This is a genomic window from Fulvivirga marina, assembly GCF_016775155.1.
Classification (GTDB): domain Bacteria; phylum Bacteroidota; class Bacteroidia; order Cytophagales; family Cyclobacteriaceae; genus Fulvivirga; species Fulvivirga marina.
On the sequence record NZ_JAEUGD010000061.1, the window covers coordinates 1 to 57671 of the forward strand.

55 protein-coding genes, 1 tRNA gene, 1 other RNA gene and 1 pseudogene (1 of these 58 running past the window's edge) are annotated in these 57671 nt (G+C 38.1%); 22 read left to right on the top strand and 36 right to left on the bottom strand.

What is annotated here, in order from left to right; genetic code table 11:
• The 3 genes and pseudogenes from JMN32_RS27390 to JMN32_RS18400 form a co-directional block, all read right to left on the bottom strand.
• A partial coding sequence (locus tag JMN32_RS27390; protein ID WP_238354545.1) for a hypothetical protein occupies positions 1–267 on the bottom strand: 267 nt, incomplete at its 3' end.
• Between the two features lie 16 nt (positions 268–283).
• Positions 284–337 (bottom strand): annotated as a pseudogene (locus tag JMN32_RS27395) (pinensin family lanthipeptide); the annotation flags it as partial.
• A gap of 161 nt (positions 338–498) precedes the next feature.
• Positions 499–2691 carry a peptidase domain-containing ABC transporter gene (locus JMN32_RS18400; protein WP_202857837.1) on the bottom strand — a complete coding sequence of 731 codons (2193 nt, stop codon included), beginning with the start codon at positions 2689–2691 and terminating at the stop codon, positions 499–501.
• Positions 2692–2988: 297 nt separating this feature from the next.
• Between JMN32_RS18400 and JMN32_RS18405 the strand changes: the two genes are divergently transcribed.
• Positions 2989–4143 carry a DUF3103 family protein gene (locus JMN32_RS18405; protein ID WP_202857838.1) on the top strand — a complete coding sequence of 385 codons (1155 nt, stop codon included), beginning with the start codon at positions 2989–2991 and terminating at the stop codon, positions 4141–4143.
• 89 nt (positions 4144–4232) lie between these two features.
• Here JMN32_RS18405 and JMN32_RS18410 read toward each other — a convergent pair whose 3' ends face one another.
• Positions 4233–4922 (bottom strand): ABC transporter ATP-binding protein, encoded by a 690-nt coding sequence (locus tag JMN32_RS18410; protein WP_202857839.1) that lies wholly within the window; start codon positions 4920–4922, stop codon positions 4233–4235.
• A 52-nt stretch (positions 4923–4974) separates the two neighbouring features.
• Positions 4975–6225, bottom strand: a complete 1251-nt coding sequence (locus tag JMN32_RS18415) for an efflux RND transporter periplasmic adaptor subunit (RefSeq protein ID WP_202857840.1) — start codon at positions 6223–6225, stop codon at positions 4975–4977.
• Positions 6226–6535: 310 nt separating this feature from the next.
• Here JMN32_RS18415 and JMN32_RS18420 point away from each other — a divergent pair, with 310 nt between their 5' ends.
• Both JMN32_RS18420 and JMN32_RS18425 read left to right on the top strand, forming a co-directional pair.
• Positions 6536–7930 carry a sigma-54-dependent transcriptional regulator gene (locus tag JMN32_RS18420; RefSeq protein WP_202857841.1) on the top strand — a complete coding sequence of 465 codons (1395 nt, stop codon included), beginning with the start codon at positions 6536–6538 and terminating at the stop codon, positions 7928–7930.
• Entirely contained in the window at positions 7920–9269 is a 1350-nt protein-coding gene (locus tag JMN32_RS18425; protein WP_202857842.1) for a sensor histidine kinase, read from the top strand. The genes JMN32_RS18420 and JMN32_RS18425 overlap by 11 nt, the downstream gene beginning before the upstream one ends.
• A gap of 8 nt (positions 9270–9277) precedes the next feature.
• Here the strand turns inward: JMN32_RS18425 and JMN32_RS18430 are convergent, their stop codons facing one another.
• The 5 genes from JMN32_RS18430 to tsaD form a co-directional block, all read right to left on the bottom strand.
• Positions 9278–9790, bottom strand: a complete 513-nt coding sequence (locus JMN32_RS18430; RefSeq protein WP_202857843.1) for an HNH endonuclease — start codon at positions 9788–9790, stop codon at positions 9278–9280.
• Between the two features lie 49 nt (positions 9791–9839).
• Positions 9840–10631 (bottom strand): C40 family peptidase, encoded by a 792-nt coding sequence (locus JMN32_RS18435; protein WP_202857844.1) that lies wholly within the window; start codon positions 10629–10631, stop codon positions 9840–9842.
• Between the two features lie 6 nt (positions 10632–10637).
• Positions 10638–11105 (bottom strand): SsrA-binding protein SmpB, encoded by a 468-nt coding sequence (gene smpB / locus JMN32_RS18440; protein WP_202857845.1) that lies wholly within the window; start codon positions 11103–11105, stop codon positions 10638–10640.
• Positions 11106–11183: 78 nt separating this feature from the next.
• The gene (locus JMN32_RS18445; RefSeq protein WP_202857846.1) at positions 11184–11582 is read right to left on the bottom strand and encodes a thioesterase family protein; all 399 of its coding nucleotides are present in this window, start codon (positions 11580–11582) and stop codon (positions 11184–11186) included.
• A gap of 4 nt (positions 11583–11586) precedes the next feature.
• Positions 11587–12591 carry a tRNA (adenosine(37)-N6)-threonylcarbamoyltransferase complex transferase subunit TsaD gene (gene tsaD, locus JMN32_RS18450; protein WP_202857847.1) on the bottom strand — a complete coding sequence of 335 codons (1005 nt, stop codon included), beginning with the start codon at positions 12589–12591 and terminating at the stop codon, positions 11587–11589.
• 12 nt (positions 12592–12603) lie between these two features.
• Between tsaD and JMN32_RS18455 the strand changes: the two genes are divergently transcribed.
• The 5 genes from JMN32_RS18455 (at position 12604) to JMN32_RS18475 (ending at position 20302) form a co-directional block, all read left to right on the top strand.
• Positions 12604–17205 (top strand): translocation/assembly module TamB domain-containing protein, encoded by a 4602-nt coding sequence (locus JMN32_RS18455; RefSeq protein WP_202857848.1) that lies wholly within the window; start codon positions 12604–12606, stop codon positions 17203–17205.
• On the top strand, positions 17192–18079 hold the full coding sequence (locus tag JMN32_RS18460; protein WP_202857849.1) for a DUF2279 domain-containing protein: 888 nt from the start codon (positions 17192–17194) through the stop codon (positions 18077–18079). Before JMN32_RS18455 ends, JMN32_RS18460 begins: the two co-directional genes overlap by 14 nt.
• A 49-nt stretch (positions 18080–18128) precedes the next feature.
• Entirely contained in the window at positions 18129–18527 is a 399-nt protein-coding gene (locus JMN32_RS18465; protein WP_202857850.1) for a type III secretion system chaperone family protein, read from the top strand.
• A gap of 112 nt (positions 18528–18639) precedes the next feature.
• Positions 18640–19050: RNase P RNA component class A (rnpB, locus tag JMN32_RS18470), an RNA gene on the top strand.
• Between the two features lie 85 nt (positions 19051–19135).
• Positions 19136–20302, top strand: coding sequence for a sigma-54-dependent transcriptional regulator (locus JMN32_RS18475; protein ID WP_202857851.1), 1167 nt, complete (start codon positions 19136–19138; stop codon positions 20300–20302).
• Positions 20303–20327: 25 nt separating this feature from the next.
• On the opposite strand, the gene JMN32_RS27555 is transcribed toward JMN32_RS18475, so the two are convergent.
• Positions 20328–20459, bottom strand: a complete 132-nt coding sequence (locus tag JMN32_RS27555) for a hypothetical protein (RefSeq protein WP_262896729.1) — start codon at positions 20457–20459, stop codon at positions 20328–20330.
• A gap of 90 nt (positions 20460–20549) precedes the next feature.
• Positions 20550–21536, bottom strand: a complete 987-nt coding sequence (locus JMN32_RS18480; RefSeq protein WP_202857852.1) for an acyl transferase — start codon at positions 21534–21536, stop codon at positions 20550–20552.
• Positions 21537–21580: 44 nt separating this feature from the next.
• On the opposite strand from JMN32_RS18480, the gene JMN32_RS18485 reads away from it, so the two are divergent.
• On the top strand, positions 21581–22378 hold the full coding sequence (locus tag JMN32_RS18485) for a hypothetical protein (protein ID WP_202857853.1): 798 nt from the start codon (positions 21581–21583) through the stop codon (positions 22376–22378).
• Here JMN32_RS18485 and JMN32_RS18490 read toward each other — a convergent pair.
• On the bottom strand, positions 22375–24780 hold the full coding sequence (locus JMN32_RS18490; protein ID WP_202857854.1) for an alpha-ketoacid dehydrogenase subunit alpha/beta: 2406 nt from the start codon (positions 24778–24780) through the stop codon (positions 22375–22377). The genes JMN32_RS18485 and JMN32_RS18490 overlap by 4 nt on opposite strands.
• 311 nt (positions 24781–25091) lie before the next feature.
• Between JMN32_RS18490 and ald the strand changes: the two genes are divergently transcribed.
• Positions 25092–26207, top strand: coding sequence for an alanine dehydrogenase (ald, locus tag JMN32_RS18495; RefSeq protein ID WP_202857855.1), 1116 nt, complete (start codon positions 25092–25094; stop codon positions 26205–26207).
• Positions 26208–26262: 55 nt separating this feature from the next.
• On the opposite strand, the gene JMN32_RS18500 is transcribed toward ald, so the two are convergent.
• The gene (locus tag JMN32_RS18500; RefSeq protein ID WP_202857946.1) at positions 26263–26706 is read right to left on the bottom strand and encodes a type I restriction enzyme HsdR N-terminal domain-containing protein; all 444 of its coding nucleotides are present in this window, start codon (positions 26704–26706) and stop codon (positions 26263–26265) included.
• A gap of 223 nt (positions 26707–26929) precedes the next feature.
• On the opposite strand from JMN32_RS18500, the gene JMN32_RS18505 reads away from it, so the two are divergent.
• Positions 26930–27700, top strand: coding sequence for an AMP nucleosidase (locus tag JMN32_RS18505; RefSeq protein WP_202857856.1), 771 nt, complete (start codon positions 26930–26932; stop codon positions 27698–27700).
• A gap of 9 nt (positions 27701–27709) precedes the next feature.
• Complete coding sequence (locus tag JMN32_RS18510) at positions 27710–29500, top strand: SLC13 family permease (protein ID WP_202857857.1); 1791 nt, start codon at positions 27710–27712, stop codon at positions 29498–29500.
• Here JMN32_RS18510 and JMN32_RS18515 read toward each other — a convergent pair.
• The 13 genes from JMN32_RS18515 to JMN32_RS18575 form a co-directional block, all read right to left on the bottom strand.
• Positions 29453–30814 carry an MFS transporter gene (locus JMN32_RS18515; RefSeq protein ID WP_202857858.1) on the bottom strand — a complete coding sequence of 454 codons (1362 nt, stop codon included), beginning with the start codon at positions 30812–30814 and terminating at the stop codon, positions 29453–29455. The two genes, JMN32_RS18510 and JMN32_RS18515, sit on opposite strands and share 48 nt — an antisense overlap.
• Positions 30815–30894: 80 nt before the next feature.
• Positions 30895–31356 (bottom strand): ExbD/TolR family protein, encoded by a 462-nt coding sequence (locus tag JMN32_RS18520; protein WP_155175175.1) that lies wholly within the window; start codon positions 31354–31356, stop codon positions 30895–30897.
• Positions 31357–31944, bottom strand: coding sequence for an ExbD/TolR family protein (locus JMN32_RS18525; RefSeq protein WP_202857859.1), 588 nt, complete (start codon positions 31942–31944; stop codon positions 31357–31359). It abuts the gene before it with no gap.
• Positions 31944–32270 carry a hypothetical protein gene (locus JMN32_RS18530; protein WP_202857860.1) on the bottom strand — a complete coding sequence of 109 codons (327 nt, stop codon included), beginning with the start codon at positions 32268–32270 and terminating at the stop codon, positions 31944–31946. The genes JMN32_RS18525 and JMN32_RS18530 overlap by 1 nt, the downstream gene beginning before the upstream one ends.
• A gap of 33 nt (positions 32271–32303) precedes the next feature.
• Positions 32304–33134 carry a MotA/TolQ/ExbB proton channel family protein gene (locus JMN32_RS18535; protein WP_202857861.1) on the bottom strand — a complete coding sequence of 277 codons (831 nt, stop codon included), beginning with the start codon at positions 33132–33134 and terminating at the stop codon, positions 32304–32306.
• A gap of 472 nt (positions 33135–33606) precedes the next feature.
• Positions 33607–33694: transfer RNA gene (locus JMN32_RS18540), tRNA-Ser, on the bottom strand.
• A gap of 84 nt (positions 33695–33778) precedes the next feature.
• The gene (locus JMN32_RS18545; RefSeq protein WP_202857862.1) at positions 33779–34849 is read right to left on the bottom strand and encodes an asparaginase; all 1071 of its coding nucleotides are present in this window, start codon (positions 34847–34849) and stop codon (positions 33779–33781) included.
• Positions 34846–35619 (bottom strand): TatD family hydrolase, encoded by a 774-nt coding sequence (locus JMN32_RS18550; RefSeq protein ID WP_202857863.1) that lies wholly within the window; start codon positions 35617–35619, stop codon positions 34846–34848. Before JMN32_RS18550 ends, JMN32_RS18545 begins: the two co-directional genes overlap by 4 nt.
• Positions 35620–35669: 50 nt before the next feature.
• A complete protein-coding gene (locus tag JMN32_RS18555; RefSeq protein ID WP_202857864.1) occupies positions 35670–36758 on the bottom strand; it encodes a glycosyltransferase in 1089 nt (362 codons plus the stop codon).
• Positions 36746–37381, bottom strand: coding sequence for a polysaccharide deacetylase family protein (locus JMN32_RS18560; protein ID WP_202857865.1), 636 nt, complete (start codon positions 37379–37381; stop codon positions 36746–36748). Before JMN32_RS18560 ends, JMN32_RS18555 begins: the two co-directional genes overlap by 13 nt.
• A 1-nt stretch (position 37382) precedes the next feature.
• Complete coding sequence (locus tag JMN32_RS18565; RefSeq protein ID WP_202857866.1) at positions 37383–38603, bottom strand: PP2C family protein-serine/threonine phosphatase; 1221 nt, start codon at positions 38601–38603, stop codon at positions 37383–37385.
• Between the two features lie 54 nt (positions 38604–38657).
• Positions 38658–39767, bottom strand: coding sequence for a glycosyltransferase (locus JMN32_RS18570; protein ID WP_202857867.1), 1110 nt, complete (start codon positions 39765–39767; stop codon positions 38658–38660).
• Positions 39764–40726 (bottom strand): lysylphosphatidylglycerol synthase transmembrane domain-containing protein, encoded by a 963-nt coding sequence (locus JMN32_RS18575; protein ID WP_202857868.1) that lies wholly within the window; start codon positions 40724–40726, stop codon positions 39764–39766. The genes JMN32_RS18570 and JMN32_RS18575 overlap by 4 nt, the downstream gene beginning before the upstream one ends.
• Positions 40727–40743: 17 nt before the next feature.
• Between JMN32_RS18575 and ruvC the strand changes: the two genes are divergently transcribed.
• The gene (ruvC, locus tag JMN32_RS18580) at positions 40744–41313 is read left to right on the top strand and encodes a crossover junction endodeoxyribonuclease RuvC (protein ID WP_202857869.1); all 570 of its coding nucleotides are present in this window, start codon (positions 40744–40746) and stop codon (positions 41311–41313) included.
• 2 nt (positions 41314–41315) lie between these two features.
• Here ruvC and JMN32_RS18585 read toward each other — a convergent pair whose 3' ends face one another.
• The 3 genes from JMN32_RS18585 to JMN32_RS18595 are packed head-to-tail and all read right to left on the bottom strand — an operon-like array spanning position 41316 to position 42463.
• Entirely contained in the window at positions 41316–41609 is a 294-nt protein-coding gene (locus JMN32_RS18585) for a DUF4907 domain-containing protein (RefSeq protein ID WP_202857870.1), read from the bottom strand.
• A 26-nt stretch (positions 41610–41635) separates the two neighbouring features.
• Positions 41636–42040, bottom strand: a complete 405-nt coding sequence (locus JMN32_RS18590; RefSeq protein WP_202857871.1) for a Kelch repeat-containing protein — start codon at positions 42038–42040, stop codon at positions 41636–41638.
• A 21-nt stretch (positions 42041–42061) separates the two neighbouring features.
• Positions 42062–42463: a kelch repeat-containing protein gene (locus JMN32_RS18595; RefSeq protein ID WP_202857872.1), complete on the bottom strand. Its 402-nt coding sequence runs from the start codon at positions 42461–42463 to the stop codon at positions 42062–42064.
• A gap of 242 nt (positions 42464–42705) precedes the next feature.
• Between JMN32_RS18595 and JMN32_RS18600 the strand changes: the two genes are divergently transcribed.
• The 6 genes from JMN32_RS18600 to JMN32_RS18625 are packed head-to-tail and all read left to right on the top strand — an operon-like array spanning position 42706 to position 49257.
• Positions 42706–43575, top strand: a complete 870-nt coding sequence (locus JMN32_RS18600; protein WP_202857873.1) for a sulfotransferase family protein — start codon at positions 42706–42708, stop codon at positions 43573–43575.
• Positions 43572–44345, top strand: a complete 774-nt coding sequence (locus tag JMN32_RS18605; protein WP_202857874.1) for a class I SAM-dependent methyltransferase — start codon at positions 43572–43574, stop codon at positions 44343–44345. Before JMN32_RS18600 ends, JMN32_RS18605 begins: the two co-directional genes overlap by 4 nt.
• A complete protein-coding gene (locus JMN32_RS18610) occupies positions 44314–45288 on the top strand; it encodes a GNAT family N-acetyltransferase (RefSeq protein ID WP_202857875.1) in 975 nt (324 codons plus the stop codon). The genes JMN32_RS18605 and JMN32_RS18610 overlap by 32 nt, the downstream gene beginning before the upstream one ends.
• A 3-nt stretch (positions 45289–45291) precedes the next feature.
• On the top strand, positions 45292–46758 hold the full coding sequence (locus JMN32_RS18615; RefSeq protein WP_202857876.1) for a lipopolysaccharide biosynthesis protein: 1467 nt from the start codon (positions 45292–45294) through the stop codon (positions 46756–46758).
• A gap of 2 nt (positions 46759–46760) precedes the next feature.
• Positions 46761–48113: a polysaccharide deacetylase family protein gene (locus tag JMN32_RS18620; RefSeq protein WP_202857877.1), complete on the top strand. Its 1353-nt coding sequence runs from the start codon at positions 46761–46763 to the stop codon at positions 48111–48113.
• Positions 48103–49257, top strand: coding sequence for a glycosyltransferase family protein (locus JMN32_RS18625; RefSeq protein ID WP_202857878.1), 1155 nt, complete (start codon positions 48103–48105; stop codon positions 49255–49257). Before JMN32_RS18620 ends, JMN32_RS18625 begins: the two co-directional genes overlap by 11 nt.
• Before the next feature lie 17 nt (positions 49258–49274).
• Here the strand turns inward: JMN32_RS18625 and JMN32_RS18630 are convergent, their stop codons facing one another.
• The 5 genes from JMN32_RS18630 to JMN32_RS18650 are packed head-to-tail and all read right to left on the bottom strand — an operon-like array spanning position 49275 to position 54445.
• Positions 49275–50216 (bottom strand): Gfo/Idh/MocA family protein, encoded by a 942-nt coding sequence (locus JMN32_RS18630; RefSeq protein WP_202857879.1) that lies wholly within the window; start codon positions 50214–50216, stop codon positions 49275–49277.
• Entirely contained in the window at positions 50217–50798 is a 582-nt protein-coding gene (locus tag JMN32_RS18635; protein WP_202857880.1) for an acyltransferase, read from the bottom strand.
• Between the two features lie 40 nt (positions 50799–50838).
• Complete coding sequence (locus JMN32_RS18640) at positions 50839–51966, bottom strand: DegT/DnrJ/EryC1/StrS family aminotransferase (RefSeq protein ID WP_238354539.1); 1128 nt, start codon at positions 51964–51966, stop codon at positions 50839–50841.
• A 36-nt stretch (positions 51967–52002) separates the two neighbouring features.
• The gene (locus JMN32_RS18645; RefSeq protein ID WP_202857881.1) at positions 52003–53121 is read right to left on the bottom strand and encodes a DegT/DnrJ/EryC1/StrS family aminotransferase; all 1119 of its coding nucleotides are present in this window, start codon (positions 53119–53121) and stop codon (positions 52003–52005) included.
• 46 nt (positions 53122–53167) lie between these two features.
• Positions 53168–54445 carry a glycosyltransferase family 4 protein gene (locus JMN32_RS18650; RefSeq protein WP_202857882.1) on the bottom strand — a complete coding sequence of 426 codons (1278 nt, stop codon included), beginning with the start codon at positions 54443–54445 and terminating at the stop codon, positions 53168–53170.
• Positions 54446–55047: 602 nt separating this feature from the next.
• Here JMN32_RS18650 and JMN32_RS18655 point away from each other — a divergent pair.
• Complete coding sequence (locus JMN32_RS18655; RefSeq protein ID WP_202857883.1) at positions 55048–55905, top strand: DUF4097 family beta strand repeat-containing protein; 858 nt, start codon at positions 55048–55050, stop codon at positions 55903–55905.
• Positions 55906–56028: 123 nt separating this feature from the next.
• Here the strand turns inward: JMN32_RS18655 and JMN32_RS18660 are convergent, their stop codons facing one another.
• Positions 56029–56553 carry a hypothetical protein gene (locus JMN32_RS18660; protein WP_202857884.1) on the bottom strand — a complete coding sequence of 175 codons (525 nt, stop codon included), beginning with the start codon at positions 56551–56553 and terminating at the stop codon, positions 56029–56031.
• A gap of 70 nt (positions 56554–56623) precedes the next feature.
• On the opposite strand from JMN32_RS18660, the gene JMN32_RS18665 reads away from it, so the two are divergent.
• A complete protein-coding gene (locus tag JMN32_RS18665) occupies positions 56624–57208 on the top strand; it encodes a TetR/AcrR family transcriptional regulator (RefSeq protein ID WP_202857948.1) in 585 nt (194 codons plus the stop codon).
• A gap of 46 nt (positions 57209–57254) precedes the next feature.
• Positions 57255–57671, top strand: partial view of a 1,2-phenylacetyl-CoA epoxidase subunit PaaA gene (gene paaA, locus JMN32_RS18670; RefSeq protein WP_202857885.1) — the 5' end (the start) only. Its footprint extends 570 nt past the window's final position; only the first 417 of its 987 coding nucleotides appear in the window; it begins with the start codon at positions 57255–57257; its stop codon lies off the right edge, out of view.

Below are 57671 nucleotides of genomic sequence, written 5' to 3' on the forward strand. Positions count from 1 at the left end.
AAAAAGGCTGGCGATAGAATTTTCGCCAGCCTTTCTTTTGAGAGACTTTTGAGACAGCCTCTTTTTTGTTTCTAACCTGCGCTTCTTATTGACACGGACTGCAATGCAAAGGCTCATTGGTATCACATGGTCTATGCGTATACCAATTGTTAGGGTTACAAGAGTCATATGTACCTCCTCCTCCGCCACCGCCGCCATCGTCAGGGCATCCTGCCCACCCAGCGGTACATCCATAGGTAAGATACCCTCCTTTAATGGTTTGAGCATTATCACTCAGTTCTTGAGTAACAAAGCTTTTAACTTTTAGCTCTCCAATTTTAAGTTTCTTTTTCTTCATGGTAATGAATTTTAACTAATCTAATCATTTCAATTATTTTAAAATTAAAAAAGAAAAGTTCAATTACTTAGAAGAAAAATATCAAATTAAACCAACAACTTACATACGTAAGATGCATTAACAAGTCGTTCAAGATTTAAAAAGAGCAAGCTTAATAGGGTTTAATTACCCAGCTCAAGCTGGTTTTTAACAAGGCGATAGTAATCCCCTCTCTTCGCAGTCAACTCTGCATGTGTACCTATTTCAGTAATATGACCTTTATCGAGTACAATGATCTGATCTGCATTCTTTACTGTACTTAAACGGTGTGCCACTACAATTACAGTACGACCTACAAAAAAGCGGTCAAGGTTTTCCATGATAACTTTTTCGTTATTAGCATCTAGGGCATTAGTAGCCTCGTCAAAGTATATGTATTCAGGACTTTTGTACACCGCTCTGGCGATCAGTATTCTCTGTTTTTGCCCCTGACTCAAGCCATGCCCATCATTACCGATCTTGGTGTTGTACCCCAATGGAAGTGACTCTATGAACTCCTGTATGTTGGCGACCTTTACAGCATAGAGTAGCTTTTCTTTATTGATATAGTCATCCTTAATCGATATATTCTTTGCTATGGTATCAGAGAATATAAATCCATCTTGCAATACAGCCCCACATTTATCTCTCCATAATCTGTTACTATAGTTATTCAAATTAATATCACCAAGCCTGATCTCGCCCTGCGAAGGCTCGTAAAACTTAAGCAAGAGCTTAACCAAAGTTGTTTTTCCGCTTCCACTAGCCCCTACAATAGCAGTAACTTTGCCTTCTGGAATTTCAAGACTAATATCCTTTAAGGCATACTCCGAATGAGGGCCTTCATACTGGAAAGATACATTGTCCAATTTTAAGGATTTATCTTCAGGGAAGATAGTAATTTTCTCTTCGTTGATATCCTCTTCATCTTCCTGACCATGAATTTCTCCAAGCCTTTCCAAGCTTATCTTTGCATCCTGCGCCGTATGGATAAAGCCTACCAACTGATTAATGGGAGCGTTCAACTGGCCTATGATATACTGGATGGCCAACATCATACCCAGTGTAATATCTCCATCAATAACAGCCTTTGCTGCCAAAAACGTTATTACAATATTTTTAAGCTCATTGATAAATGAAGAACCGGCCTCCTGGTATTGGTTCAGGGCCAGCCCACTAATACTTACTTTGAACAGTTTTGCCTGTATCCTCTCCCACTCCCAACGCTTTTGCTTTTCGCTATTATGCAACTTAATTTCCTGCATACCAGTAATCAACTGGATTAGGTTACTTTGGTTGCTTGACATCTGATCAAAGCGTTTGTAATCCAGATCTCGCCTCTTCTTCATAAAGATCATGATCCAAGCCATGTAAATAGCACTACCTATAAAAAAGATCGTGAAGATCTTTAAATCATAAACGGCCAGCACAACCCCAAAAATAATGAGGTTGATGAATGAGAAAAGAATATTTAAAGTTGAAGAGGTCAGAAATGATTCTATCCTGCTATGATCACCAATTCGCTGAAGCAAATCACCAATCATTTTGGTATCGAAGAACGAAACTGGAAGTCGCATCAGCTTGATCAGAAAATCAGAAAGAATAGAAATGTTTATCCTTGTACCCAAATGAAGCAGTATCCAGCCCCTTATAAACTCAACGGCTGTTCTACTAAAGAATAACATCAACTGAGCTATCAAAATGAGGGTAACAAAGTTCAGGTCCTGATTTTGTATCCCTATATCAACAATAGACTGCGTTAAAAAAGGAAAAATCAGCTGAAGTATACTTCCCACCAGCATACCTATAAAAAGCTGGGTAATGAACTTCCTGTAAGGTCTTAAGTACTTGAAAAGAAAATGAAACCCTGACTTATTTACTTTTTCATCTTCAGTAGTATAGAAGTCCGGCGCTGGCTCCATCAAAAGAACAACACCTATCTCCTGACCGTTATCCGTATCGCTTAGCCAGCCATCAAGGAACTCTTCCTTGGTCAATCTAACCAGTCCATGCGCTGGATCAGAGACGAGCACGTAATTCTTCTTAAACCCATAGACCACTATAAAGTGCTGTTGTCTCCAGTGGGCTATAAAAGGCGTGGGAGCTTCCTCCTTTAATTTATCAAAGGGAATCTTGGCCGCGAGGGTACGAAAACCAATAGACTCCGCAGCATCACTAATACCCAACAAAGAAACCCCCTCTCTGGTAATATAGCTCTTATCCCTGAGTGTTTGTAGGGAGTAACTTTTGCCATAATATTTGGCAATTATCCTTAAACAGGTAGGACCGCAGTCCATGGCATCCAGTTGTCGATAATGTGGGAATTTCTTTAGCATAGGTCGATTAAAAGAGTCGTGAACTTACTAAATTGGTTTTAGTATGCCAAGATTTTATAGGAGTTGAAAATGATAATACACTGTTTTCTGGTATAAGAACCTTGAAAAGAGAAGAATATCCCTACAAATGGGGATATCACTCCGTAATGCTTTCCCTGTTCACCATTAGCCCTTTAAAAAGGCTCATATGAAATTTCTATTACACAAGTAAGATTAAAGACACAATTTGTTATGCATTCATAACAAATTGTGCTTTCTTCGCCATTTACCTAAACATTTTTAACCTAACCTAAAATTATGATGAAAAAACTTTTATCAGTATTATCTATCGGGCTTTATCTGATAGTATTTACAGCATGTGATGAAAATGAAGTAAAACCCGAGTCTTCAAATCAAAGTCAAGATCCATCATTGGACGCTGTGGCTCAAAATATTGCTGAGTTATTAAATGAAGATGAATCTTTCAACAGTTTTACAGCCGTGCTCGAGCAACAGGCTGTAGGTATTAAGCTGGCTGAAGTACTTACAATGATTGACGCTAATCAAAAAGATGGCTCTTCTCTTTCTAACTTAAAAGCTTCAGCTCAATACTATGACAATCAACTAAAAACAAATGAAGCCCCTGAAGTGGTAGAGATACCCGAGGTATGGCTTTATAAGCCTGAAGGAGCAAGTGTAAACAAGAAGGATATCTTAGTGGCTTACCCTCCTACTGGCAAAGAAGAAGACTGGACAAAGGTAAAGGCTTATACGCTTGACAAAAAAGTAGTATACCTAGACCCTAACAAAGAGCCTAATGTACCTGTAGTAGTTGTAGATAACCATGGCTTTGAAGCATTCAAAGTGGAAGTTAGCTATATCAACAAGCAATTGAAGGAAGCTGGTTTCCAGAAAAAGATGTTATCATCGAAAGTTACATCCAAAACTGCTGCTGCCGGTTTAGAAACTACAAAACTGAACAAAATCAGACTTAACGATGATGAAGAGCCATGGATAAGCGGTTCTGCTGAAATTTATGCTGTTACCTCTGGTATAAGAAACAGCAGCAATGAGGCTGAGGTTGCTGTTATTCCTATGTACTACCTTGACAAAGAAGACAAAGACTATTACCCTAATCAGATTATGCTTTTCTGGGATGACTACGCTTACCAGGCTGCAAACATTCAGCTTTTCGAAAAAGATGACAACCATAACTATCAGGACATGGTGTCTATGCTTGTGAAGGAATTAAGTTCACTAGCAGGAACTTTAAGCGGACACACTTGGATCACTGCATTAGGAGTAATTGGTGCAGCTATAGTAGATGCTATACCTGCCAGCTTCTGGACTAATGATGATGATTATGTTGACTCTTTCTATACCATAGAAAAAAATAAGTACTACACTAACTATTACGGAGCAAGAGGAAATGCAAAAGTTAATATGAGCCCTTATTTTATACCTGCCAACTAAGGCAATCAGGCTCATTTAATGAATAAAAAATGCCACTGAACAATTTCAGTGGCATTTTTTTATTTTGAGTTATGACCTTGGAGTTAACCTTATATATGGAATTGCTCCTTAATATTCTCCGTAACAACTTTACCATCAAACAGATTGATAACCCTGTGGGCATAGTTTGCATCATAAGGCGAGTGAGTTACCATGATGATTGTTGTTCCCTCCTCATTCAACTCGGCTAAAAGTTTCATTACTTCTTCACCGTTTGCTGAATCCAGGTTACCCGTAGGCTCATCCGCAAGTATAACTTTAGGTTTAGCAACAATAGCACGGGCAATAGCCACCCTTTGCTGCTGACCTCCTGAAAGCTGCTGAGGAAAATGGTTTCTTCTGTGCATGATATTCATTCTTTCCAGCACTTCCTCCACCCTTTGCTTTCTTTCTGCAGAAGGAACTTTCAAATATAATAATGGAAGCTCTACGTTTTCAAACACTGTCAACTCATCTATCAGGTTAAAGCTTTGGAATACAAAACCAATAGACCCCTTACGAAGCTGTGCACGCTGACGCTCAGAGTAATGAGACACCTCATGCTCTCCGAAATAGTATTCCCCATCTGAAGGGTTATCCAAAAGTCCAAGAATATTCAACAATGTAGATTTTCCACATCCGGAAGGTCCCATTATAGCGACAAACTCTCCTTCTTTAATTTCTATGTTTATACTATTCAGAGCAGTAGTTTCAACTTCATCCGTAGTATAAACCTTTTGTAAATTTTTAATTTTTATCATGGCATAAGTGTTTTAATGATTATCTATTAATCAGTTTTGACCTTTATTATTTCTATTGTAATACTAGTACTTCATTGTCTCCGAAATTATCGTAGCTGGATGTAATAACACGATCACCAGGCTCAAGTCCTTCCAACACCTCAAAGTGTTCGGTATTTTTCCTTCCAAGCCTTATGCTTCTTTTCTCTGCCTTAGTTCCGTCTTCACTCACTACAAATACCCAATTACCTCCGGTATCTTTATAAAAACCACCTACAGGCAGTAGCAACTCTTCTGAAGATTGCCCTAACTCAATTCTCAACCTAAGTGACTGACCTCTTCTAATACCCTCTGGAGCTTCTCCATCAAACTCCATATCTACTTCGAACCTACCATTGGTGATAGTTGGATAAATATAAGTTATTTTTAAACGGTAATCTTTACCTGCAAAGGTTGTTGTAGCACTAAGTCCAGTTGAAATTCTTGGCAAATATAGTTCGTCTATTGGCACCCTTACTTTATAGCTCCCCACTCTATCAACCTGCCCCAACCGCTGACCAGATGTAACTGCTTGCCCTTCAAAGAGTGGTTGTGTAGAAAGTTGCCCTTCTATTGGTGATTTAATGATTAAATTATCCAATATCTGCCCTACACCTTCAAGACTTTGGGTCATCCTTCTTTCTGAGGTATTAAGCTGCCCCAGTTGTCTGATTCTTGAAAGCGAGTCATTTCTATAGCTGGCATAGGTAATATCTCTTCTCTTTAAGTTGTACTCGTAATCAGCTGCTGTCTGTTCAAAATCCTGCTTTGATATCAGCTTTTTATCAAACAGCATTTTTTGCCTTTTAAACTGCGGCTCAAGTTTCTCAATCTGATTATCAATTAAAGCCAGTGTTTGCTGCTGCTGAAGGTCGTTTTGTTCAAGTTGCAGCCGGGTTTGTCTTAGCCTGTTTATACTTTCATTCAAGCTTGCTTCCTGCGTCAACACACTTAACTCTCTGTTAAGGTTTGATAGCTCCACAATTACATCACCTTTTTTCAACATCGCACCACTTTCGGCATGAACCTTTTTAATTGTTCCTCCTTCAATAGCATCCAGATAAAAGGTGACACTTGGCTCAACAGTACCTGTCTGGGGTATAAATTCAAGAAAAACACCTCTTTTTACTGTGGCTACGGTTAATTTTTCTTGTTCCACATTCAAGCGGGATCTTCTGTCTGCAAAAAACAGTAAATATGCCATAAATCCCACAACGCCCACTGCGCCAAGTATCGTTGCTATGCGTTTAAATGTCCAGGTCTTCTTTTTAATTTTTCTATCCATTAGGAGTATCTGTTAACATCAGTTTCTACAATTCGATATAGCATTTGCCAACAAGTGTGCCAATTCAATCTCAATAGAAGAAAAGGGCCTCAGCTCGTTTTCAGAGTCCGCTAACGTTCATTCATGAACGTGACCGTCCGCCACCGAACATTTTTAATCACACAGTTTAGGACAGTTGATTTTTTTTATTTAACATAAACCCTCCAAATAAATGGATCAGAACCAATTAAGTGAAATAACACCGTTCGGAGCCATAAACGGTATTAACTTTGTCTGATAATGAGACGGTTAAGCTCATAAATAAATACATATGGTAGAAAAGAACAGCAAAACAGGAAAAATCCTGATCGTAGATGACAACGAAGACCTATTAAAAGCCGCTAAAATCTTTCTTAAAAGACACTTCCTGCAAGTGGATCTGGAAAAGAACCCTGAAGTTATCCCCTCCCTCCTGCACAACGAAAACTATGATGTAATACTACTCGACATGAACTTCACCAAAGATGTCAGCAGTGGAAAGGAAGGATACTACTGGCTTGAAAAAATACTTGAAATTGACCCTTCGGCAGTGGTAGTGCTAATAACCGCGTACGGTGATGTACAGATGGCTGTCAAAGCCATCAAAGCCGGAGCTACTGATTTCGTACTCAAGCCTTGGGAAAATGAAAAACTACTTGCTACGTTATTCTCTGCTATGAGGCTAAGGGAGTCGCGCCTTGAAATAGAAGACCTTAGAACAAGGCAAAAGCAAATCAACTTGCAGATCAACAATAAATATCATGACATCATTGGTCAAAGTGCTGCTATCCATAAAGTATTTGAAACGATAGACCGTGTTGCAGTCACTGATGCCAATGTATTGATCCTGGGCGAAAATGGAACCGGAAAAGAGTTAGTAGCCAGAGCTATCCATAAAAACTCAGGAAGAAAAGATCAGGTATTTGTCAACGTAGATCTGGGTTCAGTAAGCGAAACACTATTTGAAAGCGAACTATTCGGTCACAAAAAAGGAGCTTTTACAGATGCTAAGGAAGATAGGTCAGGGCGATTCGAAATAGCGAATGGAGGTACCCTCTTCCTTGATGAGATCGGCAACTTATCTATGCCTCTACAGGCAAAGCTATTAACCGTACTTCAGAGCAGAAAAGTAAGCCGTGTAGGTGCTAATAAAGAAACTAATATTGATATCCGTCTAGTGTGCGCCACCAACATGCCTTTATACGACATGGTCAAAGAGAACAAATTCAGACAAGATCTGCTTTATAGGATAAACACCATCGAAATTGAGCTTCCCCCACTTAGAGAACGGCTTGAAGATATCCCTTTACTTGCTAATCACTTCCTTGAACACTACAGCAAAAAGTACAATAAACATGTAAGCAAAATCAGCGATGCCGCCGTCAGCAGAATGCAGAAACACAGCTGGCCCGGAAATATCAGGGAAATACAACACGCAATAGAACGTGCCGTAATTATGAGCAACTCACAGGTGCTTCAGCCTGAAGATTTTAACCTCAATGCCCAAACTCAGTCTACCCCAGAGGGTGACAATGTAATGTTGGACCAGTTTAAGCTTGAAGATGTAGAAAAAATACTTATCCGCAAAGTACTTAAAAAGTACAATGGCAATATTACCCAAGCAGCATCTGAGCTTGGACTTACCCGCTCTTCATTGTATCGCAGATTAGAAAAATATGGGCTTTAAAGACTTCAGGCTTCGTGTAGCATTCCGAGTAATCCTTATTGGACTCACCATGGCCCTATTGGTCTACTCCGCTCAGTTTAAAACCATGTTGATAACAACCGGGCTACTGGTTATCGTGGTTCTTATTGAATTGTTCGAACTCTACAGCTTTATATCCAGAACCAACAGAAAGCTCACCCGGTTCCTTGAATCGGTTAAATACTCCGATTTTGTGTCAGGGTTTTCTGCTGATAACAAATTAGGACAGAGTTTCAAAGATCTAAACCTGGCATTCAACGAAGTTTTGGAAGCCTTTAGAAAGGCTCGGGCCGAAAAAGAAGAACACCTTCAGTACCTCAATACTATCGTAGAACATGTAAGCACAGGTCTGCTGTCATTTGATGATGAAGGCAATGTAGGTTTAATGAATGCAACAGCCAAAAAATTTCTAAAAGTAGACCGGCTACGTAATATAGATGAACTCATAGAAAAGCAATCCAGACTCTATAAAGCCCTGTTTGACCTACCCCCTGGCAAAAGTACACTCTTTAGAATTGAAGGGGATATTCAATTGGCAATACATGCAACCGAGCTTATACTGCGGGCCAAGAAGCTAAAGCTAGTAGCTTTACAAAACATCCAACCTGAACTACAAAAGAAGGAATTAGAAGCCTGGCAAAACTTAACTAAGGTATTGCGGCACGAAATCATGAACTCTATCACACCTATTGCCTCTCTAACTTCAACGATGAAAGATATACTTATCGAAGACCTTGATGAGGTAGATGGGAAATATGAACTTAACGAGGAAGCCGTAGAAGACCTTCAGGATGGCCTTGGAACCATTGAAAACAGAAGCCAAGGACTGATAAGGTTTATCGATGCCTATAGGGATTACACATCAATACCTCTTCCAAAAATAAAACCTATCAAGATCGCTCACCTTCTTGAACATGTTTCCCAACTTATGAAGGTAGAGCTTAGAAGAGCAAAAATAGACTTCTCCTGTGAGGTCTCTCACCCTGAACTAGAGCTGAACATAGACGAGGAACTCATAGAACAAGTACTGATTAACTTACTAAAAAATGCTATTGAAGCTATTGAAGAAACGGCAACTCCCAGGATAGAACTCAAAACTTATACCGACATGGAAGGTCATTCAAAAATCACGGTTACCGATAACGGACATGGTATAATTATGGAGGCTATAGATCAAATATTCATCCCCTTCTATTCTACAAAAAAAAGAGGATCTGGTATTGGCTTAAGCCTCTCGAGACAAATCATGCAGCTTCACAACGGAACACTCACGGTTGAGTCAGAACCCAACAAATTCACTTCATTTACCTTATCCTTTTAGGGAGATTTTTAAAACCAGTTTCTTTTTCCATTGAGGTAAGGCTTCCACTCTTCACAATGAAAACCGGAAAAGTCTCTAAGGAACATCACGTAGGTAGGTCTAAATGGTTTTACTTTTAACTTAATCCCTGCCTCATCAGGTGTATTATCTCCCTTTCTGGCATTGCACCTTTTGCAGGCCGTTACCAGGTTGTTCCAAGCTGATCTTCCTCCCTTTGACCTGGGTGTAACATGATCCAATGTCAGATCTCGGTCAGCACCACAGTACTGACAGGAAAAACTATCCCGCTTAAATACATTTTGCCTGGTAAGTGCTACTCCCTTATAAGGAACATTAACATACTTGGTTAGCCTAATAACCGAAGGCATAGGAAAGCTCTGAGATACAGAATTTATTCTGTACCCATTAGCAGCCTCGACCAATTCAGTCTTTCTGAGATAAGTCAGTAAAAAAGCGCGTTGAACCGTGCAGACTGATATGGGGCTGTTATCCTGATTCAGTACCAATACCTTGCGGTTCATCCTATTAAGATAAACCCAATATGGTATTAAACCAAAACCGCCTGTAAAATTATTCTTTAATCACTCGCCTGAGCAAGGAGAATTTATGTGTTACCAGTCCCGATTGTGCATCTACAATACCCCGGGCATCCAAATCATCTATCCTTACGCGACCTGAGGCGTGGATAATCTGATTACCCCCTAACACAATACCCACATGTGTAATACTTTCATTCTTCCCTGAAAAAAATGCCAAATCCCCTGGCTTGCACTCATCAAGTGTAGGCACTGCAACTCCCTTACTTACCTGCTGGGAAGCATCTCTGGGTAAAGAATAGCCACAAATACGGAAAACATTCTGTACCAAGCCAGAACAGTCGATTCCAAATGGAGACCTTCCTCCCCATGCATAAGGAGCATTGAGATATTTTTTAGCAACCTGCTTAAGGTAATCAAACTCACGTTTCTGACTCAGGCTCTTACTTTCTCCATTAAAGGCCAACTGTTCCTCCATTTTAAAGAGTTCATTCGTAGATATCGGCAGTATACTACCGATTACTATACTGATATGATGTTTGTTATAAAGTATACTGGAAGTAAGATCTGTGCATATCTTATAATCAGATCCATTTATTTGGTTAAAATAGGCATCTGAAATAGGGTAATATTGCTTCACATCTATCCAGCCAACATACTTATCAAAGTACATTTCCACTCTTAACCACTTCCTATCTTCAGAAACCTCAATAATTGTATAATGGTCTCCAAACAATAGTTGTGTAACCTGTTCCGATTTATCACTGGCCTGAGCCCTTACAGGAACCACACTTAGCCGGCAAATGCCTTTCTCACCTATTTCCATAGCAGATTAGTACTTAATGCGTTCAAGCTCACGTTTAACATCTTTTTCTTTGATGCTATCCCTTTTATCATGAAGTTTTTTACCCTTAGCAACCGCTATTTCGAGCTTAGCCAGCCCTCGGTCATTAATAAAGAGTCTGGAGGGAATGATTGTCAATCCTTTCTCATTGATCTGACTCTCCAACTTTCCTAACTCTCTTTTATGTAACAGCAACTTTCTTTCACGTGTAGTTTCATGATTATAAAACGACCCCTGAGCATAAGGAGAAATATGAATCCCTTTAACATAAAGCTCTCCCCGATTGAAATAACAGTAACCATCCATAAGGTTAACCTTACCTTCTCTAATTGATTTAATTTCAGTTCCTTTTAAAGCAATCCCTGCAACATAAGTGTCCAGAAACTCATATTCATGTCGAGCTTTTCGATTCTTAATATTAATATTATTTGAAAATCTTGACTTTTCTTTTGCCATAGTGACTCAAAGGTAGAGAATGTTTGTAACTTTAAAATTATTGAAGCCGTGATTTATCAGAATTTTTAATCACACTTTTCACGCATCTGCAGCCCTTTCAAATATTTCTTTGATCTTAGATTTAGGTAGCACTTTCTGCCCTGTAAAGCCTACAGCTACCAGTCTATTTTCTACACGGGCCCTATAAGAGCATAACAACTCATTTTTCTCAATACTTTCAACAGTAGCTTCTATGCTTAAAGTTTCACCGACAAATGCAGGGCCTCTGTGATTTATTTCAAGTCTTGTTCCAATCCCCTCCTCTGTTTCCTCCTTCATCTCCAAAATAAAAAGCCGTGTAGACCATTCTATCTCTCTGGCTAAAGAAAAGGTAGAACAAACTTCATGTACCACTTCACCGCTAAAAGCAGCTACATCCTGCTTTGTAATTTGAACAGTATAAAGCTTTTTATCACCAGGCTTAAAGATAGGTTTCATTATATCATATTTTCATTCGCGCCTCCGGACTCACATCCAATGGGCTAAAATGTCCAGTGAGATATTTATAATGTGCAGCCATTGCAATCATACCTGCATTATCAGTACAATATTGAAAATCAGGAATATAAACATTCCACCTTTTTTCATTGGCAAGACTTGTAAGCTCAGCTCTTAACCCACTATTAGCAGAAACACCACCGGCAATAGCAATTTCCTTAATACCAGTTTCATTACTGGCTCTTTTTAATTTCTGCATAAGCATTTTCACCAAACTATACTGGAGGCTCGCACAAATATCATTAACGTTCTTTTTTACAAAATCAGGATCTTTTGCCTTATTATCTCTTAAAAAATAAAGAAATGCTGTTTTAATACCACTAAAAGAAAAGTTAAGTCCCTGCATTTCCGTATCCGGGAACTCATAAGCTTTGGGATTGCCCTCCTTGGCATATTTATCTATTAATGGGCCTCCTGGATAAGGAAACTCCAAGAGTTTAGCACATTTATCAAACGCTTCTCCTACGGCATCATCCTGAGTCTCACCAATCACCTCCATTTCAAGAAAATCATTAACCAAAACTATTTGGGTATGCCCTCCACTTACTGTCAGACAGAGAAAAGGGAAACGCGGCTTAGGGTCATCAATAAAATGAGCCAGTATATGTGCCTGCATGTGATTAACCTCAATGAGCGGTATATTTAAACCCATAGCCATTGACTTAGCAAATGAAGTTCCTACCAACAATGCTCCAAGTAACCCCGGCCCACGGGTAAAAGCTATTGCGTTAAGGTCACCCATATTAACCCCAGCATCATCCATAGCAGTTTTCACCACAGGTACTATATTTTGTTGGTGCGCTCTGGAAGCCAGTTCGGGAACTACTCCTCCATATTTTTTGTGTACTGATTGCGTTGCAATTATATTATTGACTACTTTGCCATTTTTAATAATTGCAGCGGATGTCTCATCGCAAGATGATTCTATGGCAAGTATGGTAGGCTTCATTGTTTTTTAATTTTGGCGCAAGTTATTAAAAAACGTATTGTTAAGGCAATACTTTGGTTCATACTCTCTATTTTCTTTTTATTGGCCCTCATTGCGGGCGCAATACAGGTGCCGTATGTCCAAACTAAAATAGTCAACTACTTATCCAAACACTATTCTGGTATAACCGGTTATGATATCTCCATAGAACATGTAGCCATCAACTGGTTTGACCTTGTAGAAGTTGAGGGTCTTAGGGTAATTGATCCGGAGGGCAATAGATTGATCTATACCGGAGAGATTGAAATCGACTTTAATATTAATGCTGTTCTCAATAAACAAGATCATAACGTCGATAACATCGTTATTAATGATGCTCGAGTATACCTCACAAAAATTACGGTTAATGACACCATCAAAACACTTAATATCAATGAACTTATAAGACGTCTTAAAGCAAGGATTAGAAAGCAAACCAAAAAGCGAAAGTACCTCTCACTGGATCACTTAACACTTAAAAACGCTATTTTCACATACTATGATCAGGATCGCGATTCCATTAAAGGAGGTTTTGACTATTATCACTTCACATTAGACAGTATTAATGGCGAATTTGTAAATCTGAATTCTGTTGCAGATACGTTGAACCTTGAGGTATCATCACTATCCACAACAGATAGGATTACAGGCCTGAACGTCAACCAACTCACCACATCTTTTAGTGTCAGTCAAAGTGCAATGAAATTTGAAGGTCTAAACCTTGAAGTAGGGAATAGCATAATCAAAGACACCGTAATATTCAGATATAACAGCACCTTAGATCTCAATGATTTTAACACCAAGGTCAATGTAGAAGCCAATTTTGATCAAACCGTACTACACAGCCATGATCTCTCACTTTTTGCTCCACCTTTAAAAAGGTTTAACGAATATTATCTCTTAACTGGGGACTTTAAAGGCAAAGTTAGCTCATTTACTCTTGACAATGCTAATCTTAAATTTGGAAAAGGCACCGCACTAAAAGGTAGAATCAGAATGTCAGGGTTACCTGATTTTCAAGAGACCTTCATCAACTTCGACCTCACAAACTCTTATGTACGGGTCGAAGATCTCAAATACTATTTGAAAGAAAAAAGCTACAAACACCTTGCTCCATTTGATCGCATTAGCTTCAATGCCAAGTTTTTAGGATTCCCAAATGACTTTGTGGCCAAGGGAAACTTCTATACTAATTATGGTTTAATAAACTCGGACATCAACCTGAAGCTCGAAGAGGATGTAAACCAGTCAACTTACAGTGGAGCTTTGAATATGGATAATTTTAACTTGGGAGGATATACCGGAAACAAAGTATTTGGAAATGTATCCGTAAGCGGGGAAATCAAAGGCTCAGGCTTTACGCTTGAGGATGCCAATTTCACATTAAAAGGACAGGTAGATGACATAGAGATCAACGATTATAAGTATTCAGATATCAGTACCGATGCTGAATTTGCCAAGGAATTTTTTAAAGGATACCTCAGCATTAATGACCCAAACCTAAAGCTAACCACTACCGGATCAATAGACCTTAGAGAGGACATTAATTTGTTTAATATAAAAGCTGACCTGGATACCCTTTTCCTAAAGCCACTTAACCTTTCAAAAGATCATGTTTTCATAAAAAGCGAAATTGATATCAATGCCAGGGGTCTCGAAATTGATAGCATTATAGGCATTGCCAATCTAAAAAACTCCTTTATTGAATATAAGGATAAGGAACTGGCCATCGACACACTAAGTATTACCTCTCGTAAAAAGGTAAATGAGAGACAGTTGCTACTTGAAACCAACCTACTAAACTTCGAGGCAAAAGGTGTATTTGATTACACTGTTGTCTATGAAGACCTTAAAAGACTTTTATATGAGTACAAACTCAATTTAAAGAATGATAAGAATGCGCTTGCTCAATATTATGACAATAAGAGTAACCACAATTATAAAGATTACACCCTGGATTACACGCTTCATGTAAAAGATCCAAACCCAATATTTGACTTGGTAGCACCCGAACTATATGTATCACCGTCCAGTACTATATCCGGTAATTTCACGGGAGGATATACATCAATCATATCCCTTGATACAAAGGTTGATACACTAACCTATAAAAATGACAAGTTCTATCATGATGAGCTGCAGCTCAATATTTCCAAAATCGCCGACAGTACTAGTGTACTTGCTATGGTATATGTAGCTTCCGAACGGCAATTAATATCTGACATCGAAACTAAAAGTTTAATTTTTGAAGGTATCTGGAACAACCGGCATATCGACTTTGAGTTTGATATTGATCAGGTTAAATATGCTAACTATGCCAGGTTATTCGGGGCAATTGACTTTCTACCTGATGAAACTCAAATTAGGATACAACCTTCCGACTTACAAATATTGGATAAGGAGTGGCTCATAGAAAATGAAAACCTAATCAGCATCAAAGGAAGTGAGATTGCCATTGAGCACCTCAGGGTTTTCAATGATGAACAGAGTGTAGCTTTAAATGGCATGATCTCGGAATCTGAAGATGATAAACTCACCCTTAATGTAGACAGCCTGAAACTGGAAAATATTAACACCATTATTTCTAAAGACCTATCCGGAACCGTGCACGGATATGCTGATATTAGCAATTACTACAGAGACCTGCATGTACAAAGTGAAGTATTTATAAATGAGTTTAAAATTGATAATTTTCTTGTTGGTGATATCAACGGAACCAATATTTGGAATGATGCAAGAAAGCAGTTTGACATGAATCTCTTCATCAACAGAAAAAAGACAAAGATACTCACACTTAAAGGCTATTATGCACCTGCTAAAAATGAAGACAATCAATTAAAACTGAAAGCATTTCTTGACAAAACAGAGCTCAACATACTTGAACCATTCATCGACAGTTACTTCACACAGCTTAAGGGTACAGCTTCCGGCGAATTACTAATAACCGGAACACCTGTAAATCCTTTAATTGAAGGGAAGGGAACCATTGATAATGGCTTTATCCATATTAATTACCTAGGCACAGACTATAAGTTAAGCGGAGACTTCTATTTTGAAGATAACAAGATAGGGACAAAGCAAATGAACATAACTGATAGCCAAAACAGCACAGGAATTCTAACAGGATTTGTATCTCACCAGAGTTTTAAGGAATTTTTTATCAATATTGATGGAAACCTATCAAACTTTATGGTTTTAAATACTACAAGTAAAGACAATGACCTTTTTTATGGCACCGGTATAGCCTCAGGAACAATAAATCTTATTGGTCCAATCAACAATATGAATATCATCGCGCAAGCCAAAACGGAAAAAGGAACACGCATTTTTATCCCAATTGGTGACTCCGAGAGTATAGAACGCGAAGATTACATCAATTTTGTCAACTTCAAAGATTCGACCAACACCACGATCAATGAGGTAGGAAAAATTGACCTTAGAGGTTTAAAGCTTGATTTTGATCTGGACATAACTCCGGATGCCTATTGTGAAATAATTTTTGACATTAAAGCGGGGGATATTATTAGAGGAAGGGGCAATGGAGATATAAAACTTCAGATCGATACCAAAGGTGAATTTAACATGTTTGGAGACTTCAATATCCAGGAAGGAGGTTATAACTTTACACTTTACAGTATAATCAATAAGGAGTTTGAAATTCTACCCAACAGCAAAATCTCCTGGTATGGAGACCCTTACCAAGGTATTTTGGATATCAACGCAACTTATAACCAATTAGCATCTTTCCTTCCTCTTCTGGTGCAGCAGGAGGCTGACCAAGTATATGAAGATGTAGTAGAAATTAAAAGGAAATACCCTGTTAAAGTATTTCTTGATATTGATGGGCCGCTCTTATCCCCTTCTGTCAATTTTGATATAACTACAAGTAACCTCCCTCGCAACATAAAGGTTGCGGACCGTCCGGATGTAGACTTGGAATTCGAATTTTTAAAATTCAAGAACAGCATAGATGAACAAGAGCTTAAACGTCAGGTATTCAGCCTGATCGTTTTAAGACGTTTTTCTCCATTACAGTCATTTAACACAGGTGGTTCCATAACTAGCAGTGTTAGTGAACTCCTATCCAACCAACTGAGCTATTGGGTGACTCAGGTTGATGAAAACCTTGAAATAGACTTTGATGTCGACTTCGATCAATTGGATGAAGAGGCTTATAACACCTTTCAGCTACGTTTGTCATACACCTTCCTAGACGGTAGGCTGAGAGTAACCCGAGATGGAGGCTTCACCAACCAGGAAAACAGAACTGATATTTCCAGTGTGGCCGGAGACTGGACACTTGAATACCTGCTAACACCTGATGGCAAGTTCAGAGCTAAAATGTATAACCGCACTAACTACAACCCTATCAACCCTACAGAAGAAAATTTAAATACCATAACCACTGGTTTTAGCATCATTCATACCCAAAGCTTTGATGAACTAAAAGAACTATTTCAGAGAAAAAAAGAAAAAAGAGCTACCGAAGAGGACGAACAGGAAGATGATGATAAGGATGATAGGAATGAAAAAGACAGAAACCCAAACACCAAAAACAACAGTGAGGCAATAAAGGATGATGATGAGATTGAATAAATTTATTATCCTTATATTTCTCTTCCTTCAGCCGGTTTTGTTAAGCTCATTGCAAGCCCAAACAGATAGTACGCTACATAAAAAGAGATTAAAGCCACTGGTTATAACTTCAGCAGCGGTATATGCAGGCTCCTTGGTTGCACTCAATCATCTATGGTATGCAAATTTTGAAAGAGAGTCCTTTCATTTTTTTAACGACTCTCGAGAATGGAAGCAGATTGATAAAGCAGGCCATGCTTATGCCGCCTTTCACATCAATTCGGCCAGCTATAAAGCACTCAGGTGGGCTGGCCTCTCAGAAGACAAATCTCTAACGTATGGGGCTCTTTCCAGCATAATAACTCTCTCTTCCATTGAGATTTTCGATGGCTTTTCAAGCGCATATGGAGCTTCTTATACGGACCTAGCCGCCAATACACTTGGCACCGCACTCTTCTACAGCCAAATGAAACTATGGCATGAAATACGCATTCAGCCGAAGTTTTCATTCTATCGTACAAACTTCCCTGATTCCAGGCCCGAAACACTAGGAAAAAACTTTTCTGAAGAACTTCTCAAAGATTACAATGGCCAGACATATTGGCTATCAATCAACTTTTCAAAGTTTAAAACTCTTGAAAAATTCCCAAAATGGCTCAATCTTGCAATAGGATACGGTGCCCATAATATGCTTTACGCTACGGATGCAAGTAATACCAGCCATGGACTTTCTCCCAAAAGACAGTACTACCTGAGCATTGATATGGATTTCAGCGAATACAAATCACGATCCGGCGTACTCAACACCATAGTATATCTTCTTGACATGATCCACCTACCAGCTCCTACCATGGAGCTTTCTAATGGTAAATTTAAATTCCATTATGTTTACTAGTACCCGATATTTTTTATAAATTGATTATAGAAACTAAAACTTAATCGTTATGGATCTTAATGCTTTTATGCAAAATTATTCCGATGAAATCGGGGGACAGTATTCGGAGTATGATAGCAAAACATCTATCATAATTGTACCATTAGCTGATGAGCGTTTTCAAACAGTACTTGGAAAACTAAAACAAAGCCAAAGATATGATCGATTGGGAATTGAGTTTGTATCCAAAGTATGCGAGTTCGAAGCAGACATGGATCTCAAAGCTCTTCTCGAGGAAAATGCCAGCCTCAACCATGCTAAATTCTCTATATCGGAAAATTTTATCAATGTAGAAGCATCAAGTTTTGTAGACACAGCAACAGAAGAAGTCCTCAAAGAAATTATCCAGGAAGTGGCCAACGTCGCCGATGAATACGAATTCAAACTAACAGGAGAAGATGTTCATTAACTAACAATTCTCTAAAAGCATAAACACAAAGCCCATTTGAATCTAAATGGGCTTTTTTATTGTTTACCTATAACTAATGAATTAGCTTCGCCCAAATTGCCTAAAAGTAAAAAATGCAAGCTGGCTTATCGTTCTTCGGAATACCGAAGGAAGGAAAGTCCGGGCAACACAGAGCATCGTACTTCCTAACGGGAAGGCTTCTCGGTTCTACCGAGGGGACAGACAGTGCCACAGAAAACAAACTACCTCTGATTACTATCAGCGGAAAAGGTGAAAAGGTGAGGTAAGAGCTCACCGCCCCGAAGGTAACTAAGGGGGCACGGTAAACCTTACGAGTTGAAAGATCAAATAAGTCACGCTAGCCTGCCTAGGCGGCTGTCAGGCTGCTCGTCTGACTTTCTTCGGAAATAAGCGTGATGGGTAGATCGCTTTTGATCTCAACGGTGACGTTGAGGCTAGATAAATGATAAGCCATCCCGACTTGTCGGGAGGACAGAACCCGGCTTACAGGCTTGCATTTTTTTCTTATTTTAGAGCATTAATCATCTACTTTCATCCGAGCGGTACATTACTTGTACTGCTAAGGAAGTATAACCAAACATTAATACATGCCAAAGATCTTAATCATTGATGACGAACAGAGCATCAGACATACTCTAAAGGAAATATTGGAGTATGAGAAATATGAGGTTGGCGAGGCTAAAAATGGTGAAGAAGGCCTTAAGATGCTGACCAAAGAAAAATTTGATGCTGCCCTTTGCGACATTAAAATGCCTAAAATGGATGGCATTGAAGTGCTTGAAAAAGCTATGGAGCAAGGCATTGATACCCAATTTATCATGATCAGCGCTCACGGAACAATAGAAACAGCCGTAGAAGCAACAAAAAAAGGAGCCTATGACTTCATTCAGAAGCCCCCAGATTTGAATCGACTGCTCGTAACTTTAAGAAACGCTCTGGATAAATCAAACCTGGTTAATGAAACTAAAGTTCTCAAGAAAAAGATTTCCAAAAGCTTCGACATCGTTGGAGAATCTGAGGCCATTACACAGGTTAAAGAAACCATTGAGAAAGTTGCCCCTACAGAAGCTCGCGTTCTGATAACAGGAGAAAATGGAACCGGAAAGGAACTGGTTGCAAGATGGCTCCATGAAAAAAGCAACCGTTCCAAAGGTCCCATGGTTGAAGTTAACTGTGCCGCCATACCTTCAGAACTTATTGAAAGTGAGCTTTTTGGACATGAAAAGGGCTCATTCACCTCTGCTATAAAACAGCGAATTGGAAAATTCGAACAAGCCAATGGCGGAACACTTTTCCTTGATGAAATTGGAGACATGAGTCTTTCCGCTCAAGCTAAAGTATTACGTGCCCTTCAGGAGAATAAGATAACACGTGTTGGTGGAGACAAAGAAATTAAGGTCAATGTTAGAGTAGTAGCTGCAACAAATAAAGACCTAAAAGCAGCCATCGAAAAAAACCAGTTCAGAGAAGATCTCTATCATAGATTAAGCGTGATTTTAATAAAAGTACCCGCTCTTAGAGACCGAAAAGAAGATATACACTTGCTGGTTGAAAAGTTCTTGGTAGATATAGCTGCAGAGTACGGATCAAAGCCTAAGGCCATCAGTGATAAAGCTATAGAGCTATTGCAGAAACACGATTGGACCGGAAACATTCGCGAATTAAGAAATGTAGTTGAGCGCCTGATAATTATGTCAGGAACAGAAATTACTGCCGAAGATGTTATCCGAAATGCAGATATTAAACAGGACTAAAACAGGTAGGAAAAGAAAGGGTATTTTATATTCTTTCTTTTTCGCTTTTTACCTCCTCTTTTTTCACTTCTTTTTTAGCATAGGTAGGGCACGTGTATTGGCTACAAGCAGACAATCCAAAAACAACGAGGAGTATTACAGCTAATCTTAGTTTCATTTTCCAGTTTTTAAAAATTAACGAAATATAACCAAAAGTATTAAACTAAAACATATTTATCAAATGATTGCTGAATTATAAAGGCACTTTTTAATATACCATCAAATTACAACCTCTTATATCAGAGTTATCAAACCGCCCAATTACTTCAAATTCACCAGTTTGAGATACTTTACCCATATCTTGGGTTTCTATAAAAGCACAGGTATCAATATTGGCAAGGTCTATAACATTAATCCCTCCGGATGTTCTTTTTACATTTAAATCAAACGGATCATTAACATCCCTCAGAATAATTTTCATCCAAGGAGGACACTTAAAGATTCCATTATGCGTAGAGTAAGCTTGAGATAATAATTCAGTCATCCCATATTCGGAATGAACCTGTTCTATATTAAATCCCTTTTTCAGCACATCATGCAAATCATCTCTGATCATCTCTGCTCGTCTGCCCTTCATACCCCCTGTTTCCATAACTATTACGCCAGACAAATCTGGCTGGTATTTTTCTGCAAGATCTAGTAAAGCAAATGATACCCCCAAGAGCACTACTTTCTTTCCGTCTTTGATTTTACCAATATTCTTCACAAGTCTCTCATAGTCATTCAAATAGAATCCACTAAACCGTGAACCACTCTGTTTGATAAAATAATCAGCCATATAAACCAAAGAGGAACTAGTACGTTCGAGATAGGAAGGAAGCAACGCTAAAAAGTGATACTGATCGGGTGCCCCATAAAACCTGCTAAAGATTTCGAGACAGTTCAACAAATAGAAATCAAGGTCTTTCACAAAGTGTTTGCTGCTAGTGGCGCCTGTAGTACCACTACTTTCAAATACTGCTTGCGCTTCCCAATCCCCACATTTCACCTCTTGAGTTTTAAAAAAAGAGATAGGCAGAAAAGGAATTTGCTCAACCTCAATTACTTCACTTACCTGAATACCGATATTTTCAATAAACCTTTTATATATTGAGTTCCTGTTCGCCTGATATTGAAACAGATTTAACGCCAACTCATCAAAATTTGATTTCTTTGCATGAAAGATATTCTGATAAAAACTTTTAGAAGATTTCAATCGTTAGTTATTTTATGTATTTCAATGGTATCAAATTTCCAAGGATGAAGATAAATACTTTATTGCTTTTTACAGCTGGATTGTTGTTAACATCCTGCTTCAAAGATCCAAACTTCCCCGATAACCCTGTACTAAAATCCATGAATTTGTCCTACAAGGAAATTGGTGGACTTCAAGAGGACGACTCACTGATTATATCATTAGACTTTCAGGACGGTGACGGAGACTTAGGGTTTGATGCCTCAGATGAAAGCCATATATCCTCCCCTTTTAACGAATTCGCATTTTTCTCTTATAATACAAATACCCAAAGGAAAACTGTTTTTGCTCTGGATACTTTAACTTCGGCATCAGATTCAGACCTTGCCCTAGTAGAAAACATGATAACTGTTTCTGACAGAGCTATTCCTGAACTTGACACTCTCCCTCCGTATGACTTCCCATACACATGTAATAACTGGCAAGAGGTAAACATCACTGCCGGAAACACTGTATTAAAAGAAGACACAGTCTATTATCAAAAAAACCCACGATACAATAATATTTATGTAAACTTTTTTCTTGAAAATTCCGGAGGAGAGTTTGAAGAGTTTTTCTGGGAGTACCTTCAAAAGCCCCAGTGCAACATTGCATACCATGGCCGATTCCCCATAATCAATGAAGTAGGAAGAGAAACAGCATCAGAAGGGATAATAACTTACAGAATACCAAATAAAGGATGGGAATCAACTTTTGGAAACAAGCGATTCAAGGTAAGAGTAACCATCCTTGACAGGGCCGGAAACTATAGCAATGCCATAACTTCCGAGCCAGTCACGTTGGATGATATCAAAATAAATTAATATATATCAGGGTATTTCCCGGGATTGGCTTCTGCCATTAGCGCATATATTTTATCAAATACCTCTTCAGTATTTGGCTTGGAGAAGTAATCCCCATCAGAAGCATATGCAGGCCTATGCTCCTTACCTGTAATTGTAATAGGCTTTGAGTCTAGGTATCTGTAGCCTTCTTGTTCTTCCAACACTTTCTGCAGCATAAAAGCACTTGCTCCACCAGGCACATCCTCATCCGCAAAAACAACTCGATTAGTCTTCTTGATGGATTCAACAATACTATGCCCTGTATCAAAAGGTAGCAGGGTTTGAACATCTATAACCTCACAAGATATACCTTCTTCCTGCAATTGTTCCGCTGCATCCATTATCACCCTACACATTGAACCATAAGTAACAATAGTAACGTCCTCACCCTCCCTCAGCACTTCAGGCTTACCAAGTGGAACCGTAAACTCTCCAATATTGACAGGTACACGTTCCTTCAATCTATAACCGTTGAGACATTCAATAATTAAAGCTGCATCATCAGACTGCAACAGCGTATTATAAAAGCCTGCGGCTTGTGTCATATTTCGAGGAACCAGCACATAAATACCACGGATACTGTTAAGAATCATACCCATTGGCGAACCGGAATGCCATACCCCCTCAAGACGATGACCTCTGGTTCTAATAATTAACGGAGCCTTTTGCCCACCTTTTGTTCTATATTGAAGAGTTGCCAGATCATCAGAAAGTATCTGAATAGCATACAATAGGTAATCCAAGTACTGGATCTCTGCAATAGGTCTAAGTCCACGAAGCGCAGCCCCGATACCCTGACCAATTATGGTACACTCACGAATGCCTGTATCTGTCACTCTTAGTTCTCCATATTTATCCTGAAGACCAGCAAAAGCCTGATTAACATCTCCTATTTTCCCAACATCTTCACCAAATGCAAATACTCGGGGATCTCTAGCCAGCGCAGCATCAAAACATGCTTGTAGCACCTCTCTACCATCAACCAGCTTAATATCCTCATCATACTCAGGCTCTACCACGTCTACAAGTAGAGCACTTTGGGATGACTCACTATATAAATGAGAGCTAAACCTCTCAAAGTTTTCTTTTTCAATTCTCCTCACCCAATCTTGCAGCTGTTTTCGTGCTGGAATATCTTCACTTTTTAATACTCGTAAAGCTTTCTTAACAGCTTTTACACTATCCATCCGAATAGGGTTCAAAGTACCCTCTAAATTAGATTTAATGCTTTTCAGAGCACCTGAATGGCTGCTTTGCTCCTGAGCTTGTTCCAATAAATCAATAGCAGTACGCTCGTCTTCTTTAATTGAGGCCATAAAAGCCTTCCAAGCAGCATTTTTAGCTTCTTTTGCTGTTTTTCTTGCCTGATCTTCTATATTATCCAACTCCTCAGCTTCAACATAGCCATTCTCAAGAATCCACTCTCTAAGCTTCACGATGCAATCATGCTCCTGTTCCCACAGCAATCGTTCTTTGGATTTGTAACGCTCATGCGAACCTGAAGTCGAATGCCCCTGAGGTTGAGTCATCTCCTGAACATGTACCAATGTAGGAACATGCTCCTCTCTTGAAACTTTAGCTGCTTTCTGGTATGTCTTAACAAGATCCTCATAATCCCAGCCACAAACGGTAAATATCTCAAACCCATTCTCTTCGTTATCTCTCTGGAAACCTGCTAAAACTTTTGAAATATTACCTTTAGTTGTATGATACTCCTTAGGCACAGATATTCCATATTCATCATCCCATATCGAAATTAGCATGGGTATCTGAAGCACTCCTGCGGCGTTTACTGCCTCAAAAAACATTCCCTCAGAAGTAGATGCATTACCAATAGTCCCAAAAGCCACCTCATTACCATTAATAGATAATTCTTCAAACCCCTTCAGTTCCTTGGTTTGCCTAAACAGCTTTGACGCATAAGCCAACCCTACCAAACGTGGCATTTGGGCCGCCGTTGGAGATATATCAGAACTACTATTTCTATTTTCCACAACCGAATTGTACTCACCTTCTTCATTCAGCATCCTAGTCGCGAAGTGACCATTCATTAATCGGCCCCCGGAAGCAGGGTCTGCTTCAATATCCGTGTGTGCATAAAGCTGCGCGAAGTATTCCTGAATAGTAAGCTCACCTATGGCGAACATAAAAGTTTGATCTCTGTAGTACCCGGATCTAAAGTCTCCCTTTTTAAAGGCTTTGGCCATCGCTATTTGGGCTACTTCTTTTCCGTCTCCAAAAATCCCAAACTTGGCCTTACCCATAAAAACTTCCTTTCTTCCCAATAAGCTTGCCTCCCGGCTTTCACAGGCCAATTTATAATCCTGCAATATCTCACTGACTTTACTAGAAGGTTTTTTAACGGTTTTTATAGTGCTCAAATCCTTTTGATTTAATTGATTTTACAACTGATCACTTTTATGTGAACAGTAACAAAAATAACGAAAAAGCTAAAGCTTTCAAATTGAGAGCTGGAGACCAACATCTTCACTTTACATATTTTAACATTTAAGGCATCCTAAATTTTGCGTATAACTAAAAAATAAAGACGAAAATTTTGCAAAAATATAAATTCATGAAATTTTATTTTCAAGAAAAAATTACTATGAGTTGCAGCCGTAAAATTAATTACAAACATCTGCATTATATTTTTTGGTTGCTATATTTGTATCCCTTATAAACAATTGAAGTCATGATAATAGGTGTACCTAAAGAAATTAAAAACAACGAAAACCGTGTTGCACTTACCCCCGCAGGGGCTCAGGAATTAATAAAAAGAGGTCATACGGTCTATGTTCAATCTACTGCTGGCGATGGTAGTGGTTTTCAGGACAGCGAATACGAATCAGCAGGCGCAAACATACTCCCTACCATAGAAGAGATATATGACATCGCCGAAATGATTATGAAGGTAAAAGAGCCGATCGAACCTGAATATAAACTCATAAAAGAAGACCAGTTGGTATTTACCTATTTTCATTTTGCTTCATATGAGCCTCTTACAAAAGCAATGATCGATAGTAAGGCCGTATGTCTTGCTTACGAGACAGTTGAAAAAGAAGACAGAAGCTTACCCTTGCTTGTTCCCATGTCTGAGGTAGCAGGACGCATGTCGGTACAAGAAGGAGCCAAATACCTTGAAAAACCCTTAAAAGGAAGGGGTATCCTTTTAGGTGGCGTCCCTGGGGTAAGACCTGCCAAAGTGTTGATTCTCGGTGGTGGTGTTGTTGGTACCAATGCCGCTAAAATGGCAGCTGGCATGGGTGCTGATGTAACCATTATGGATGTAAGCTTGCCAAGACTTAGATATCTGGATGATGTAATGCCTGCCAACGTTAATACTTTTATGTCCAATGAATATAACATTCGAGAGTTGATTGCAACACATGACCTGATCATTGGGGCAGTACTTATACCAGGAGCAAAGGCACCCAACTTAATTACCCGCGACATGCTAAAAGATATGAGACCCGGTACAGTACTGGTGGATGTAGCAGTTGATCAGGGTGGTTGTATAGAGACCTGTAAACCCACTACACACCAAGACCCTACATACATCATAGATGATGTAGTTCACTACTGCGTAGCCAACATGCCAGGAGCTGTTCCTTATACATCTACATTAGCATTGACAAATGCAACACTGCCATATGCTATTCAACTGGCTAACAAAGGATGGAAGAAAGCTTGTCAGGAAAATGAAGAGCTGAAGTTAGGTCTTAACATCATCAACGGAGAGATTGTCTATAAAGCCGTTGCTGAAACTTTTGACTTACCAAACACTGAGGTTTCTAAATTTCTAAACTAAGACTCATTTGAATATTTCTATTAAGGGACTCTCAAAAGAAAGTCCCTTTTTTATTTTAATCAAAATTCGGAAACGAATTAATAAAACTCATCTTACCAGTTTTCCGATCGAACTCACAACAGTAGTGTATAAGCCCATTTGAAACCACCGCATACGGAGCACCTAATTGCTTATTGTATACCGAAACCTGATCTATAGTCGCTTGAGTAATTTTGACATCATATGATTTACATTCAACAATCAAAAAAGGGGTTGCAGACCTACTATATACCAAAATATCAGATCTTTTTTGAAGCCGATTATATTTAAGACCTGACTCAACCTTAATGAGCGATTTTGGGTATTCCTGCTCATTAATCAGAAAATGAATCATATGTTGCCTTACCCACTCCTCGGGAGTTAATTGTATAAATTTCTTTCTTACAACATCAAAAATCTCAATTTTCCCCTCTTTTTTTCTAATATTGCACTCAATTCTAGGGAGATTCAGTTCAATCATTTTCAAATTTAAAGAATAAGCAAACAGTTATATTGATTAATCATACGATTTATTGAAAATCATATCTCTGATAACAAAATCAATAACACCTGTAAAGCCTATTCAAAACTTTTGGTATCTTATACTGTTAGCAACCCGATTTATCCCTCTTACTGAAATCAATCGAATGCTGAGGTATTTGATACTCACCAGTATACGTAACATTATAATAACTTAATAATATATGAAAACAAAAAAGGAAATTGTAGACAACTGGTTACCCAGGTACACGGGGGTACCCTTAGAGCAATTTGGTGAGTATATTCTACTAACCAACTTCATCAACTACGTCCACATGTTTGCTGAGAAATTTGAGGTAGAAGTCAATGGACTTGATAAACCTATGCAAACGGCTACGGCTAATAACATCACTATTATCAACTTTGGAATGGGTAGTGCTATGGCAGCTACAGTAATGGATTTAATTTCTGCCATCGAACCAAAAGCTGCATTGTTTCTTGGAAAATGTGGTGGTTTAAAGAAGAAAACAAAATTGGGGGATTTAATCCTCCCGATAGCTGCAATCAGGGGTGAAGGTACAAGCAACGAATATTTACCTTTGGAAATTCCTGCCCTACCTTCATTTAGCCTGCAAAGAGCCGTTTCTTCCATGATTAAAAAGCGTGAGTTAGATTACTGGACAGGTACCGTTTACACAACCAACAGGCGAGTATGGGAGCATGACAAGACATTTAAAAAATACTTGCGTCAAATCCGAACTATGGCTATTGATATGGAAACGGCAACAATATTTACCGTTGGCTTTAAAAATGAGATTCCCAGAGGAGCTCTTTTATTGGTATCTGATAACCCCATGATACCAGAGGGCGTCAAAACCTCTGAAAGTGATAAAAATGTCACAAGTTCATATGTTAATAACCATCTAGAAATAGGTATTGACGCCCTAATGGAATTGATTAATTCAGGAGATTCTGTCAAACACCTTAGATACTAAACATCTAATATGAACTTCATTGCGATTGGTTTACAGCCATATTTCGTATTAACTGTCATTCTACTATTGTTTATTTCAATATACCTTGAATGGATGAAGCCTGCTGTAAGCTTTTTGTTTGCCGTATTGCTTTTGGTTATGTTCGGGATAATATCACCCGCGGAAGTACTCGAAGGCTTTTCAAACCAATCCATTGCAAGTGTAATACTCCTTATACTCATCACGGCAGGCATCAGAAGTAATTTTAATGTTGAATTACTTCTTGACAGAGCCTTTGGAAAAGCCAAAACTTACCGGCAATTCTTAATATCCATGATGGGCAAAGTAGCTGTTTTATCTACTTTTGTTAACAATACCCCTGTTGTGGTACTAATGACTCCATACGTATTCAATTGGGGCAAAAAAAACAATATCTCTCCGTCTAAACTATTAATACCACTCTCCTATTCTACGATCATTGGAGGAATGGTTACACTTATAGGTACTTCCACTACACTGGTATTAAACGGGTTCATGTACGAAAGCAACATACCAGGAATAGACCCTTTAGAACTGCTCTTCACAGGAAGTATAGTTGCCGTTTTTTGTATAATTTTTCTGATGCTTTTCAGCAACAAACTATTGCCCGATAGAAAAGATATAATAGCTAAGTTTCAAGCAAATAAAAGACAATATCTTATTGAAAAAAGACTCAGCGAAAATAGTTCGTTAATTGGAAAATCGATAGTTGAAGGCGGTTTAAGAAATTTAAGTGGGGTTTACCTCGTAGAGATCATCCGTGATGACAAGATAATTTCCCCAGTCACTCCAAAAGAAGTCATTCAAGCGAAAGACATTCTCATTTTTGCTGGCAATACAGATAATATTGTAGATCTCACCTTGACTGATATTGGTATTGAATTACCAGAAAAGCTAACACCGTCGACAAATGGAAAGCTCAGAGTGGTTGAAAGTGTGGTAAGTACTAATAGCAGCCTGATAGGAAAAACAATAAAGAAATCAAACTTTCGTGAAAGGTACGATGCTGCGGTTATCGCTGTACATAGAAATGGAGAAAAATTAAGTGGAAAAATAGGTAAAATTAATATTAAAGCAGGAGATGTTCTTCTACTTTATGTGGGTGACGATTTCAATGACAGGGTTGATCTCTATAAGGACTTGTATGTTATTACAGGGGAAACAAAAGAAATAAACAAAAAGACCAACAGCCACTATAAGTTAGCTATATTGGGAGTTGTTGTTTTAGGGCTGATTATCACTCAACTATTTAACCTATTTCTTTCTCTAATGACCATTTTTTCAGTAATGGTCGCCATGAAACTGATCACGATTAAAAATGTTAAACGCGACCTTGACATACACCTAGTAGCTATTCTCGTATTATCTCTATCTATTGGCGAGGCCATGATAAATACAGGCACTGGTGAAATGGTTGCTCATCAGGCCCTGCGTCTCTTTCAGCCATATGGAAATATAGCCATTCTGGCCGGACTCATGATCATTACTACATTACTCACCTCATTTATCACCAATGTAGGAGCGGTTGCCATTGCCTTTCCCCTAACACTAGCCATGACTTCTGAGATGGGCGTTGATGGGGCTCCATTTTACTTAGGAGTTGCATTTGCAGCCTCTGCCGCCTTTTTAACTCCAATTGGATATCAGACTAATCTCATTATTTATGGACCAGGAGGTTATAATTTTAAAGATTTTTTAAAAATAGGGCTGCCTGTCACTATAATTTACTTGCTTTTAGCGACCTCCGCTATTATCTTCCTCCACAAAGGCATATTTATCTAAGGTCTCCATCTCCTCAGTTTTAATAACCCTATGCATCGGAACCCTTATCAAGAGCAAAAAGCCCATACCTACCATAAAGAAGAGCATGAGCGCTAATGTGCTATTACGCATGTCTCCTGTTATTTGCTCTATAAGTCCATAAGCAAACGTTCCGAATACGATAGACACATTAAAGGTGACATCATAAAAGCTAAAATAGGATGCATGATCTATACTTCCTTTAGGGATCAACTTTGCATATGTAGCCCTGGACAATGACTGAATACCACCCATTACAAGCCCTACAACAAACGCCAGAATATAAAACTCATACTCATTATATACAAAATAGGCTCCCAGACAGATCAATATCCATACAAAAACCATGATTAGCAACGAAACCTTGTTCCCCTTTATTTTACTAACATAGGCAAAGAAGTACGCACCAAATATGGCTACAATATTGATGAGCAAAACAGTCATAATTAGTTTACTATCTTCAAGTTTAAGCTCCTTGGAACCAAAAGTAGCCGCCAAATACATCACTGTCTGCACCCCCATATTATAAAAGAAAAAAGCGACAAGAAAAAGCTTCATGACTGACAACCTTTTGAGGCTATGCCATACCTTTTCCAATTCATGGTATCCCTCTGTTAATATATTTCCTTTTGGTTGCTGATTGTAAACATTATCAGGTACTCTTGAAAAGGTAATTTGAGAGAACACTATCCACCATACCCCTACTAAAAGAAATGAAAACCGCACTGCAGTTTGCCCTTCGACAAACCCAAACGCATCATGGTACTCGATCATCACCAAATTAAGCACCAATAGCAGGACACTACCTATATAACCTAGGGCATATCCTTTGGCACTGGTTTTATCCACACGATCTTCTGTAACTATTTCCGGTAAGAATGCATCATAAAAAACCAGGCTACCAGAGTAACCTACACTGGCTAATACAGAACAAATAATGGCCAACTCTACATCCTCAGAGCCATTAAAAAAATAGAGCCCTATGCATGACAGTGCCCCAAGATACATAAAGCACTTCATGAAAAGTTTCTTTCTACCACTGTAATCTGCTATTCCAGACAACAGCGGTAGTATAACTGCAACAAAAAGGAATGAAAAAGAGAGTGAATAAGAATAAAGTACAGAGTTTGTAATGGATAGCCCAAAAAAATCAACTTTATCATAGCCTCCCTCAGCAGTGGTTATACTATTGTAATACACTGGAAAAATGGCTGAGGTTATCACCAATGAGTAGACCGAATTAGCCCAGTCATACATACACCATCCATTGACAGTTTTAGGGTTGTTAAGCTCCATACTAAGGTATTCAAATAAAAAGGGCTTGCTGTTACACAGTAAGCCCTTTTATATATTATTACATTATTTAACTGAAATAGTTACTCTTCCATTTCTTGTAGCGTGGTATAGAGAAGCTTTCTGGCATTTGCCTTTCTAAGCTGAAACTCTACATCTGACACCAAACCTCTTTTTGCCTCTTTATCAACTTTCATCGCAATAGTGATTTGGTCCCTTTCAACTTCATCCAGTTTATCCTTTTCCTGATTTACCCACAACACCACATCTTTAGGCTCTATGAAAACGTCATTCGCCTGAATTCGTGGCTCCGACCCCCACTGAGAAGTCTTCTTTGGCTCTCCAATGTAAAGGTAGCTTACTAATGACTTTCTTTGCAGTTTTCTAAGCTGAGTTGCATCAGGAATCCTTTGCTTTACGTTTATAGTCACCTCCCTCAATACTGTTGTCACCATAAAGAAGAACAACAGCATAAAGATAATATCGGGCAAAGCAGAAGTAGGGATTTCCTGTTTTGTATTTGCTTTTTTCTTAAATTTTGACATTTAACCTCCAATTTTAGATGGTTCTGCAATAGAGATGTTCATTGGGAACTCAACTTTTCCATCCTTCAATCCTCTTCCCTTATCATACAACCTCTTATTTTCAGGATCTGAGAGATCGTTGGCAATATCTCTCCATTGCTTATTTGTTACTCCGACTCTCTCGGCATACATATCATAGTATGCACCCTGAACCTGATCCAACACCTCTATAAACATTTCCTGACTTGTTCCCCTATCCGTTTTAAAAGATACAATAGCATCTTTAGGCGTATCAGAAAGCTCTGGGTTACGACCATTGTTCAAAACGAATTCTTTGATCATAGATTTTATAGCCGCAACATCTGTTAGAGGTTCTCCCTCAACCAACAGCTTATCGGCAGAGTTTACCTGAATCTTGAATATGTTTCGTTCAGGTATCTTAATATCCATTTGCTCCATAGTATCCGGGTCTGGAGGAAGCAAAAGGCTAAGACCTCTATCGTTAGCAATTGTAGTTGTTACCAGGAAGAAGATCAACAGCAAGAAGGCAATATCCGCCATCGAGCTGGAGTTAATCTCCGGGTTATCTCTTTGTTTATTTCTAGCCATTATTTAATAGCTTTATTGATTTCTGAAAATACGATCCCGATTACTGCTATAATAAAAAGAACATACATCAGCATTAAGGATCCTCCTACGAACTTTGAGCTTGTTTCGTTAACACCAAACTCAATGTATGCATTAGTTACTGCACTATCTGCAATAGACCAGGTAATCACAAAAAGGACTATCAAGGCAACTACCCCTATCGCACTCCTTACCAATGTCTTAGGGTGGCTAAGCGAGTTGATCAGAGGAAGAACAACGGCAGCCAAAGCTGCGATCCCCACCATAATCATCGCTACCCACAACGCTATATTAATAAATGATTCCATATATAATTTACGTTAAGTTTACTAAAAATTTGATTAAGCTTTGCCAGTAAGCTTGTGCTTAACAAGAAGGTCAACCAATGTGATTGATGCATCTTCCATCTGGTTTACAAGCGAATCAATTTTAGAAACTAAGTAGTTATAGAATACTTGAAGAATAATACCTACAAATAGACCTGCAACAGTTGTCAAAAGGGCTACTTTAATACCATTAGCAACAATCTGAGGAGAGATATCACCAGCTGCCTGAATAGCGTCGAATGCACCAATCATACCAATTACAGTACCGGTAAAACCAAGCATTGGAGCAAGAGCAATAAATAGAGATATCCATACAAGACCTTTTTCCAATCTACCCATCTCAACAGATCCGTAAGCGATGATTGACTTCTCAACCATTTCTATTCCTTCAGACATTCTCATCAAACCTTGAGTAAAGATTGAAGCAACAGGCCCTCTGGTATTTCTGGTAACTTCTTTAGCAGCTTCTACACCACCAGAAGCCAATGCATCTTCAACGTTAGCTAAAAGCTTATCTGTGTTAGTAGTAGCAAGGTTTAAAGTTATAATTCTTTCGATGGCAATAGCCAAACCTAAAATTAAACAAATAAGTACTGGCGTCATCCATTCAACACCACCTTCGATAAATTTATCTTTAACAATTTGGTGGAAAGACTGCTCTACCTCAACCTCCTGAACAGGCTCTTCTTCTACTACAGGATCTGGTTCTTCAACTACAGGGTCAGCTGTTGCAGCTGTAGTATCATTCTCCATAGCCGTTGAATCTACAGACTCATCCTGAGCCATAGATTGAGAACCAAGGGAAAGAACCCCTACCAGCGCCAATAATGTAAATAGTTTTTTCATAATTCAAGTTTTAAGTATTTCTCAGAGTTTTGTTTGAGAGTGTTAAACGATTATAATTTATAGTTAAAATTAATTAAAAGTTTCAAATTCAATGGATAAGGTCGCAATATTTGAATCTTATCCGATTTATAAAAATCTTAAAAGACTTATCCGGGCAGCATATTTAGTATAATTTTTCTGAACATTAAACATTCTCGCCCGTTAAAATTCAATGTGAGGGGTTTTATTATCGATTGGATCTGAGCAGGTTGAAAAATTTGTATAACACAATAAACCCAACCGCCCGGCTTTATATCAACATTTTAGCATAAAGAAAAGGGAATATAACTAATATTCTAATTTTCTTTCCATACTACCCTCACTGTTAGTCTTTTACTCCTTTCGAACCTAATTTTTTTCAACTCCGTCCTCCAGGTTCATTTTAAAGATGAAGGGTGTTTAGCACACCAGTTTCTTTCATCCATATGTCAAGCGGAGAGGAAGGGATTCGAACCCCCGGTACCCTTTTGGGGCACACTCACTTTCCAGGCGAGCACCTTCGACCACTCGGTCACCTCTCCATGCGAAAAGCCTTTGCTTCACGGCAAGCACAAATAAATCAATAAAAAACACTTTATGCAAACATAAAATAAATTTAAATAACTTTAATTCAGCGTTAACTCGCCACAAATTGGTTGTATTAAGCGTTTTTTAATCTCCACTACATCATCTTCCTCACCCAATACCATCATAAGCTTAGTAATCGCAGCCTCTAGTGTAAGATCGGCTCCCTCAATAACACCCAACTCATTTAATTGCTGACTGGTATCGTATCTACCTTGTATCACCCTACCTCCGGGGCATTGTGACACATTTAATATAATTATACCTTTACTAACAGCCTCTTTAACAAGGCCGATAAACCATTCTGATGTCGGGGCATTACCTGACCCAAAAGTTTCCAATACTACCCCCCTAAGCCCTTCAATATGGAGAATAGCCTCAACCGCCTCTTGGGTTATGCCGGGATATAGCTTAAGTATAACGACCCGACGGTCAAATTTACTGTGTAAAACAAGTGGTTTATTATCTTCAATTTGATAAATGGCGGATGTGTTGTAATTAATAACAACACCCGATTCTGCCATAACAGGGTAATTTTCTGACTCAAATGCATCAAAATGAAGGCTTTGAACTTTTTTTGACCTATTGCCTCTCAGTAGCACATAGTCAAAGTAAATACAAACTTCTGGTACAAGCGGTTGAGTCCCCGATTTACTGGACGCAATTTCAAGCGCAGTGATCAGGTTTTCACGTGCATCTGACCTCAATGAAGATATTGGTAACTGAGCACCCGTAAATATTACCGGCTTTCCTAGGTTTTCGAGCATAAAGCTTAATGCCGATGCAGTGAACGCCATCGTATCCGTGCCATGTAATACAACAAAACCATGAAAATCATTATAGTTTTCAAAAATGATTTGTCCGATTTTCACCCAATCATCAGGGCCGATGTTTGATGAATCTATCGGCTCCTCAAATGATATAACAGTTAGGTTAAGTTCTAATCGCCTAAGAGAAGGTACATGATTTAAAATTGAACTAAAATCAAAAGGAACCAATGCACCCTTTTCATCGTGCACCATCCCTAAGGTACCCCCAGTATAAATAATCAGTATGGAGGTTTCTGGTTGAGAATAAGCTGAAGTAATGATATTTATTTTAGAGTAATTCATTTTTGACCAAATAGTATTAGAGCATTGGCTGTTGTTTTTGCAGCTATTTCATCTAATGGCATTTCTTTCAGAGTAGCCACTCGCTTAGCTATAACAGGAATGTAAGCTGGCTCATTTCTCTTACCCCGGTGCGGCACCGGCGCAAGATAAGGGCTATCAGTTTCAAGTAGAATATGATCAAGGCCTATATGAGGTATTACAGCATCTAACCCTCCATTTTTAAATGTGGCCACTCCTCCAAAACCCAGATAAAACCCTAGATCAATTATTTTCCTCGCCTGTTCGAGATCACCTGAAAAGCAATGAAAAACTCCTGTCAACTCATCATTTTTAACTGCCTCCAGCAATTCAATAGTCTCATCAATAGACTCCCTACAATGAATTACTAGTGGCAACTTATACTCCTTAGCCCATTCTACCTGTATTTTAAAAGCTTCTTTTTGCTCTTCCCAATAGGTCTTATCCCAATACAGGTCAGTACCTATTTCACCTATGGCTACAAAATCTCTTTTTCCGAGCCATTCCTCTACTAGGTACAACTCTTTTTCAAAGCCCTTTTGTACTGAACATGGGTGCAGCCCCATCATTGAAAAACAGTTATTCGGGTACTTACTTTCCACTTCCATCATATCATCAATTGATGTATGATCTATATTTGGCATGTAAATCCTGTTAACTCCATGCTCAAATGATCTCTCAAGGACATCACTCAAATCCTCTTTGAATTTATTGAGATAAATATGGGCGTGGCTGTCTACAAATTCGTTCATTCTACTTTATATAATTCATCCAACAAAAAAAGTCACAAGTCCGGCCAAAGTTAATATTTCCTACCTTTCCACCTGACTTTAGTTGGAATTAAAAAGTAAATTGAACTCAATAGGGATAAACCAAAAGCATAAAGGTCATAAAAGATCGTGGCAGTCCAATTAATTGATAATTTAAGTCGGTTATGAACGCTTGCAACAAAAAAGGTTTGAATAACTATTTTCAGTAATAAGATTACACCCCCAAAGTATAGATGAATGAATAATAAAGGTAGAATTGAAAAGTGGAAAAGAGCTTGAAAAGTTAACATACTAACTACCGGAACAGGAAGCTGCACTGCTCCAAACATCCACCTCTTTCGTTGATTGAGTAAATTTTTGACTCCTCTTATACTTTTTGTTCTAGCAAGCACATCTGGCTTCATCAACTGAACAAGGACAAAACCTTTATTTTTAACCTGCTTAAATAACTCAAAATCCTCAGTTATAGAAAAAGGAATATTTTCATACCCTCCCACACTCTCATAAGCTTCTTTTGTAACACACATATTGTTTCCTATAGCTGTTACCGGTTTCCCCAGATCAGTTATTACCTTGACCATACCAATAGCAAATAGCCAGTCTACATTTTGCAAACTATGGTCTTCAACGGCCGTTACACCATTGACAATACCGACACCAGGTTTCAAACCACACAACATGCCGACGATCCAATCTTTGTTTACTGCTATATCAGCATCTGTAATAAAATAAATATTGCCCCTAGCTTGCCTGGCCAGATGAGCCAGAACATTGGCCTTGCCTCGGGCATTGCCCAGGTTACCTGTAATTTCAACTACATGAATATGAGAGTAATTGTCAGCAAATTTCCGAGCTTCCCTCAAAGTATGATCTTCAGACGAATCATCTCCTATCCATATTTCAAGTTTATCCGCAGGGTAATTTAAATTCAGCAGAGCATTGATGCATCGCTTTATATTATGTTCTTCATTACGTGCTGCCACCAGCACCGACACTTTAGGGTAACTGGCAGCAGAGTAATTAAGCTCTTGGCGGCTCGTATACCAGAATAATATCAACAACAGATCTATTATTACAGTGATGACACATATAATTATTAAAATCACCGCTAGTCCATACATAATGTTTTAAACTGGTACCCCAACTCATGAAAGTGTCTTACAAAAGCGGGTAATGCATACTTTACATTGGCCTCTGCTTTTAAGTTATCATGAAAGAGTACAATGGCACCATTTTTCGTTACCCTTACCGTTTGTTCTAAACAGTCTGTCGGATTTATTTTGGGGCTGTAATCCCCTGAAAGCACATCCCACATTACGATTTGATAATCCTTTATTAACGAAGCAATTTGCTTTCTAGAAATTTTACCATAGGGTGGACGTAATATTTTTTTCTGCTGCCCAAGGTTTTCTAACTCATTCTGGCATAGTTTCACATTTTCCAGATACTTTTCATGACTGGTCTTCCAGCCATTTAGATGATTAAAAGTATGGTTTGCAAGGGTATGTCCCCTGTTAATTACATTTTCTGCTATTTTTTTGTTTTTCTTAAGGTTTTCCCCCACACAAAAAAAAGTTGCTTTAGCTTCAAATTGATCAAGGGTATCCAAAATAAAGTTAGTGAGTCCTGGTATGGGGCCATCATCAAAGGTAAGGTAAATAGTATCTTGACTTCCTTTAGGCATATTCCAGGTTAGCTGAGGATAGAACCATCGAACTATAGCTGGAGTTTTATGAAAAAACATATTAAGGCTCTATTTTACACGATAACATCGTGATATCATCTTTATAACCATTTCTACCCTTAAAACCATCAAGATCAATAATAATATCCTGATGTATTCTTTTAAGGTCTTTATTTCTGTTTTTACTAAAATAATCAAGCAACTTCTGCATACCAAACTCATCCCCACTTTCATTTTCTGTTTCAGTAACACCATCCGTATAGCAGAAAAGCAGAAAATCATCCAAATCAGTTATAAACCCTTCATTGATAAAAGGTAAAGGGTGTAAAGCACCCAAAACAGTAGAACCCTCTTCCAACAATTGAATCTCCCCTTTTCTGTTTACAAGCAATGGGGGGTTATGCCCTGAATTTACATATACCAGGGTTTTCAACTGGTGATCATAGATACCAAGGAAGCAAGTGATAAATTTCTCACCTTTAGCATTTTCAAGCACATGATAGTTAAGCTCCTCAATAATCTCCTTGATATTTGGAGTTTGTCTCACCAAAGTCCTTAATGAAGCCTGAAAATTAGACATCATCAAAGCTGCAGGAATACCTTTACCAGAAACATCTGCAATACAGATAAGAAACTGATTTTTATTGATAGGGATATAGTCGTAATAATCACCCCCCACCCTGTCGTGAGGCAGGTAGCTAGCTTCAATTTTCAGCCTTAGCCCATAGGGCAGACTTTCGGGAAACAGGAACTGCTGAACATCGCTGGCAATCTCAAGTTCCTTCCTAAGAGCCTCCTGCTCAAGCTGCTTTCGAGCCAGTTTTTTATTCTCTATAGCAACAATGATTATATTGCTCAAAGCCTGTATGAACCGCATGCCACTTTTCCTAACATCTTCATCCTCCTCATCCAGATCACCAACAAAAACCAAGGCCAATATTGAAGTCTTATGAGATATAGGCACAACACAATCGAACTCATCAAAGACATCTCCCCGTTCTTTTATTATGGGCGTTATTGAGGTATTTCTGGCAAATTCCACATCCAAATCTGTTGCAAAACAGTCCATTTCTGTACCATAATTCACCTTGCACTCCCACTTTTCATCCAAAACATAAAGTGCAAGCCGCTTGATATTCAGGTTGGCTCTTAACGTGAAATCATATATTTTATATAGAGAAGATTCAGGAAGATTATTGTTAATAGCCTGAGTAATCTCCAAAAGAGCATTCAGCTCCAGTTCCTTTAAATTATACTTGTTTTGTAACGACAATGTCTCCATAAGAAATCAACCTGCACACCTGATACAATATAATAAATATTTGAAAAAGTTAGGCTAATGTTTCCTCCCTTTCCACCTGTACTCGCCAAAGTTAGCAGCTATTCCGAATATTACTACATAAATTGGATAGGTAAATTGCAAGAAAGCAAAAAGAAAAAGGTTAAGCCTTTTATCAAGAAAATTTAAAACTTTATATAGAAAATAAGCCTCCAATATCATTTTAAAGAACACTACCCCTAACAAGAACCTATAACTTTTCAAATCAAGTATCAATAGCATCAGGGCAAGTATAAACGACATATTAAACACTAAAACAAATGCTGCCAGCAAAGTAGTTTTCTTGCTAGAGTAAAACTTCCACTTGCTGGCCCACCGCTTACGCTGTTGAAAAAAATTGCTCCAATGCGCGTGTGCCAGTGTTCGAACAACTGCATCCTTAGACCTATTAAAATAAACTTTACCTCTGAATACCTCCCAAAACTTATGCATCAAAAACTCATCATCGCCACTTGGTATTTGCTCATTGCCTTTATACCCTCCCACCTTAAAAAAAGATGCTTTAAGAAAAGAAAGGTTAGCTCCATTGCACATGTTAGGAATTCCCAATGCTAAACTGGCTGCACCTGTACCAATCAAACTGGCAAATTCAATGGTTTGTAATCTTTCAAAAAAAGTAGTACCCCTTTCAAAAGTGACTGGCCCTGTAACCATATGGGCATCGGTACTTTCATAATAACTAGCAATACTCATTAGCCAATCCTCTCCCATGCTACAATCTGCATCAGTCGTGACAATCACAGAACCTTTCGATGACTGTATACCTCTTAACAATGCCTGCTTTTTACCAAACTCCGCTTCTAAATGTAAAAGGGACCACGACTGTACTTTTGGCACAAACTCGTTAATAATTTCAACTGACAAATCATCTGAGTGATCATTAACAAGAATAACCTCATAGGAGTCGCCAGGAAAGTTTTGACTTTGCAGGCTATTTAGCAATCTCCTCAGGTTAGTTTGTTCATTTCTAAAGGGTACAATTACAGAGTAATGATGATTCAACTTATCAACATAGGTGGGAATACTTTTATTATGTACCCAACCAACATTCAGCACTACAAGCAATAGACAATAGACGGAAACAATAATAATTAAAACTACACTCATTTTGCCTTTAACCTCATTTTTAAGGTAAGTGGAGCTCCAATAATAGTTGGCACCAATATATTAATCAGCCATAAAGTTAAACTGGCACTTACAACAGCCATAAGGTCAACCTGATATTTCTCATAAAAATAAATAGCTGAGAACTCCCTTACACCAAGATCGCTAAGAAAGTTAAAAGTGGGTAAAATTGACTTAGACAGAAATATCCAGGTTACTCCGGCAATATTTAGATCAAGACCAATCCCCGGCAAGAACAGAGCTAATATCACTCCAAACTGAAGTGCAAAAACAAAATAACGAAAGATTGACAACAATAAGACCTTAACAACCTCTACAAACGAATACATATTGATAATACCAAAATAATAAATAAGCTTGTTTTTAAATTTCTCAGGCATCACGCCCTCTATTAACCGATAGCCATTATGATAAATCAAAAGTATTGTCCCACCTGCTACTAACGCTAAAAAAACATAAACCCACATTGCAGTGGCAGAAATGTAATATAAACCTAAGGTGCCAAATAGTGCAGTTGGAACCATCTGGCAAAACCGTCCTAACATGATAGCTCCAATATACCGTCCCCTATTAGGATTACCAGCCTGCATCACCCGACCAAAATAATCCCCCAAGCCATGTGGCGTCATAAAACTAAGGCTTAAACCGGTAAGCACTCCTTTGATAGCACTGAGGAATGACATTTTAGCCAAGGGTTTCACAAGCACCATCCACTTTACCGCTTCTATTCCCCAATTCACAAACATTAGTCCCATTACAACTACCAACCATTCAACGTTATTATGAAGTATGGTTTGAATATACCTCCTGGTGGTTTCTGCCGAATCTCTACTACCCTGAAGCTTTAAGTAAATAAATGAAATTAACAGTATCAGAATAACCGCTTTAAGAATCGGCCATAATGCTCGTTTATAGAAAGAAGTTTTTATTAGATCAGGCATATTTATAAATTGCACGAGTGGGCAAAATAGACAAAAAACCTCAAACTGAGAGGATAATTTTAGGGTTAGATCCGGGAACAAGTGTAATGGGTTATGGACTTATTTCGGTAAAAGGTCAGAAAATAAGTTTAATCCAGTTTGGAGTTATCCACCTCAGCAAATATTCAGGACATGAGTTAAAACTCAAAAAGATTTTTGATCGTGTTTCAAGTCTTATAGAGGAGTACCACCCTGACGAAGTAGCATTAGAGGCTCCGTTTTATGGCAAAAATGTTCAGTCCATGCTAAAGTTGGGACGTGCTCAAGGTGTAGCTATGGCCGCAGCACTATCTAGAGGTATACCCATTGCCGAGTATGCTCCAAAAAAGGTAAAACAATCTGTAACCAGTAATGGAAATGCCTCAAAAGAACAGGTTGCCAACATGCTCATGTCTCTCCTAAAGTTTAAAGAAGCCCCGAAACTGCTCGATGCTACCGATGCTTTAGCGGTGGCCGTTTGTCATCATTTCCAGAAAGGTGTTACGCAAACAAAATCTTCTAAAAGCTGGGATGCTTTTATAACTGAAAATCCGGGAAGGGTGAAGTGACACTACTTGGCTAATATACTATCAATTTCCTCCTTTACTACAGTAGGAGGAAATTCTCCATCTTTTATTTTTGATATCACCAATTTAACAACATCAACTGCGTGTCTTCGCTTGACAAAGCCCAAAGTCCCTTTAACACCTGGTCTAAATTCTTGTATAATTAAGGGCTTTTTTTCTTTGAAAATCGTGTACCCATAGGTGCCATCTGAATTCGTAAGGATTTCATAATAAAAACCCTCTAAATTAGAGGCATCTTGATTTTTTTCTTGCTTTTGCTTACATGCAATCAAAAACAAAATACAAAACGCAAATAGATACTATATTACTCCGGAATAAATTCAGAAAAGTCATTAAGTCCTAACCCCTGTGAGGTTTCCAATCCACACCCGACAAAAGCAGACCCATTAATTGTGAAAACACCTGTTTGTGTACGACCAACACCTGGAAACTGAGCAGCTCCCTTCCACGTGTCAGTTTCATTATCATACCTCCAAAGGTCGTTATAGTAAGATTTAGATCTGCTTGTTGAGCCAAGCCCAATATACCCATCTCCCCTCAAACCAAAAGCTATCAGCCTGCTCCTTCCATCCGCCGGAAAATCAGACTTCCAGGTCCAATTATCACTCTCAACATCATATTCCCACAAATCACCCAATGGAGTTGTTCCAAAGCCACATCCAATATATGCCTTTCCGCCAACAACAAATGCAACCGTAGCATTCCTCACTCCTCCATCAAAATCAGACTGTTAGATCCAACTGTTAGATGTTGGATTATATTTCCACATATCCGAGTAGCCCATACTGGTTACTGTATTGGACTGAACCCCTAGCCCCACGTAAGCCTCATCGTTTAGAACAAAGGCACTAGCAGATCTCCTTCCTACGCCAGGAAAATCCGCTTTTTGTGCCCATGTATCTGTTTCAGGATTATACTTCCATAAATCCACCAAATATTTTCCACCAGTTTGTACAGAACCAGAAATTCCAGTTGATATATATCCTCTGCCCCCAATAGAAAAAGCCACATGCCCTGATCGAACTTTAGTCATTCCTGTTTTAGCTCTCCACCCAACATAAATATTGTCGCCATAAACAGTATCAACAACATCAACATAAAGAGTATCAACTGTAGGGGTGGGATCTCCCACATCATCTAAATTACACGAGAAGAAAGAATAGGAAGAGACTATATTTTCAAATTATATCAATTTTACACTTTTTTAAAAAATGCAAGGTTAATCCAACTACTTCTTAAATCCAAAAAAAGATATTATCAACATGATATAGTTCACTGATCTATATTTAACTTTGAATTTCACCAAGTAGATATTCTGATTTGTATCGTTTAATTAGAACACTTGCAAAATATTCATATCCAATTTTAAAATTATTGGAAGCCTGCTATCCTGATAAAAAAGCAACGGAATGTCATCCAATTTTTATTATTGGTGCTCCACGAACAGGAAGTACATTATTGTATCAATTACTAACCAATAACACAGAGGTTATCTACATAAGCAACTTCGTTAACCTTTTTCACAGAAACCTTTTTGCTGGTTTTGTACTGAATGGCTTATTACTAAAAGGTCACCGAAGGATTCATAACTCCTTCTCATCCGATTTCGGAAATACATTAAAGAGTGGCTGGAATGCACCAAGTGAATCAGGAAATTTTTGGTATAACTGGCTCAGCAAAACCAATGATTATGAGGAGAATAATAACATCAGTCAAAAAAAAATAAACCGGCTGCAAAAATTATTCAACAGAGTAATGGCTTTGTATGAAAGGCCCATTGTGTTTAAAAACTTAAACAATAGCCAAAGATTGCCTCTGATATCAAAAATTGATCCTCAAAGCAAAATCATCTGGATCAAACGTGACCATGTATATAATGCACAATCAATTATTTTGGCTAGACAGAAATACAATGTTTCTCCTAACGAAATTTGGTCCGTTCACCCCAAAGGACTAAGTCCGGATGATTGCAGTAATGAGTTTGAATTAGTTGCTAATCAAATTAAGCTGATTGAAGAAAAAATCAGAGAAGATTTAAAACTGTTCCCTGAAGAAAATACATTGACTATTAATTATGAGAATTTAGAAGATATGCTTCCTGATATTCTTCAATTCTGTGGCATTAAATTGGATTCTTTAAACATGTTAAGGCCTCACATCAAAACGAAGAACAGTCAAAGGCTATCTTCAGAAGATTGGAATAGGCTGCAAATAGAAATACAATCATTATCTTTGCCGCAATGAGTAATTATGCGCAAAGAACATATGAAGAAATCATCGACATCAAGGATGATAAAAAGGTTAAAGTAATAAAACAGCTCATTCCCAAGGATGTAAAAACAATTGTTGATATTGGGTGCGGAAATGGTCTTATAACAAACCAGTTAGCGGCTACATATGACATTCTGGGTGTGGATATAAACCCAACGAAGTTAAAGCATGTCAAAACTAAAACGTTAGAATCTTCCTGTAACAAAATCGAATTACCAGACAAATCATTTGACTTAGTATTCTCAAGTGAATTACTTGAACACCTACCAGAACAGCTCTTACGTGAGACACTCTCAGAATTTGAACGACTCTCAAAAAAATACATTCTTATCACGGTCCCCAATAAAGAAAGCTTAATCAAGCTGATGGTTAAGTGTGACTCTTGCAAAAAATTATACCATAAAAACGGTCATTTACATAGCTTTGACTTCAAAACGCTGGATGTCATGTTCACTGATTTCAGGATCTTAGAAAAGATGGAATTTGGACCTTTGATTAGAGCTTATAATAATATTCTGGGCAAAACAAAGCACGCTCTAACCCCTGCATCAAGCTGGATTCCTAAATTTTGGAGTAAAAAACAGGGAATAAGCTATACATACTGTCTTCATTGCGGAAAAAAGAATGAGACAAAACACCGCTTCCATCCTATAGCTTTTGGGCTTGATATGATTAATTTAGCACTTTCAAAAAAGAATAAAAGCCAATTGATTGCACTGTTTGAAAGAAAAAGTGGTGAGTAAGGATTCCAAATTAAAGTATAAAGAATTTTGTAAAAACCTTGATGATCTTCCAATCTTTTCACAAGATTGGTGGTTAGACGCGGTGTGTCAACCTCAACATTGGGATGTCAGTGTTTATGAAAAAGGGGGTAAAACCGTAGGAGTCTGGCCATACTTCAAGACTTCAAAAGTGGGGCAAGAGATGTTAATAATGCCCCCATTAACCAAATTCTTAGGGGTCTACATAGATTACCCCAAAAACATGAATCACTCATCTCGAGGGTCTTACGAAAAGGAAGTAGTATCAGGCCTACTTAAAGGTCTTCCCTACAAACACTTGGATCAGAACTTTCATTACTCCTTTACCAACTGGCTTCCCTTATTTTGGTCAGGTTTTTCTCAACAAACTCACTATTCATACTGCCTAGATGGAAATGATAGCACTAACATTTTTAAGCAATTCAAATCTCAAACTAAAAGGGACATCAGAAAAGCAGAAAAAGAACTGACTATTTCTGAATCAGAGGACCCCAAAGTTTTATACCAACTTGTAGAACAAACCTATCAATCTAAAGGCAAGAACGCTCCCTACTCATTCGAAGCACTTCAAACTCTTGACCAAAAATGTAAGGAAAAGGAAAGCAGAAAAATATTATTGGCAAAAGACGGCAACAATAATGTTCATTCTGCCATTTATTTGGTATGGGACAAAACCTCTTACTATTACCTAATCTCAGGAACTAACACCTCTTTCAAAGGAAGTAATGCTAATTCGCTATTAATTTGGCATGCCATTCAGGAAGCTATATCTGTTGGAAAAACTTTTGATTTCGAAGGCAGTATGGTACAGTCAATTGAACGCTACTTTAGGTCATTTGGAGCAAATCAAAAGCCATACTTTAACCTAAAACATTCGAAGCCCAAATGGCTTAAACTTTACTTTTTCCTCAAAAACTTAAAATAACCATTGGGCATAGTAAGGCGTCATAGCATCAGGTTTTCCATTATTTATTATTTAGGAATAATTTTAGGGTATATCAATACCATTTTATTATTTCCAAACTTTCTTGAGGCTGACCAGTTCGGGTTAACACGGATGCTGCTATCAGTAACAATCGTCATTTCCCAATTTGCCCAGTTAGGTACGCAAAATATGATTATTAGATACCATCCCTTCTTTGGTAAGAAAATATTAGGGGTAGGTATTATCATCTGTTCATTAGGCCTGTTTGTCACCCTATCTTTAATTGTAGTTTTCCAGCAGTCTATATTGGAAATATACAATGAAAAATCCCCTCTATTTTTGGAGTTTTTTCATTTGCTGATTCCTTTCAGCATTACAATGGTGTTTTTTAACTTGTTTGATACATACCTTAGAACATTATATAAAAACATTTTTTCAACATTCCTCTCTTCTGTACTCGTTAGAGTTGTATGGTCAGCACTGATCTTACTCTATTATTATGAGTATTTATCATTTGAACAGTTTATATTATTCTACGCCTATGCCTACTCAATAATAACCATCCTATCCCTTATTTATATCAAACTAATCGGACAACTCACCCTAACTATTCACTTTAATAAAGATGAATATGGTCATTTTAAGGAAATTCGAAGTTTCAGTGCTTTCACAATACTTAGTGGTCTTTCCGTTTTTTTAATCAACAAAGTAGATATTTTAATGCTTGGCAGTATTGAAGGTCTTGAAACTGTAGGCATTTACGCCATAGCTTCGTACATGGCAGCTGTCATTGTAGTTCCTGGAAGTGCCATTGCAAGAACTGCCCAGAGCATTGTTGCCAATGCTTTTAAACAAGAAAACTACCTCATTATTGATAATGTATATAAAAAATCGGCATTACACCAGCTAATTTTGTCTGCAGCTGCATACATACTCATTACTCTCAATTATTTAAACCTTATGTATTTTTTACCGGAGGAATATCATAGTAGTTTTACAATATTTTTCTACTTAGGTTTTTCAAAAATAGTTGATACTGGTTTGGGCATTAATGGTATTATTTTAATCAACTCTAAATACTATAAAACTGACACAATCTTTTCTGTAGTTCTTCTGATACTTACAGTAATTACAAATTTGATATTCATACCGCTACTAGGAGGCGAAGGAGCAGCCATCGCTACCATGTTATCACTTATCATATATAATCTGCTAAAATATTCTTTCCTCAAGATAAAGATGAGCCTGGATCCTTTTACTCCCAAAACCATAGTAGCAATTACAATTTGCTTACTAAGTTTTATAATACCTTATTTCATCCCTGTATTTAATAATATTTTTGTGGATTCACTTATTCGCTCCTCCTTAATGGTAAGTATTTTCGTTCCTCTGATATATTTCACAAAAATATCAACGGATATAAACGAACTAATAGACCAGGGAATTAGATTGTTAAAGCCAAATAAATAGCCATGTTGACAGTTTATACTCCCGAAGTGTTCAATGCTGAAAAATTGTATATCTTCGATATACTGTTTTCGGAGTATTTAGGGGTTGACTTCGACATCAAAGCAAATATTAGTACCCATGACTATATTATCGAAATCAACAATTCGAAAATATACATTGAAGATCATTTCTTCAGTAAATGCACCGAACCTGATGGCTATTTAACTCCAGAGCTTATTCCTTCAAAAGTTGAGCACTACTCTAACGAACATTTCGATGTTAAAAATCTCCCCGTAATATATGGCATCCCAAACGTTGAAACAAATGAAAATAAAATAAAATGCCAGATAGACTTCTTTGCCAGCTGCTTTTACATGTTAACGCGCTGGGAAGAATATGTTATAAGTCATCGAGATCAGCATAACAGATTTGAAGCGCAGAACTCATTAGCTTACAAAAACGACTTTCTTGACAGACCTATTGTAAATGAGTACGTAGTTTTTTTTAAAAAACTACTCCTTCACCTTGCTCCCAAACTTACCTTTAAGAAGTGGAAATTTACATGCATCCCTACTCACGATATTGATCACATCCAGAAATGGGGTAATATAACCAGCATACGTAAAAAGTTAGCCCATGATTTTATTACACAAAAGAGGCCTCTGGTAGGACTAAAAAATGCACTAAATGCCCTATTGGTCAAGTCTAATATAAAAAAGGATCCATACCAAACCTTCTCTTACATAACAGAGCTATCCCAGCAACATAACCTTACATCACACTTCTATTTTTTATGTGGTGGAACCAGCGTTTTCGACAATAATTACAACATTGAAGAAGCAAAACCTATTATTCAATATTTACTATCCCAGCATCAGGTAGTTGGTTTCCATCCCAGCTATAGTAGCTACAAAAATAATGACCAATGGCATACAGAAAAGTGTCATCTGCAAGAGGTCGCTGGGCTAAAAGTAATAGAAGGCCGTCAGCACTATTTAAGGTTTGAAGCCCCCACTACATGGCGAACATGGGAAATGGAAGGCATGGAAACTGATTCAACCGTTGGCTATTCTGATATTCCTGGATTCAGATGTGGAACCTGTTACCCTTTCTCAGTATTTGATTTTATCGAAAGAAAAAAGCTTAACCTAAGAGAAAACCCCTTAATACTGATGGAAACAACTTTGATATCATATATGAAGTTGTCACCTGAAAAAGCTAATGAAATTGCAAAGAAATTATATTTCACTGTAAAAAAGTATAACGGTAACTTTACGTTTTTATGGCACAATAGCGCTATACATACTGTAGAAGATAAACCATATCTTCACATATATGAAAATATAATAAAAGGATTCCCCAAGAATGGAGAGTAAGAAAAGAGTACTAATACTGGCTTTTAGCCGGTTAAAATATGATGCAAGAGTAACACGTCAGATTCAGTTTCTTAAAGATGATTATGATGTAGATGTATTTTGTTTTTCTAAAACGGATATAGCAGGGGTCAACTTCTACGAAGTAAGACAAACTCCACTTACACTTTTACGAAAGATCTTTGCTGCATTTTTCCTTATCACAAGGCAATACAAACCTGCCTATTGGATTTTACACAATTACAAAGATCATATTCCCCAGTTGAAATCGAATAATTATGACTTGATAGTAGCTAACGATGTAGAAACCTTACACCTTGCTTTCTCCGTGGCTGGCAAGACTAAAGTGTTATTTGATGCTCATGAATATGCACCCAAGCATTTTGAAGATAAGCTTTGGTTCAGGTTATTCTTTCAAGGGTTTAACACTTATTTTTGTCGGTTTTATATCCCCAAAGCAGCAGCCATGACTACGGTTTGTGATGGATTAGCTAAAGAATACGAAAGAAATTTCAAGGTAAAACCAACTATTATCACAAATGCGCCCAAATACCATGACACACAAATAAGAAAAACAGACCCAAATGAAATAAAAATAATTCATATGGGTGTAGCAAATTTTTCAAGAAAACTCGAAAACATGATTGAAGTTGTCGATCTCCTTGGACACCCTTATTCACTCGATTTGATGCTATTGGTTCCCGGGTATGCTTCAGCTCAGACAAAAGCCTATACAGATACCTTAAAGCAGAAAGTAAAAGAAAACCCCAGAGTCAACATCATTGATCCGGTAGACAGCAAAGACGTTGTGGATAAAATTAAGACCTACGACATAGGAATGTTTTTACTTGAGCCTGTAAACTTTAACTATACCTTTGCTCTTCCAAACAAACTATTTGAATTTATTCAAGCCCGCTTAGCTGTTGCGATCGGCCCTTCGGTGGAAATGGCCAAAGTGGTCAAGAAATATCAATGTGGAATAGTTTCAGCTGACTTTACCCCAAAAGCACTGGCTAATGAACTGAAACAGCTAACCACCCAAGATATTGATACCATGAAAGCAAACTGCTCCAATGCAGCAATGGACTTATCTGCGGAAAAAAATGCTGAAGTTTTAAAGAGTATATGTAAAGGAATAATCAATTGATTATTCCTTTACATTACTTATTTTAATCTATTTAAAAATGGGTGTCCCATATCTCTCGGTGACTGCACTTGGGCACCTCTTAACTCGTGCACAACCTCAATACTAGGGCGAGCCTCTTCCAATCCAAAACCATTCCCTTTTAACACTTCCTCGTAGCTCTTTATATGCAGATCTGTAAAACCTCCACTAAACTCTATTTCCTCTCCATCTACTGTTATGGAGCGGTAAGTCCTCTTACCTTCTGCCTTTATCTGCTCTGAAAGGTGATCATAGTTAATGCTCAAAAACCATCTAACATTGGCATTTTCAAGCTCAAGGTACCCTGACATAGCATCTTTGCCGGAATAATGCAGAATATTGCTCTTAACTCCTCCAAAGATCCAGCTTAGCATATCAAAAAAATGGATACCTATATTAGTTGCCACACCACCTGATTTGCTAATATCACCCTTCCAGCTATAGTGATACCAATTACCTCGGGAAGTAATATAAGAAAGGTCTATATCATACTTTTTGCCAGGATTTGCCTCAACCTTTTTCTTTAATTCTATTATGTCCTTATGCAATCTCAATTGCAGGATATTGTAAACTTTACGCCCAGTCTCTTTTTCTATATGCTTAAGAGCATCCAGGTTCCATGGGTTGAGTACCAGTGGCTTTTCACAGATAGCATCAGCACCTCTTCTTAATGCCGACCTGATATGTGCATCATGTAAATAGTTTGGTGTACATATTGAGAAGTAATCAATATCCTGACCTTTATACTTTAACTTTTCCAAATGCCTGTCGAATCTTTCAAACTCTGTGAAAAAATCAGCATTTGGAAAATAGCTATCCATGATCCCTACACTGTCAAATTTATCATAGGCCGCTATCAGATTGTTTCCTGTCGCTTTAATCGCTTCCAGATGTCTGGGCGCTATATAACCCGCTACTCCTAATAGTGCAAAATTCTTCATTTATGAAATTTTAGTTACTTGGTTATTATCCAATTTATACCGTTCTCCACTTTCCGGGCAAGTAGCCTGACCATTACTATCAAAATTCAACTTATGCCCATACTCGCTAATCCAGCCCTTTTGTCTTGACGGATTACCTACCACTAAAGCATATGGAGGCACTTCTTTAGTAACTACGGCTCCGGCACCAATAAAGGCATATCGTCCGATTTTATTCCCGCAAACTATGGTAGCATTGGCTCCTATTGAGGCTCCTTTCTCAACAGTTGTCTTCAAATAATCACCTCTCCTGTTTATAGCGCTCCTGGGATTAATTACATTAGTAAAAACCATTGATGGGCCAAGAAATACGTCATCCTCACAAGTTACACCTGTATAGATGGATACATTATTCTGAACCTTAACGTTGTTACCCAAAACTACATCAGGGGAAACTACAACATTCTGCCCTATATTACATCCTTTACCAATAACACAATTCGGCATGATGTGCGAGAAATGCCAAATTTTTGTCCCTTCCCCAATATCACAGCCTTCATCAATAACTGCAGTCTCGTGAGCAAAAAAATCTTTATCTTTCATTTATATTTTCTTTGTTAAATGACAACTTCAAAAGTCTTTTTTAAAAGCTTTTTATTTTATCAATAATAATATCCTGTATCTCATGGTCCATTTCTGTATGAATTGGCAATGATATCACCGTTTTCGATAAGGCTTCAGCTACAGAAAATGATTCAGACGACAGATGTTTGTACGCTTTTTGATGATGTAAAGGTACCGGGTAGTATATCATGGAAGGAATACCATGATCAGCAAGGTATTTTTTAAACTCATCTCTATCAATTCCTTCCGTTGTTAAGGTATACTGATGATAAACATGAGTTGAGTTAGAAGCCACATAAGGTGTATTTAAGAATTCTACCTCTGACAGCTTTTCATTGTAATAACTTGCTGCCTGCTGTCTTTTCAGGGTATAATCATTCAGATACTTAAGTTTCACATTAAGTATAGCAGCCTGCATAGTATCTAGTCTTGAATTAACTCCAATCACATCATGATGATACTTTTTTTGCTGTCCATGATTAGCAATCATTCGACTTTTTTCGGTTAATGAAGCATCATTGATCATTAATGCCCCTCCATCACCAAAACATCCCAGATTTTTTGAAGGAAAAAAAGAGGTAGTTCCAATGTCCCCCATCGTTCCGGCTTGCTTAACCGTACCATCTGAAAATGTATATAATGCACCAAGAGCCTGTGCGGTATCTTCTATAACTTTTAACTCATATTTTTTTGAGATCTTCAATAACGCTTCCATATCGGCACACTGTCCATAAAGATGTACAGGTACTATGGCTACGGTTTTATCCGTTATTTTTGATTCAATTTGGGTTGTATCAATATTAAAGGTATGCGGATCTACATCCACAAACACAGGCTTCAGCCCTAAGAGCACTATTACCTCCGCAGTAGCAACATACGTATGCACAGGAAGAATCACTTCATCACCTGCCTTAAAATCCAGCGCCATCATGGCAATCTGCAACGCATCCGTACCATTACCACAAGATACGACATGTTCAACTGAACAAAACTCGGCTAACTTCGTTTCAAAATTTTTAACTGCTGGTCCCTTTATGAATGCAGAGCTATCCATTACTTCCTGAATAGCCTCATTTACTTCATCCTTAATCTTAAAATACTGACCATACAAATCAACCATTTGTATGTTTTTTTCCTTTGAATTCATACCACAAATTAACTATAAATAACTCTCAAAAGCATGTTAGTTTATACCCTTTTGGAAACTAATGAGGTTTTGTATTACCAACTTTATTTCTGCATCAGTTAGCTCAGGAAATACAGGTAAAGACAAAACCGAATCAGCCACCTTTGAAGCTACCGGAAACTGCTCATTCCTAATATTCATAAACCGATAAGCTTCACATTGATGAATAGCCTTAGGATAATGAATGGCAACGCCAATATCACGTTTTTGCAAAAAATCAAATAGTTCATGTCGCTGCTGATACTGAATAGCATATATATGATAAACGTGTTTTGCTCCTGCAAATTCTCCAGGTAAACCATACCCCAGTTCTGCAAAATGTTGATTGTATTCAGTAGCAATCTGTCTTCTTCGTTCATTCCACTGTTCCAAATATTTCAACTTCACATCCAACACTGCTGCCTGCAAAACATCCATTCTACTATTACGCCCGACAATGATATGCTCGTTTTTTGCTTCTTGTCCGTGATTTGCCAATAAGCGGATTTTATCAGCAAGCTGAGCGTTATTTGTTATTAAAGCACCCCCATCTCCAAATGCTCCTAAATTTTTTGTTGGATAAAAACTAAATGTACCAACATCACCAAAACTGCCAACAGACTTACCATCCAGCTTAGCACCGTGTGCCTGCGCGCAGTCTTCAATCACTTTAATATCATACTTCCTGGCTATTGCCAGTATTTCATTCATTCGACAAGGTAGCCCATAAAGATGCGTGGCTATTATAGCTTTGGTTCGTTTAGATATAGCCTGCTCCAGTTTATCCGGATCTAACGTAAAGTCACTTTCAAGTATATCTACAAATTTTATATTGGCACCAACAATAGAAACAACCTCTGCATTGCCAAAGAAGGTAAAAGCAGGAATAATGACCTCGTCTCCGGGTCCTATGCCCAAAGCCCTTAATGCCAATTCAAGCGCATCTGTACCATTACCGCAAGAGACACAATACTCTACCTGCGTACTTCTTGCAAAATTCCGTTCAAAACTTATGACTACCTCCCCCCCTATCAACACACCCTTCTCAAATGCTTCCGCCCAAGCTCGGTCAACTTCCTTTTTAACTAGTTGATATTGTCGTTTTATATCAAAAAAGGGGACGGATAATCTACTCATAATTCTCCAGATCAATCTTGCATTTAGGAATCACTAAAGCCATACATCAGGCCCCCATATTATTTAATATCTTCGCCAGCCCCTCTGTAAGCTTGCTTCGCGAATAACAAGCAATCTCCTCGCTTGTATTTATTTCCAAAGCATTCTGTTGGTGTAAAACATAATAGTTTCTAATGTATGATTTTATAGCCTCAACATCATCAAATTCAGCAATATTACCCGCATTACAGTTTCTTAATGCTTCACTCAGATCTCCATCTGTAGGGCCTATAGCCAATATGGGCCTACCTGAAGCCAGGTATTCAAAAAATTTACCCGGTAACGTACCCTGATCATTTTGTGAATTAAGTGTAATAAGAAGAAGAACAGCGGTTTGCTGATATAGTTTCAGTACCTGTTCGTGTGGGATATACGAAACAAATGAAATAACATTTTTTAGCAAGGGATCTTCCTGTACCTCATGCTTTAGCGCTTGATTAATACTGCCAATGAATTCAACCTGCAGTTTAAGGCCTTCCGATGTTAACTGTTTTACTGCGGTCAAAAAAGACTGAGGCCTTACTTCATCAATAAGTCCAATATGGCGAATAATGAATTCTTCAGGTTTTCTTCTTTCTATATTTTGAAAATCAGCATCATCAAAGCCGTTGGTAATTACTTTTACCTCTCTGTTTCCTAATTCGGATATTTCCTTAGCGCAATACTTGCTAACAGTGGTTACAACATCAGCATATTTTAGCACTTTGCTTTCCAGTTTTCTATGACGCTTTCTAACCCAACTGGTTAAATAAAAATTATCAAACAAGCTCCACGTACTCCAGGGATCCCTAAAATCAGCCAGCCATTTAACTCCCGTCCTGTGCTTTAATTGTAAGCCAATCAGATGCATACTATGAGGTGGTCCTGTTGTAACAATTACATCTATATTATTGGTTGAAACAAAATCCTGCAATACCTTAACCGCTGGTTTTACCCAAAAAACACGAGGATCGGGTATGAATAAATTTCCCCTTAACCAAAGTACCATTTTTGTTAAAAGTCCTTTATCCTTTTTCTTGACCAGATCACTCTGTTTGCTATTTTTATTTTTTATCTTATTAACAAAAACGTATGGTTCCCAAATGGGTAATTTAACCACCTCTATATCCTTGGATACATCAGCTACCAAACTGGCATCCTCCACTTCAAAGGAAGGGTTTTCAGGGGTAAAAATGACAGGTTCCCACCCATGCTGAGGTAAATATTTCGCAAACTTCAACCACCGTTGCACTCCGCTTCCTCCACTGGGTGGCCAATAATATGTGATAATTAGAACTTTCTTCATTGCTGCAAATATAACAGGTCATAGCACATGAACCTTTAATATTCACAAAACCTGCTTATTAATGCCCGAGGTGACATCAGCTTTTTATTGAAATGACCGCCAAAGAAAAGAACAAGGAGAGCAACAATATCAAGGCTTATTATGGAAATCATATATTTTATTTTTATACCATCGCAACCTTTGGCAAAAATCAGTTGTCTTAATAATAATAGGGTTCCTGATGCGTTTGTTCAATAACGAACAGTCATAAAGTTCATAATCGGTCAGTGAATATCTTTAAAATGTGATTTTTCCCAAAACTTTGGGATGGTCTTGATTTTGCTAATTCATTGAGGGGGTAAAGAACTTGCCGTCATTTAAAATTCTCTTTGTAAATCATGGAGATTACCATAAATAAAGCCGACCATGAAATGGCTAAATAAAAAAACGTTGACCGTTATAATAGGTTTGATAGTAGCAATCATTATCTTGATGAGTTCAAACCTGAGGGCTGTACCAAACCTAAAAGAAGCGGAACAGCAATCATTTTTTCGACCTTTGCATTTTCAACAAATATCTCTTAGCAGGATTATTAATTTTTTATGAATCGCAAATACCTAAACATGTACAAATTTCTATTAACACTTATTTGCTTATTCCCATTTTTTATCAACGCTCAAGATGATGTATATAACCTTGACAAAACCTATGAAATTGCCTCCAATGGGCTGATAAGGTTGACCAGCAGCGATGCTAAAGTATACATTACCAGTACCAACCGCACTAATGCCCGTGTAAAAGTTTACAGAAACTTGAAAGGCTCCTTAAGCTTGGGGCTGAGCAGTTTCGCTATGGATATAAAAACAGGCAATGGCAGTCTGATCATTACCGAAAAATATAGCGGAAGCAGAATAAACCTCATGGGATCATCGGGCGAGGAGTATAAAATTGAAATAGAAGCACCAAAAAATGTAAGGTTAGATATTCACGGAGATGGAGATAAGTACAAAATCTCCAATATAGATGGATCAATTGAGATGTACCTAGATGATGCAGATGCCGATCTAAAAAACTGTAATGGCAAAGATTTCAGATTCACTTTTTATGATAGTGATATCCGTCTGGACAAAGGAGCCGGCAGTCTGTTTGTAAAGGCCAATGACGGTGACTTGCAAATATCTGAAGGGAAATTTGATAAAGTTAATGCGACAATTGAGGATGGTGATCTGGTAATGACCAATGCACTTGCAAATAGTGGTGAGTATTTTTATGACATAGATGATGGCAATCTAATTCTGAATTTCACGGAAGGAGGTGCAAACATTGACATTACTCATGAAGACACCCAGATCAATGCCTCTGAAGACTTTACTCCCATCCAAAAGAATGAAAACCGCACCAGACTTGCTTTTAAGACCAGCAATGCCAGTGTAAAAATAAGGGCCGAAGATTCCATGGTAAGCATGACATCTACCAAATGATGTTTTAGAAGTTCAACGTTCGTTCAAATAGCAGGCACAAGCACTATTACATGCCTGCTGTTTTACTGTATTCAGAATGACTAATAGGTCTCAACTAAAATCACTGCAAACAGAGACTTGATATTAACTTTCTTCCCGTCCAGCTGATTCAGCCTCTTCAAAACTACCTTTGTGCAAAATAACTTCTCTTTCCCCTTCGGTGAGGCGCAAATCCCCTATATACTTTTGAGGGGTAGGACGGTTTAGTGACATAAAAAATAAAAGAAGCACATAAAATAAAACAAAAACAGCAGAAGTAGTTAAGTAAAGACCAACCACAAAGATCACCGAACCTAGCTCAATAAGCCCATATAACTTCAGGCTTGCAATATAATAGGCCTCTAACTTGTAGCGCAGAGCCCCTTTCAAGTTAACAGTCTTCAATTCTTTTTTAAACATAAAATACCCACCAACAACTGCAGCTACTCCAAGCACTGGCAATAAATAAGTAAGGATAAAAACTATTGCATTATTATCAAGCGCTGGCTGCAGTTCCCGGTGCCTCAACTCTAAAAACAAATACACAAAGGCCGCAAGCGGCAAAGCAAGCATCGCATGGAAAACGAAACCTAGCTTATTGTGAAAACTTTCAGGACTTTTAAATGACATTTAGATAAATTTTGCGGTCAAAACTAATAAATTACTTCCTTCAAAAACAATATTCACTATTTTTGTGAAGATGGTGGGAGCAGAAAATTTAAGTAGAAAAGAACAAGTAATCAGAACAGCCTCAGAGCTTTTCAAACAAAAGGGATATTCCGCCACCTCCATGCGTGATCTTGCACAAGCGCTAGGAATTGAGGCAGCCAGTCTTTATTCACATATCAAATCTAAAGAAGAGATTCTTCAGGCGTTGTGCTTCGAAATGGCAAAAAGGTTTCAGCGATCACTCAGGGAAGTTGAAGGCGCAGATATCTCCTACAGTGAAAGGCTACGCAGAGGAATAACCGGACACATCCATGTGATGGCGAAAGAGCTGACAGCCTCAGCCGTGTTTATGAATGAACACCGACACCTAAGCCAGCCTTACTTGCGTGATTTTCTTTTAATGAGAATCAATTATATCAATAGGTTTAAAAAAATAATTGAAGGAGGCATAAAAGCAGGAGAGTTCAAAGCTGTTGATACCAAACTGGCTGTTATGACCCTTTTCTCATCGCTGAACTGGATGCCCCACTGGTATGACCCTTCAGGAATCATCGACCCTAGTGAGCTAGGAAACCAGTTAGCAGGTATGCTTATTGAAGGTTTAAAAACCAAATAATTGATTATTTTGTTGTAAACTTGAAAAGAATTAAACCCCTAATATTATGTACGGAGGCGGAAACACATTTGAATCAGCCAAATTTGAAGGTTTAGAGAATGAAGACCCTCAAAAGCTTGCTGAATTTGAAGCCCGAATAGAAAGAGGTGAAAAGATCGAACCCAACGACTGGATGCCTCAAATGTATAAAAAACAACTCATCCGAATGATCGAACAGCATGCACATAGTGAGATCATCGGAGCTTTACCCGAAGGTACCTGGATAACAAGGGCTCCCGGCTTTAAAAGAAAGCTTGCTCTTATGGCAAAAGTTCAGGACGAAGTGGGCCATGCACAATTACTATATAGTGCTGCTGAAACTTTAGGCAAGTCTCGAGAGCAAATGATTGATGACCTGATTGAAGGAAAATCAAAATACTCTAATATATTCAATTACCCTGCCTTTACATGGGCAGACTCATGT

Bases quoted from the DNA above. Each gene is read 5' to 3' on its own strand.
- JMN32_RS18560 (WP_202857865.1), bottom strand. From the start codon at position 37,381: ATGTTTTTTCATAAAACTCCAGCTATAGTTCGATGGTTCTATCCTCAG.
- JMN32_RS18655 (WP_202857883.1), top strand. From the start codon at position 55,048: ATGTACAAATTTCTATTAACACTTATTTGCTTATTCCCATTTTTTATC.
- JMN32_RS18520 (WP_155175175.1), bottom strand. From the start codon at position 31,356: ATGTCAAAATTTAAGAAAAAAGCAAATACAAAACAGGAAATCCCTACT.
- JMN32_RS18650 (WP_202857882.1), bottom strand. From the start codon at position 54,445: ATGAAGAAAGTTCTAATTATCACATATTATTGGCCACCCAGTGGAGGA.
- JMN32_RS18630 (WP_202857879.1), bottom strand. From the start codon at position 50,216: ATGAAGAATTTTGCACTATTAGGAGTAGCGGGTTATATAGCGCCCAGA.
- JMN32_RS18535 (WP_202857861.1), bottom strand. From the start codon at position 33,134: ATGAAAAAACTATTTACATTATTGGCGCTGGTAGGGGTTCTTTCCCTT.
- JMN32_RS18430 (WP_202857843.1), bottom strand. From the start codon at position 9,790: ATGAACCGCAAGGTATTGGTACTGAATCAGGATAACAGCCCCATATCA.
- JMN32_RS18465 (WP_202857850.1), top strand. From the start codon at position 18,129: ATGGATCTTAATGCTTTTATGCAAAATTATTCCGATGAAATCGGGGGA.
- JMN32_RS18435 (WP_202857844.1), bottom strand. From the start codon at position 10,631: ATGGAAATAGGTGAGAAAGGCATTTGCCGGCTAAGTGTGGTTCCTGTA.
- JMN32_RS18405 (WP_202857838.1), top strand. From the start codon at position 2,989: ATGATGAAAAAACTTTTATCAGTATTATCTATCGGGCTTTATCTGATA.
- tsaD (WP_202857847.1), bottom strand. From the start codon at position 12,591: ATGAAGCCTACCATACTTGCCATAGAATCATCTTGCGATGAGACATCC.
- JMN32_RS18510 (WP_202857857.1), top strand. From the start codon at position 27,710: ATGAACTTCATTGCGATTGGTTTACAGCCATATTTCGTATTAACTGTC.
- JMN32_RS18425 (WP_202857842.1), top strand. From the start codon at position 7,920: ATGGGCTTTAAAGACTTCAGGCTTCGTGTAGCATTCCGAGTAATCCTT.
- JMN32_RS18525 (WP_202857859.1), bottom strand. From the start codon at position 31,944: ATGGCTAGAAATAAACAAAGAGATAACCCGGAGATTAACTCCAGCTCG.
- JMN32_RS18570 (WP_202857867.1), bottom strand. From the start codon at position 39,767: ATGAGTGTAGTTTTAATTATTATTGTTTCCGTCTATTGTCTATTGCTT.
- JMN32_RS18415 (WP_202857840.1), bottom strand. From the start codon at position 6,225: ATGGATAGAAAAATTAAAAAGAAGACCTGGACATTTAAACGCATAGCA.
- JMN32_RS18460 (WP_202857849.1), top strand. From the start codon at position 17,192: ATGAGATTGAATAAATTTATTATCCTTATATTTCTCTTCCTTCAGCCG.
- JMN32_RS18565 (WP_202857866.1), bottom strand. From the start codon at position 38,603: ATGGAGACATTGTCGTTACAAAACAAGTATAATTTAAAGGAACTGGAG.
- JMN32_RS18625 (WP_202857878.1), top strand. From the start codon at position 48,103: ATGGAGAGTAAGAAAAGAGTACTAATACTGGCTTTTAGCCGGTTAAAA.
- smpB (WP_202857845.1), bottom strand. From the start codon at position 11,105: ATGGCAAAAGAAAAGTCAAGATTTTCAAATAATATTAATATTAAGAAT.
- JMN32_RS18485 (WP_202857853.1), top strand. From the start codon at position 21,581: ATGAAGATAAATACTTTATTGCTTTTTACAGCTGGATTGTTGTTAACA.
- JMN32_RS18555 (WP_202857864.1), bottom strand. From the start codon at position 36,758: ATGTATGGACTAGCGGTGATTTTAATAATTATATGTGTCATCACTGTA.
- JMN32_RS18500 (WP_202857946.1), bottom strand. From the start codon at position 26,706: ATGATTGAACTGAATCTCCCTAGAATTGAGTGCAATATTAGAAAAAAA.
- JMN32_RS18445 (WP_202857846.1), bottom strand. From the start codon at position 11,582: ATGAAACCTATCTTTAAGCCTGGTGATAAAAAGCTTTATACTGTTCAA.
- JMN32_RS18640 (WP_238354539.1), bottom strand. From the start codon at position 51,966: ATGAATTCAAAGGAAAAAAACATACAAATGGTTGATTTGTATGGTCAG.
- JMN32_RS18605 (WP_202857874.1), top strand. From the start codon at position 43,572: ATGAGTAATTATGCGCAAAGAACATATGAAGAAATCATCGACATCAAG.
- JMN32_RS18515 (WP_202857858.1), bottom strand. From the start codon at position 30,814: ATGGAGCTTAACAACCCTAAAACTGTCAATGGATGGTGTATGTATGAC.
- ald (WP_202857855.1), top strand. From the start codon at position 25,092: ATGATAATAGGTGTACCTAAAGAAATTAAAAACAACGAAAACCGTGTT.
- JMN32_RS18420 (WP_202857841.1), top strand. From the start codon at position 6,536: ATGGTAGAAAAGAACAGCAAAACAGGAAAAATCCTGATCGTAGATGAC.
- JMN32_RS18545 (WP_202857862.1), bottom strand. From the start codon at position 34,849: ATGAATTACTCTAAAATAAATATCATTACTTCAGCTTATTCTCAACCA.
- JMN32_RS18665 (WP_202857948.1), top strand. From the start codon at position 56,624: ATGGTGGGAGCAGAAAATTTAAGTAGAAAAGAACAAGTAATCAGAACA.
- JMN32_RS18645 (WP_202857881.1), bottom strand. From the start codon at position 53,121: ATGAGTAGATTATCCGTCCCCTTTTTTGATATAAAACGACAATATCAA.
- JMN32_RS18575 (WP_202857868.1), bottom strand. From the start codon at position 40,726: ATGCCTGATCTAATAAAAACTTCTTTCTATAAACGAGCATTATGGCCG.
- JMN32_RS18410 (WP_202857839.1), bottom strand. From the start codon at position 4,922: ATGATAAAAATTAAAAATTTACAAAAGGTTTATACTACGGATGAAGTT.
- JMN32_RS27555 (WP_262896729.1), bottom strand. From the start codon at position 20,459: ATGAAACTAAGATTAGCTGTAATACTCCTCGTTGTTTTTGGATTGTCT.
- JMN32_RS18400 (WP_202857837.1), bottom strand. From the start codon at position 2,691: ATGCTAAAGAAATTCCCACATTATCGACAACTGGATGCCATGGACTGC.
- JMN32_RS18550 (WP_202857863.1), bottom strand. From the start codon at position 35,619: ATGAACGAATTTGTAGACAGCCACGCCCATATTTATCTCAATAAATTC.
- JMN32_RS18475 (WP_202857851.1), top strand. From the start codon at position 19,136: ATGCCAAAGATCTTAATCATTGATGACGAACAGAGCATCAGACATACT.
- JMN32_RS18530 (WP_202857860.1), bottom strand. From the start codon at position 32,270: ATGGAATCATTTATTAATATAGCGTTGTGGGTAGCGATGATTATGGTG.
- JMN32_RS18635 (WP_202857880.1), bottom strand. From the start codon at position 50,798: ATGAAAGATAAAGATTTTTTTGCTCACGAGACTGCAGTTATTGATGAA.
- JMN32_RS18660 (WP_202857884.1), bottom strand. From the start codon at position 56,553: ATGTCATTTAAAAGTCCTGAAAGTTTTCACAATAAGCTAGGTTTCGTT.
- JMN32_RS18620 (WP_202857877.1), top strand. From the start codon at position 46,761: ATGTTGACAGTTTATACTCCCGAAGTGTTCAATGCTGAAAAATTGTAT.
- JMN32_RS18505 (WP_202857856.1), top strand. From the start codon at position 26,930: ATGAAAACAAAAAAGGAAATTGTAGACAACTGGTTACCCAGGTACACG.